Below are 57,671 nucleotides of genomic sequence, written 5' to 3' on the forward strand. Positions count from 1 at the left end.
CTGATAATTTTGTGTTTCTGCAAACTGAATCAGCTCTTGTAATAATTGCTGTTCACGTTCTACATCACGCAACGCTTTTTGTGTGATTTCCTTACTACGCACAACATCATAAGCTAAACGATGACGTTCCGAAAGCAGTTTTAATAAACTGCGGTCAATTTGAGTGATCTGTTGTCTGATTTCTGCTAAATCCAATGCCATTTTATTCTCTCAGTTGTGGGGAATGGCGCTAGGATAAACAAGATTGTCAAGGAGATCAAATGAATATCGTATTAATCATAAGGAAATAATGAGGCTTTTTAATGAATAAGGGTTAACACTAATGAATTAATATTAAAAGTCAGAAAAAAGAAGTGCGGTGCTTTTTACACAAAAAAACCTAAATCATTTTCACCGCACTTTATTTTACAATTAAATAGTTTGCGTTTTATCAAATGCAAGCATTATCTTGCCAATATGCGTTCCTTTATCCATTTCTTGGTGTGCCTGTTTAACCTCTTTAAAATCAAACACTTGATGAATAATGGGTTTGCCAATTTGCTCGTTTTCTAATTGATGCCACACATTCTCTTTTAACGATTGTGCGATTTCAGCTTTTTCTTCCTTGGTGCGACTACGCATTGTTGAACCTGTAATATGGACACGCTTTAACGCGATTTGCAATAAATCCACGTTTGATGCCACTGCCCCGCCCATAAAGCCGATCAAAAATAATCTGCCATTTTGTTTTAAGCAATCTAAATTGCGTTGGAAATAACTGGCACCAACCACATCTAAAATGGCATCAACACCGCCTGCCTGTTTGATGACTTCTGCAAAATCTTGCGTTTTATAATTAATCGCAACCGCACCATATTGTTCAACAATAGTACATTTTTCTGTATTACCTACAGTTGCGTAGGTTTTGATACCAAGACTTTTGGCAATCGCTAAGGCAGTTAAGCCAATACCACTTGTCCCACCGTGAACCAATAAGTGTTCTCCAGCTTTAACCTGTTGTTGCATAAATAAATTTACCCATACAGTAAACAATGTTTCAGGCAAAGCAGCCGCCTCTACTAAAGAATAATTTTTCGGAATAGGCAAGGCTTGGCTGGCTGGTACGAGACAATATTCCGCATAAGCGCCTCCATCAGTTAAGGCACAAATCTTATCACCTAGCTGAAATCCGCTCACGCCTTCGCCAATGGCAACGACCGTACCTGAAAGTTCTAATCCCATAATGGGGGTTACCCCTTTCGGCATTGGGTACAATCCTTGACGCTGCATAATATCAGGGCGATTTACCCCAGCATAAGCCACTTTCACTAACAGTTCACCCGCTCGTGGTGTTGGAATGGTAGCTTGTTGAATAAATAAAACGTCGGGTGCTCCCGCTTCTCGCATCGCGATTTGTTGCATTGTCATCTTTTATTCCTTAATTTAGAACTCCTGTACAGTGGGGCGAACAGTAATTTCATTCACCGCCACATTATCTGGCTGCTCCACCGCATAAGCAATGGCTCTCGCAATAGAACTAGCAGGAATTTCGTGAGCAGCATAAAATTTTTGTACACGCTCACGAGACTCAGGGTCGCTACTGCTGAATTTTAGCTCACTTTCAATCGCACCGGGGTAAAGGGTGGTAACACGAATATTATGCCCTGCCATTTCAGCACGCAAACCTTCGCTAATGGCTTTCACGGCAAATTTTGTTGCACTATATACTGTGCCGCCACCTGATGATACTTTCAAGCCCGCGACTGAGGATAAATTGATAATATGCCCCGCATTCTGGCTTAACATTGTCGGTAACACGGCAGCAATACCATAGAGTACGCCTTTAATATTGACATCAATCATTTGATCCCATTCATCCACTTTTAACGCACTCATTACCGCTCCCGGCATAATACCTGCGTTGTTGATTAGCACATCAATACGACCAAATTCCTGTAATGCGGTTTGTGCTAGTTTTTCTACCTCTTCACGTTTTGATACATCCATTTGCACCACAACAGCTTGTCCACCTTGTTGTTTAATGTGCGTTGCTAACTTTTGTAAGCGTTCTAAGCGTCTTGCACCTAAAACGACTTTAGCACCTAAGGCGGCTAGATGGCGAGCCGTTTCCTCACCTAAGCCACTTGATGCGCCTGTAATTAATACGACTTTATCTTGAATGTTGTTGTTCATTATCGTTCCTTTGTTTGTCTTAATTTATTGATAAAACAGAAATAGAAAAAGAGCGGTGAAAATTTCCTCAATTTTTACACCGCTCTTTTAAAAATTATTTCACTGCTTTCAATAATTCATCAGCAGCTAAAATCCCTAAATTATTTGATGCCAATGGGCTATCACCAGTAAGCAATTTACGATCTTTATGAACTTGTCCTGTGATACCTTCATTCATAATTTTCACACCTAATTTAGCTAAATTTTCACCCACTAACCATTGTAATTTACCCGGCATATAACCAATTGCTTGGTTTGCACCTTCATCTAATGCATCAGGGAAAACACAAAGCTCATAACCTTTGAATGGAAAATCTTCTGCTTTTTCGCCGACACCTGCTGCTAACAAAGAAGCAGGCCCATGACATAAAGTAATCACGTGTTTATCTTTCGCTAATGCCCAATCTAATACTTTTTTCACTTCTTTACTGTGTGGCACACCAGCTAATACACCGTGACCTCCTGGGATAAATACGGCGATATAAGGTGAATTTTCAGCCAATACCTCAGGTAAAATCTCTTCTAATTTTTTTGGATTTACTAATTTTGGCAAATATTGATTATATAAATCCATAACGGCTTTATCTTCTTCTGGCATTGCCCAAATTTCTAATTTCACAGGGTTACCTGATAACGTTGCCACATCAATTTCAAAACCAGCGTGGTGCATATGCAACATCGGTAATAACATTTCAACGGGGTGGTTACCTGTTGAGAATAATTTGCCGTTTTGCATTTCAATATAGCGCTCATCAGTACCAATCATTAATACTTTGTGTTTACCGCCCGTATATGGTTTATCGAATTTGAAGCCATCGAAATCCGTTTTTTTGCTGGTATATTGGGTTAAAGAATATTCTGATGGGAAGAATGCATTGTGTTCAGCGCGATCTGCTACTGGATTTTTACTTAAATCTGTCATTATTTACTCTCCAAAAGTATTTATATTGTATAAAGTTCACAATGAAAAACCGTTTTAGCGTTTTTTCTGGCGTGCATTTTACCCCTAGATAATTGGGTTGAAAAGGAATAAAATTGGAATAGACTATTCGCAAAAAAGGAATAATATGAATAAACTTGATGCGCTTCGTTATTTTAGTGTCGCGAGTGAAACCTTAAATTTTCGTGAAACGGCACAACGGCTTGCCGTATCGCCACAAGTGGTAACACGCATAATAGCCGAGTTAGAAAATCTGCTAGGCGAACCCTTATTTCAACGTAATACACGTAGCATTAAACTGACAGAATTTGGCGAACAATTCCTCCCTCAAGCACAACAATTATTAGCAGATAGCGAACGATTGTTTTCTTCACAAAAAATTAATGATAAAGCAATGCAAGGCATTGTGAGAATTACTCTGCCGCCAATGCCTTATAACGATCAACTTTTGTATGAATTATTGCTTACCCTCGAGCCTTATCCTGATTTGGTGATTGATTGGCGTGTATCCTTAGATAAGCTAAAAACGATTGATGATCAAATTGATATTGGGTTGCGCGTATGCCTTGAACCAGAACAAGATTGGATTGCTCATCACATCTTTACTATACAAGAAAAAATTGTCGCTTCGCCAAAATTATTACAGCGTTTAGGAACACCTGAAAATCTGCAAGATCTTGCATTAAACTATCCACTCAGCGGTTTGATCAACCCCAAACTTAAACGTATTTGGCACTGGCAAATTAACTCTCAACAGCATTTTATTCCAACCCATCCAAAATTTTTGGCTTCTGATATGTATAGTGAATTACAATCCGCCTTAGCTGGACGCACTTGCTCGCAGTTAATTGATATTTTATGCCAACCTTATATTGAGCAAGGAAAATTAGTAGAGCTTTTCCCTGAAATAGAAAAACAAAAATGGCAACTTTATTTATATCGACCTTATCAAAGTGTGGTGAGTGAGCGAGTATTATTTGTTTTTGAAAAATTAAATACTATTTTAAAAAGTATTGTCCATCAGATAGAAATGACAAAAAGCAAATAAAATAAAAAGTGCGGTAAAAAATAAAGCCATATTTTTCAATATGGCTTTATTCCTTTTAATATTTAGATAAATACTTGATTTGGTGCGAGATAACCTTGTGGTACTTGCTGCTTATCTTCAAAGGTAACAAACTCCCACGCCTCTTGATCTTCAAGCAAGGCTCTTAATAATTTATTATTTAAACCGTGTCCTGATTTATAGGCTTTGAAATCGCCAATGATGTTATAACCACACATATATAAATCACCAATCGCATCTAACATTTTATGACGAACGAGTTCATCTTTAAAACGTAAACCATCTTCATTTAAAATGCGATAATCATCAAGCACGATCGCGTTATCTAGGCTGCCACCAAGTGCTAAACCTTGTGATTGTAAATATTCGATGTCTTTCATAAAACCAAAGGTTCTTGCACGGCTAATCTGTTGCACGAATGCTTGAGCTGAAAAATCCATCACATAATTACGCACATCTTTACTAATCGCTGGATGATTAAAATCAATGGTGAAATCCAGACGGAAACCATTATAAGGTTTAAATTCTGCCCATTTATCACCATCTTCCACACGAATTGGCTTTTTCACGCGAATAAATTTTTTCGCTGCATTTTGTTCTTCAATGCCTGCATCTAATAAAAGATAAATAAATGGGCTAGCACTACCGTCCATAATTGGAATCTCAGGTGCGTCCACCTCAATAATCACATTATCAATCCCTAATCCTGCTAATGCGGCATTTAAATGCTCAACCGTGGAAATTCTAATCCCTTCTTCATTTATCAAGCAGGTACAAAGCATCGTATCACGCACTGCATTGGCGTTGGCAGGGAAAGTTACTGGCGGATTTAAATCCGTACGGCAATAAATAACACCGGTATTTGCCATTGCTGGGCGTAAAGTTAGCGTGACTTTGTTTCCACTATGTAACCCAACACCCGTTACTTTAATACTTTGTTTTAAGGTTCTTTGTTTAATCATAATATTTCCTAAATCCATTGAATAACAATAAGATTTATTCCTTTATTTATCTTCCGGTTTACGCATAAAACTGTTCGCATTCACTAAGCCTTCTTCTCTTTTAAGTGAATTTAAACGATCAGTAATTGGCGTATCTAAAATATTTCTATGTGTTAAATCAGCAGGACGATTTGGCATTTGCCCCACTTGTGAATTATGCGTCTGATAGCCTGTTGCTTGCTGTTGTCCAAATGGTTCTTGATTAACTTTTTGCATTGGCTGACCTAATGGTACGGTACGTGGTGCAATTTTAATATCTGGTGCATCAATATCACCAATCCCCGTCGCGACAATGGTTACACGGATTTCATTCGACATATCTGGTACTAAGGTTGTTCCTACTACAACCGTTGCCTCTTCTGAGGCAAAGGCCTTAATCGTATCTCCCACTATGGTAAATTCATCTAAGGTTAAATCAAATCCAGCAGTAACATTAACTAACACGCCTCTTGCCCCAGATAAATCCACATCTTCCAATAATGGGCTAGCAACCGCTTCCTGTGCTGCTTTCTCTGCACGTCCATCACCCGCTTCACCTTCAACCACACCAGATCCCATCATCGCGCGCCCCATTTCAGACATTACGGTACGAACGTCTGCAAAGTCCACGTTAATTAAGCCGGGAGAAGTAATCATATCGGAAATACCCGTTACTGCATTACGGAGAATATCATTTGCAGCAGCAAAGGCATTTACTAAACTGATGTTTTTACCTAATACTTTTAATAATTTTTCATTTGGAATGATAATCAAAGAATCAACGTGTTTAGAAAGCTCTTTAATTCCCATTTCGGCAAATTGCATACGCTTTGGACCTTCAAATGCGAAAGGCTTGGTTACTACGGCAACAGTAAGGATACCCAAGTCTTTTGCGATTTGCGCAACAATTGGAGCGGCACCAGTTCCTGTACCACCGCCCATACCTGCGGCAATAAATACCATATCCGCCCCTTCAAGCATTGCACGAATCGCCTCTTGATCATCTTCTGCGGCTTTACGACCAACATTTGGATTAGCACCTGCTCCCAGTCCTTTGGTTGTTGAACCACCAATTTGAACGGTTTGTTGTACTTTGCTTTTACGCAAGGCTTGTGCATCAGTATTTACCGCATAGAAAATAATTCTATCGTGTTCGTCATTTGCAGTTGGGAAAGCTAATTCATCAGCCCCCACTAATGTGCCGCCAATATCGTTTTTTATCATATTAGCAACCATATGATCCACAGCGTTACCGCCACCACCGCCAACACCAACGACCTTAATCAGTGCGCCGTTCATATCACCAAGATCATAATCCACTGGTTCAAACATAGTTATTCTCCGTTAATGCCAGGGTTTTGCTGGCACAAAATTAAAACCTAAATTGCTCTTATTGTAGATGAAAAATGCAAATTCTCAAAATTCAGACCGCACTTTATTAATAAAAATTCCAAAAAATAATAAAAGAAACCAAAAAATCGTAAATTTTTCACCGCACTCTATTTTAGGCAACAAAATGTTTTTCAGCAAAACTCAATACGAACTCAACCACTTCACGATCCATTTGTGCAAATGCCTCATTCAAAGGCTGATGATTTAGTACTGAGATCAAGTTATTATTATCTAATACCTTAAGCGTTGTAGCTAATTTTTCCACTTTGCTGATCGCAATTTCTGCATTTACACTACGTTTGCTTCCTTCAAAATCAAAAGGCTTCACTACCACTGCTGCCAATGGGATTTTAATCTCATTAAGACTCTCTACAATCGCAGGAATCACCATTGAGGATGTGTTACCACCAGCAGCTGAAACTAAGATAACCAAATCACTATTACCAACCATTTGGCGTAATTTTTCTTCTACTTGTTGAGCAACTAATGTTTCTTGATTTGACTCATCACTTAGCAGCAAGCTATCTTGTGCCTTGCTCGTATTGAGTACATCTTTATCGTTATCTATAGCATAAAAAGCAAACTCATTGCTATGGAGCGAGCTAATGAACGTATTGTCTTGAGCATTTTTTTGCATTTTATCCATAATCATCTGGAGTTTTTTTGTACCATAACTTCCAACACCTAGCACACTAATCAATAATTTATCACCCATTTTTCTTTCCTCTCAGCTTAAATAAAAATTGATTAAAATTCAGACCGCACTTTATTCATAATTTTTTTCACCCCAGCCCAAGCCGCGCCTAAAAAGCTTTCTCCTGAGCCATATTGATCATTAATAGGGCTTTCATCTTCATCATTGTGATTATACTGTAACAAACCAACAACGGTAGAATATTGGGGTTTATTTACATAATCCGTTAGCCCAGTTATATTTAATGGGCTACCGACACGTACTTGCATTCCAAATACCTTAGTAGCACATTGTTTTAAATCTTCAATTTGTGCGCCCCCACCGGTAATCACAACACCAGCAATTAATTCAAACTTCATTTGTTTGCTTTCAAGTTCATACTGCAATTGGTTTAATTCTTGGCGAACTAAGCCGAGTAATTCTTCATAACGTGCTGAGGTGGCAACAGATAATTGTTCTTTGGTTAGCACGCGTGGCGCTCGTCCGCCAATTCCCGCTACTTCAATCCGTTTTTCTGGGTGTGAAGAAGGGGGATTCCACGCACTGCTATAATTCACTTTGATCCGTTCAGCTTCTGTTCTTGATGTTTCACAAGCATAAGCAATATCATCGGTAACACGATTTCCTGCATAAGGAATGACTTTACTAAAACGTAATGCCCCATTAGTGTAAACGACAATATCCATTGTGCCTGCACCAAAATCAATTAAGCAAACACCAAGATCTTTCTCATCTTCAGTTAGCACAGAGCAACCTGATGCAACGCCTGAATAAACGATTTTATCCACTTTTAATTTACAACGCTCTACGGCTTTTTTAAGATTGTTTTGCCAATCTTGGTGACAAGCAATCAAATGCGCTTGCGCTTTTAAACGTACACCTTGTAAACCAAGGGGATCTTTAATATTTACCTGCTTATCTACCGCATATTCTTGTGGAATAATGTGCAATAAGGAAAGCCCTTCGCCCATTCTCACTGAGCTAGCGGTGTGCATTGCGGAATCAATTTCATCTTGCGTAACTTCTCCTTCGGCAATAGGAACAAAGCCACTTTCATTCAAGCTTTGAATGTGATCGCCCGTAATCGCTAAAGTAACGCTCATAATCTGGCAATCTGCCACTGATTCGGCTGCCTCAATCGCACGTTGAATAGAGGTAACCACTGCATTGAGATCAGTAATGCTGCCTTTATCAATCCCTTTAGAAGGGCAACTTCCTACACCTAAGATATTTACTACGCCGTCTGGCAACACTTCACCCACAACAGCGACGACTTTAGAAGTACCAACTTCCAATCCGACAATCGTTTTTGATTCCACAATCTTTGCCATTTTCTAACTTCTTATCAGGTAAAATTATTCGTTTATATCAATCATTCCTATTGCTGCCCCCACTTTATAGCGTAGATCAACATAGGATAACTTTTTATTTTCAGGAACTTCAATTTGCGGATAAATGGTAGCAAAACGATCAAGTTTGCTTTTCCATTCTCCGCGTCCTAATTTTAATAATACGCCATTATCAAGTTCTAATTGCCAAGCTTCGCGATCATCAATTGCAACAGATTTTAACGTTAAGCCTTTTGTTTTAAGATCTTGATAAATCTTTTTCCACGCATCCAGTACGACTAAACTTTGATAATCAGGCCCTGCTAAATGCGGTAAGTTTTTATCTTGCAACTTATCCATTGGCAATTTAAACACCACGCCATCACTAGATAAAAATTCATTATCGTTCCAAACTGCGACAGGTGTATATTCACTCACTAAAATATTAAGGCGATCAGGCCAAATTTTTCTCACTACGGCTTGTTTGACCCAAGGCATTTTTTGAATTTGCTCACGAACTAAACTTACATCTTGTCCAAAAAAACCTTTAAGATCGCCCATTTTTATCAGCATATCACGCACATCTTCATCAGTGGTGAATGCAGGCGTTCCTACCAGATTAAAGGCACTAATTGGACGATCATCTAATTTTTCCAGCCAGTTTTGCCAATTTGAGTAAACATAAAACAGTAACCCTAGACATAATAGCACAATTAATGGCTTGACCTGCATAAAAAAGCGAGATCTTGGCTCCCCCGTGCGTATGCTTTGTATCGCTTTATGCCGCCATAACTTCATTAAACACTCAGCTCCAAAATTTTCTCTACTAACTGTTCAAAAGAATAACCAACACTCGCCGCTGATTTCGGGAATAAACTATGGCTCGTCATTCCCGGGTTAGTGTTGACTTCCACTAAGCGGAATTGTCCTTCACCATCCATCATCACATCAATACGGCTCCAACCACGGCAACCTACTGCATCATAAGCACGCTTGACTAATTGACGTAATTCCTGTTCACGCTCATCAGTTAAACCGGCTGGACAAAAATATTGCGTATTATCAGAAACATATTTTGCTTCATAATCATAAAATTCGCCTTCAGGAACAATTTTAATAGCAGGGAGCACTTCATTGTCTAAAACAGGCACAGTAAATTCATCACCAGCAAGCCATTCTTCAATCAAAATTGTATCATCAAAACCTAACGCAAATTCCACCGCACTTTGTAATTCATCAAGATGATTGACTTTCTTTAAACCTACACTTGACCCCTCCAACGAAGGTTTCACCATTAATGGCAGACCTAATTTTTCGACAACAGCGGCAGGATTTAGTTCAGAGACTGTTGATTTCGTTACGATTTCCATATTCGCCACAGGTAAACCAAAGGCCTTCCACAGCATCTTAGTACGCATTTTATCCATTGTTAAAGCGGATGCCATTACCCCACAGCCAGTGTAAGGAAGACCTATTTGCTCAAGCAATCCCTGCATTGTGCCATCTTCGCCACCACGTCCGTGTAAAATATTAAATACGCGATCAAATCCTTGTTGTTTTAATTCCGCCACGGGAAACGTTTTAGGATCAATTGGGTGAGCATCATAACCTAGATTTTTTAAGGCATTAAGCACCGCTTCACCGGAATTAAGCGATACTTCACGCTCTGCTGAAGTTCCCCCAAGTAATACGGCAATTTTTTCTTGTTTTAATGTTTTCTTCATACTGCTTCCAATTAATTTTCAGCCCAATTTGTTGCTAATTGACGGGATAACTTACTCACATTACCCGCCCCTTGCGCCAAAATCAGATCTCCATCTTGAATCACCTGATCTAAGATTTGCGCAAGGCTTTCCTGTTCAGCGACAAAAATCGGATCGACTTTACCTAAATTACGAATCGAACGACACAATGAACGACTATCAGCTCCTGCAATAGGTGCTTCACCTGCAGCATACACATCGAGCATCAATAGCACATCCACTTGCGATAATACTTGCACGAAATCATCAAACAGATCTCGAGTACGCGAATAACGATGCGGTTGGAAAATCATCACAATTCGCTTATTTTCCCAACCTTTTTTTGCCGCTTCAATGGTTACGCCCACTTCAGTCGGATGATGTCCATAATCGTCCACTAACATTACTTTTCCATTTGGACGAATAAATTGACCAAGCTGATCAAAACGACGTCCTGCCCCTTGGAAATCGGCTAAGGCGGCTAAAATAGCCTCATTGCTAATCCCTTCTTCTTTTGCCACGGCAAAGGCTGCCGTTGCATTTAGCGCATTATGTTTACCCGGGACGTTAAGCAACACATTCACCCGTTCACCTTGCGGTGTAACAACCGTGTAATGGCCTTGAAAACCTGTTTGCTGATAATCTTCAATGCGATAATCGGCATTTTCATTAAAGCCATAAGTGATCACCTGACGCCCCACTTTTGGAATAAGTTCAAGTAACACAGGATCATCTGCACACATTACCGCTAAGCCATAAAACGGTAAATTATGTAAGAAATTGACATAGGTTTGTTTCATTTCTTCAAAATCACCGTGATAGGTTTCCATATGATCGGGTTCAATATTTGTTACCACAGAAACCATTGGCTGTAAGTGTAAAAAAGAGGCATCACTTTCATCTGCTTCAGCGATTAAATAACGGCTTGCTCCTAAATGTGCATTTGTCCCTGCTGATTTCACTAATCCGCCATTTACAAAGGTAGGATCAAGTCCTGCTTGTGCATAAATCATTGAAATCATTGCTGTTGTTGTAGTTTTTCCGTGTGTTCCTGCAATAGCAATGCCGTGGCGGAATCGCATAATCTCCGCTAACATTTGCGCACGTTGGATAACGGGAATACGGTTATTGTGCGCTTCCACGACCTCAACATTATCTTCTTTAATCGCACTGGATACCACCACCACACTGGCGCCATCTACATTAGCGGGTTGGTGAGAAAAATAAATTTTTGCCCCCAATGCACTTAGGCGTTGAGTTACCGCATTTTCCGCAATATCCGATCCCGTGACTTGATAGCCTTCATTTAATAATACTTCCGCGATACCGCCCATTCCCGCACCACCAATACCGACAAAATGAATTTGTTTCACGCGACGCATTTCTGGCACGGTTTGTCTTACTCGTTTTTGAAATTCTTTCATTGCTCTGCCTCTTGCTTTTATTCTTATTTTGCCACCGCCATAATCACCTCGGCTACTTGCTGAGCAGATTGAGGTGTGGCCATTGCTTTGGCTTTTTCTGCCATTGTTAATAATTGGCTACGATCAAATTGGTTCAACATCTCAATAAGTGCTTCTGCACTGAGATCTTTTTGCTCAATAATTTTGGCTGCGCCCACATCAGCTAAATATTTTGCATTCAAATATTGCTGTCTATCTTTATGTTGGAATGGCACAAAAATCGCTGGTGTTCCGACAGCTGCAAGTTCACACACGGTTAAAGCACCGGAACGGCAAATAACAATATCCGCCCAGCCATAGGCCTCCGCCATATCATCAATAAAATCTGTTACTTGTACATCCGCCCCTGGCGGATAAAGTGCGGTGATTTTTTCTGACATATTTGCCCCAACTTGGTGACGAACGGTCAATTTATCCCCTAATGCCTCCACCACTTTTGGTAAGGTGAGATTTAATACGCGCGCGCCTTGACTTCCCCCCACCACAAGCACATTTAATTTTCCTGAACGCGCGGCAAAACGCTCGGCGGGGCTTGGCATTGCGAATAAAGATTGACGAACAGGGTTGCCCACGACTTCAGTATTCGGGAAAGTGTGAGGAAAGGCTTGCAATACGCGCGTTGCAATTTTAGCCAGCCAAGAATTGGTCAATCCTGCCACCGCATTCTGTTCGTGTAACACAATGGGAACTGCACACAATTTTGCTGCCACACCACCCGGGCCAGAAACATACCCCCCCATACCAAGCACGGCATTAGGTTGATAATCTTGAATAATTTTTTTCGCTTGGAAAATTGCCCGCACAATTTTAAATGGCGCGGCAAGTAAGGCTTTTATTCCTTTACCTCGCAAACCAGAAATTTGAATAAATTTAATCGGGATACCGTGCTTCGGCACTAATTGCGCTTCCATACGATCTTGCGTACCAAGCCAACAGATCTGCCAACCTTGTTGCTGTAAATATTGTGCAACCGCAATAGCTGGGAAAACGTGTCCGCCAGTCCCCCCCGCCATCACCAATAAACGTTTTTTTTGTTGTGCCACAATTTATCCTTTTGTCTTAATCATCACGCAAGCGTGCGTGTCCACTTCGCATCAGTCGATTTTCGTGATCAATGCGCAATAAAATGCCGATACACACCGACATAATAATCAAACTTGATCCCCCATAACTTACCAAGGGGAAGGTTAATCCTTTGGTCGGTAATAAACCTAATGCCATTCCTAAATTCACAAAGCCTTGGAAGAAAACCCAAAAACTGATACCGAAGGCGAAAAACCCTTTGAAACGTTGCTCTAGTTGTAATGATTCTCGCCCAATTTTCATTGCCCTAAACACCAATAATGCTAACAATGCAATGACAAATAAAATGCCGATTAAACCAAACTCTTCTCCAACTACCGCCATCACAAAGTCAGTATGGGCTTCGGGTAAATATTCTAATTTCTGAATGGAGTTTCCCAATCCTTCACCTGTAATTTCGCCTCGACCAAACGCCATTAATGAGTTTGAAAGCTGAAATCCCGTACCATAAGGGTCTTTGAAGGGATCGGAAAACCCCGTTAAACGTTTAAAGCGGTAAGCTGATGAAATCGCTAGCCATAATACAAGCAATACGCCAGAACAACCCAACGCTAAGAATTGCCAGAGATTTGCTCCGACAATCCAAAGCAAGCCAAAAGTAATCACAAATAATACAACGGTACTTCCTAAATCGGGTTGCAACAATAATAAAGCGCCCAATACTCCCATTACAATGAATGGCTTGAAAGCACTGAGTTTGCGGCTGCGCACTTCATCGTAACGACGGGTAAAATAGCTCGCCAAAAAACAAGTGAGTGCCAACTTCGCAAATTCAGCGGGTTGGAAATTAAAGAAAATCAATGGAATCCAGCGTCTCGCCCCGTTAATTCTTGCCCCAATCCCCGGAATAAGCACCATTACGAGCAAAATGATTGCGATCCAAAAAATATAGCCATAATATTTTTCCCAAAACGTCATTGGGATATTTAAGACGGTGTAGCAAGCAAAAATAGACAACACCACATAAATGGCATCACGTTTTGCAAAATAAAAAGAATCATTGAATAATCTCGCCCCCACAGGAATAGATGCCGAGGATACGGCGATCAATCCAATCACGAGCAAACTCAAAAACAACCATAATAATGCTCTATCGTAGAGCAAATTATTTGGTGTGATTCTTAACTGGGCTTTTAACTTTTCAATAAACTGCATTGATGATTCTCTAACTTAATTTCGCTAAACGAGTAAATTCCTCACCGCGTTTTTCAAACGAGGCAAATTGATCAAGACTCGCGCAAGCAGGGGAAAGTAACACCATATCGCCCTCTTTTAGTTTTGCACGAAAATCCTCTATCGCCTGTTCCATTGTGTCAAATAAATGACTTTGCGTAGAAAGTTGTGCCAGTTTTGCACCATCTTGCCCAAAGCAATAACATTCAATATGTGGTTGATTAATCAGCACAGCGAGTTCAGAAAAATCAGCCCCTTTGCCGTCTCCACCGAGCAATAAATAAAGTTTACCCGCCACTTGCAAGCCAGTGAGTGCGGCAACGGTGCTACCGACATTAGTGGCTTTGGAATCGTTAATCCAACGTACCCCCTGCGCCAAATGAGCTAATTGAAAGCGGTGATCTAAACCGGTAAACTCACGCAGTGCGGTGCAAATTCCTTGCAAATTTATCCCCGCACTTTGTGCAAGGGCAATGGCAGCAAGCGCATTCATATAATTATGGCGACCTGTCAATCTGATTTCATCACAAGGTAATATCACCTCATCGTATGCCATTAAATATTGTTTACCGTTTTCTGTTTTTAACCAATAATCCGCATTATGTTCGGCGAAACTGACTTGTTTTTTCGCTCGCAAGCTGCCTTCTTGTTGAGTGAGTGAATCTTCGGCGTTAATTACTGCAGTTTGGCAATGATGATAAATTTTTAACTTCGCTTGACGATAATCTTCTAAATCCACATAGCGATTCATATGATCTTCACTCACATTCAGCACAGTGGCAGCAACGGCTTTTAAGCTATAAGTGGTTTCTAGTTGAAAGCTTGATAGCTCCAATACATAAATATCGTGATGTTGTGCAAGTAAAGAAAGCGCTGGAATACCAATATTACCGCCCATTCCCACTTTCAAGCCCGCTGCTTTCGCCATTTCAGCTACCAGTGTGGTAACGGTACTTTTTCCATTTGAACCGGTAATCGCAATAATCGGTTTATCTGCGGCACGGCAAAACAATTCAATATCGCCCACCACTTCAACGCCAGCTTGAAGTGCGGTGTAAATTTCTGGTGTTTTTACCGCAAGCCCGGGGCTTATCACAATCATATCGCTTTCCAACAACCATTGTGAGTTCAGGCTTCCTGTATGCACGAGAACATTTTTCCCCAACTGCTCTACACCAGTAGGTGATTGGCGGGTATCCATCACACGAACCTTTGCTTGTTGAGCAAGCAAATATTCCACACAAGACAGACCGGTTTTCCCCAAGCCAACCACACAGATATTTTTATCTTGATATTGATTCATTGTTTGCTTTCACCCTTTTCTAACGTAATTTCAACGTAACCAAGCCAAGTAATACAAGCATTAAGGAAATAATCCAAAAGCGGATAATCACACGCGGCTCAGGCCAGCCTTTTAATTCAAAATGGTGATGAATGGGTGCCATACGAAAAATACGTTGTTTACGCAGTTTGTAAGAACCCACTTGCAAAATCACTGACAGCGTTTCCATCACAAAAACCCCGCCCATAATCACTAATAGAAATTCTTGCCGCACAAGCACTGCAACCACGCCTAATGCGCCACCTAGCGCAAGTGATCCCACATCGCCCATAAAAACTTGTGCTGGGTAAGTATTAAACCAAAGGAAACCTAATCCCGCCCCAACAATCGCAGTACAAAACACGACCAATTCAGAAGTATATTTTATATGCGGAATATACAAATAATTCGCCCATTCTATGTTACCCGTTGCCCACGCAATCAAGGCAAATGCACCAGCAACAAATACCGTTGGCATAATGGCAAGTCCATCTAAGCCATCGGTTAAATTTACCGCATTACTTGTGCCAACAATAACAAAATAGGCTAACACAACATAGAATAAGCCAAGCTGTGGCATCACTTCTTTAAAAAATGGCACAACAAGGCGTGTTGCATCGGTATCTTTGCCGACTGCATACATACCAAACACCGCCACTAAGGCAATCGCAGAAAGCCAAAAATATTTCCAGCGTGCAATTAAGCCATCTGTATTTTTGCGGGTGATTTTGCGGTAATCGTCCACAAAACCCACCACGCCATAACCGAGCAAAACCAGTAAGCTAAACCAGATATAAGGATTGGCTAAATTCGCCCAAAGCAATGTACTGACGGTAATGGCGAATAAAATCATAATCCCCCCCATGGTTGGGGTACCTTTTTTGCTTAAATGGCTTTCTGGCCCGTCATTACGCACTTCTTGCCCAAATTTTAGAATTTGTAAGCGGCGGATCACTTTTGGTCCAATCCATAAAGAAATTAACAATGCCGTTAATAATGCCAAGATCGCACGTACGGTAATATAAGAAATAACATTAAAACCACTCTGGTATTGTTGCAGATATTCTGCGAGCCAAACTAACATTGGAAGCTATCCTTTAATAATTCAATCACATTTTCTAATTGCATTCGGCGAGAGCCTTTGGCTAACACCACGACAGATTGATTTTGTGCTAATTTTTCTTTAACTAATTCAATAACAAAATCAGCTAATTGATTTTGTTGAGAAAAATGCGTTCCGCCACATTGGGCTGAAATTACGGCACTTTCCTTACCATAACTTACAACAAAATCTAGTTGTGCGGCTTGTGCAGCCTCTGCCACTTGCTGATGACAAAACTGACTATTTTCGCCTAATTCTGCCATATCGCCAACAATTAAAATGCGAAAAGCGGGATATTTTTGTAACACTTGAATCGCCGATTGCAAAGAATCCACATTGGCGTTGTATGTATCATCAAGTAACAATAAATTTTTGCAAGGCTGAATGGGGAATAAACGCCCTTTCACTTTTGTCCCTGTTGCCAAACCTCGTTGCACATCAGAAAGCGTTGCCCCCACATTCATTGCCAAAGCAGCAGCGGCTAAGGCATTACTGATATTATGTTCACCTAAATAAGGTAACTGAATTGCAATATCCCCTTGCGGACTGTGTAAGATAAATTGCGATCCTTGCTCGTTGAGCTGAATTTCTGTGGCGTAAAAATCAGCTTGTGAATTTGTTAAAGAAAACGACCGCACTTGATGATCGGCGATATTCTTTTGCCAATCAGATAAATAATTGCAGTCTAAATTAATTAACGCAATGCCTTGCGGTACTAAGCCTTGATAAATTTCCCCTTTGGCTTGTGCTACCCCAGCAAGGCTGCCAAAACCTTCTAAATGTGCGGCGGCAACATTATTGACCATTGCTACATTAGGACGCACTAATTCGGTGGTGTAAGCAATTTCACCAAGATGATTCGCACCTAATTCGATCACCGCAAATTTATGTTGTGGCGTAAGACGTAATAGGGTTAATGGCACGCCAATATCGTTATTAAAATTACCGTTGGTAAATAAAACCTGAGAAAAATCCCCCGCACTTTGTTGCAAAATGGCAGCCGTCATTTCTTTTACCGTGGTCTTGCCTGATGATCCTGTTATTGCCACAGTTAAAGGGTTAATTTCTGCTTTTAACCATTTGCCCAATTGTCCTAAAGCAAAGCGAGTATCAGCCACAATGATCTGTGGTACGTTAATTTCACATAGGTGATCCACAATCACCGCCAATGCCCCTTGTTCTACGGCATTGGCTAAATATTGATGGCCATCAAATCGCTCGCCTTTCAAGGCAAAGAATACGCCTTGTGGATTGGTTTGACGGGTATCCGTGCTGATATTTTCAATCACCACACCACTTTCACCAGAAAGTGTGCCATTGAGAATATTCGCCAATTGTTGTGTCGTTAATTTAATCATTTTGTTTCACTAAAATATTGTTTTACCGTGGCTTGATCGGAAAATGGCAATTTGCTTGTGCCAATAATTTGATAATCTTCGTGGCCTTTACCCGCAATCAGCACCACATCTTGTGGTTGCGCCATTGTAAGTGCTTGTCTAATTGCTTGATCACGCTGATGAATAATCTTCACCTTGGTTAAATCAACAAATCCAGCTTGAATGTCTTGCATAATTTTCGTTGCATCTTCAGTGCGTGGGTTATCATCAGTAACAATCACGAAATCAGCAAACTGTTCTGCAATGCGTGCCATTTCTGGACGTTTGCCCGTATCTCGATCGCCACCGCAACCAAAAACACAGTAAAGCACACCCTCACAATGTAAGCGTGCTGCTTGCAACGCTTTTTCTAATGCATCTGGCGTGTGGGCATAATCCACGATAGCGGTTGCTTGGTTTGGGGCATTCAAACGCTCCATTCGCCCACAAACGCCCTGTAATTTTGCCGCACTTTGGCAGAGTTCGGTTAAGGAATAACCTAAAGCAAGGAGGCTTGCAAAAGCGAATAATAAATTGCTGACATTAAATGCACCGATCAATGGGCTATGTAATTCTCCCTTGCCCCAACTGGACGCAAAATGAATTACCGCGCCTTGATGATGAAATTGGATTTGCTCTGCTTTTAACCATTGTTGATGCGTTGGTTGATAATCAGCTTTTACACTTACTGCAATAGCATTCGGCAATGCCTGCAACCATTGTGCACCAACGGGATCATCAGCATTAATCACTTTATGCTGAGTCGCTAATTCGCTGAATAAACGATATTTCGCCGCCGCATAATTTTCCATTGTATGATGATAATCAAGATGATCACGGCTCAGATTGGTAAAAATCGCCACAGCAAATTGCAAGGCTTCAACACGATGTTGTACTAAACCGTGGGAAGACACTTCAATTGCTGCAAAATCTGCCCCAGCTTGCATAAAATGAGCCAACGTAGATTGAATTTCAATGGCTGAGCCGGTGGTGTTTGCCGCTTCCTTTATCTGCCCAAGCAACCCATTCCCAATTGTCCCCATTACCGCGCTGTGATGTCCAAGCAAGTTCGCCCACTGCGCCAAAAGCTGAGCTACCGTGGTTTTACCATTCGTGCCTGTTACACCGACTAATGTTAAATGATGAGAAGGATCATCATAAAATTGCCCTGCAAGATGAGATAAATGTGATGCTAACTCATAATAAGCGATAAGCGGAATACCTTGTTCCATTTTGACGGCTAAATGTTGTTGCGGAAAATCTGCCTCAAAAAGCACCGCACTTGCCCCATTGACAATAGCTTGTGGAATATAATTTCTACCGTCTGTTTGATGCCCTTTTATCGCAACGAAAAGACAGCCAGTCTTTACAGAGCGGCTGTCTAAGGTCATTTCGGTCAGCTCAACCTCTTGAGGCAAATGGTTTATCCCCAAAAGTGCGGTGAGTTTTTTCATTCTTTTTTCCTCTACCAAAAGCTAGTTGGTTTTTTCATCTTTTTTCTGATCACTTAAACGAACAGTGCGTTTTGCGACTTTTTGTTGCGCGATGCCATCCGGCGTAACATTATTCATTCGTAGTGCATATCCCATAATATTTGAGAATAATGGGGCAGAAACCGCACCACCATAATATTGTCCTGCTTTTGGTTCATTAATCAGCACAATCAAGGCATAGCGGGGATCAGAAATTGGGGCAATGCCTGCGGTATAAGCAATATATTTATCCACATAGCGACCTTTCTCCAGTTTTTTTGCCGTCCCTGTTTTAATCCCGACACGATAACCTTCTACCATTGCGCGTTTATTTTTAATTGCCACTTTTTCCATCATATTGACCACTTCACGGGTAATTTTTTCGGAAAACACACGCTGACCAATCACTGGCGGATCAACCTTAGTAATGGAAAGTGGACGATAAATCCCAAAGCTTCCTAACGTTACGTAAGCACGCGCAATTTGTAGTGGTGTCGCATTTATCCCGTAACCATAAGCCACGTTAGCGCGTTCAATATCTGCCCAGCGTTTACGATTTGCATTTAAAATGCCTGATTGTTCACCAATCAACCCTAACTCTGTTGGCTTCCCTAACCCCGCATTTTGGTAGGTTTCCATTAATGCACTCGGTGGCATACGCAAAGCTAAGCGACTTACCCCACGGTTACTGGAGTTCTCAAGAATTTCATCAAGGGTTTGGCGATCTCTAGGGGCAACGTCTTTCACTTCGTGTCCATTTAACACCAAAGGCCCTGTATTAATCACTTCGTTACGCCCTACCACACCGTTTTGAAGTGCGGTCAAAACAACGAAAGGTTTTACTGTCGAACCGGGTTCAAAGGTGTCTGTAATCGCTCGGTTTCGCATTAAATCCGCTTTCACACCAACACGGTTATTTGGGTTATAGGAAGGGGCATTAACCATCGCTAACACTTCACCAGTGCGAATATCCACTAATACTGCGGTACCTGATTCCGCCTTATTCTCTGCCACCGCTTTTTTGATTTCACGGTAAACCATTGATTGCAGTTTTTCATCAATACTCAAGGTAACGTCGTGGGCGTCATATTTTTTTACATCTGCAATGTCTTCTACAACGTGTCCAAATTTATCCTTGCGGTAAGTACGAGAACCCGATTTTCCCACCAATAACGCGTTAAAACTTTTCTCAATCCCTTCAATGCCTTCACCATCAATATTGGTATAACCAATTAAATGAGCCGTTTCCTCGACTCTAGGATAAAAACGGCGAGCCTCTGTTTTTAGTACAACACCTTTAATTTTTAGTTGCTTAACATAATCCGCGACGGTTGGTGAAACCTGACGAGATAAATACACGAAACGCGAAGAAGGATCTTTTTCCACGCGTTTAATTAAATGGCTATAAGAAACACCAAGGGCTTTGGCTAAGGCTTGCCAACGATCTTTATCCTGTAAAGAATTCTCTTCAAACACAAATTTTGCGTCAGCCACCACGGAATACATTGGCACGCTTACAGAAAGTAATTGTCCATTACGATCTAAAATTGAACCTCGAACTGAAAGCACCTGTTGTGTTCGCACTGAACGCTTATCTGCCTCATCAGCAAGGGGATCCGCATTTACCACTTGCACATAAGCCGCTCGGGCAATCAATGCAGTTAACAAAAGCATAGTGAAAAAAACAGCAACACGAAAACGTATCAGCAAAAAACTACTATCGTAAGAAATTTTAGGTTTATTGCGTTTAATCGCACTGCCTGTGCTAGTGCTACGCTTTGCTTTATTATCTTTCTTAATCATCCTTGCCCCTCAAATTATTCTAATAATAAAATTTCTTGTTCTGGCGAGATATGTTGCATTTGTAATTTCCCAGTTGCAATCGCCTCAACACGAGTATTATCACTTTGGGTTGCTTCTTCTAACTTTAAGTTTAAAAATTCATTTTCTAAGGCTTGGTGTTGTAGGACTAATTCGCCTTTTTCTGCAATCAGCCCACGCGTTTGGTGAGTAATCCAAATTGTGCTTAGCGCACTCACAATCACTAATACCATTAACGCCATCAAGAGTTTGTTTGAAGCAAAAAGATCCTCGACAATAATGCTACGCAATGGATAGCGTTCTGAATTTTCAATCATTTTTATACCCTCTCCGCAATACGTAGCACCGCACTCCTAGAGCGTGCATTTTGTGCAATTTCTTGTTCTGTTGGCATAATTGCTTTACCAATGGTTTTTAAGGTTTGGCTACGCTGAATTTGATCTTCGCGCAATGGAAGGCCTTTTGGTAAACTTTCCCCCTTGCTTTGCTTACGCATAAAATGCTTCACCATACGATCTTCAAGGGAATGGAAACTGATGATTGACAAACGCCCTTGTGGCGCTAACACTTGTAAAGCTCCCGTTAAAACACGCTCTAGCTCTTCCAATTCGGCATTTATAAAAATACGAATGGCCTGAAAACTGCGTGTTGCAGGATGTTTATGTTTATCCTTAAAAGGCACTGATTGAGCGATTAATTCAGCTAATTGCAAAGTACGATGCAGTGGCTCTGTGCCATTTTGACGTGCGTTTTTATTATAATTAACAATAGTTTGCGCAATACGCTTAGCGAATCGCTCTTCACCAAAGGTTTTCAGTACCCAAGCAAGATCCTGCTCTGAAACCTGTTGTAACCACTGAGTCGCCGATAAACCTTGCGTAGTATCCATTCGCATATCAAGTGGCCCATCTTTCATAAAGCTAAAACCTCGTTCTGCTTCATCTAATTGCGGTGAAGAAACGCCAAGATCGAGCAAAATCCCATCAATTTTCCCAACTAAACCGAGTTTCTCGCAGATCTCAGGGAGCGCTGAAAAACTCTGATGCTCAATCTGAAAACGCGGATCTTGAATTTGCTGTGCTGCTGCAATGGCGCGAGGATCGCGATCAATGGCTATTAATCTGCCATCTTGTGATAAGCGAGATAAGATCAGACGAGAATGACCACCACGCCCAAAGGTACCATCAATATAGATGCCTTTTTCTTTCAATGCCAAGCCATCTACCGCTTCATTCAATAAAACGGTAAAATGTTCAGGTGAAGAAAAAAGGTTCTGCGCGTTCATAACTCGTTGTAAAATAATAAAAAATTAAATATTAAAATGAGATAATGCGGTGTACTCAAGTACACCGCTTATCTCTGCTAGTGCCGCTGCGCTTGCTGGAAGTTCATCTTCTCTTATAACGACAGCGTAATTAATTCAGGGGATTGAGCAAGCTGCCCACTTGCACCGAGGGCCATATCTTGTTGAATTTGAGCTTGCCATTCTACATCGCTCCAAATTTCAAATTTATTTAACTGACCCACTAACATTGTGCTTTTTTCCAGTTTTGCGTGCTGGCGTAATGGCGCGCTAATCAAAATTCGCCCTACGCTGTCAAGCTCACATTCTGTGGCATAACCGAGCATCACACGCTGTAAACTGCGTTGCACAGGATCAAAATTCGACAAACTTAATAACTTTTGCTCAACAATTTCCCATTCATCTAAAGGATAAAGTAGCAAGCAAGGTTGGCGAATATCTACCGTGCAAACCATTTGACCATTATTTTTTTCTAGGATCTCTGCGCGATAACGGGTAGGAATGGCAAGCCGTCCCTTTGAATCCAAATTTACCGATGATGCGCCACGAAACATTGTTTGAGATCTCTTGGTTAAAAATAAGTGCGGTTGTTTTTTACGGATTTTTTGCAGTTTTTACCACAAAACACCACTTTTTACCACTTATGCGTAAGTTTAGTATTAGTTTGACTAAGTTGCAAGCAATTTGATCCTGCCTTATGTAAAGATTTGTCTATTTCAGATAAAAAGAAAGCCATTTGAGAAAGCCCCAAATGGCATTGTAAAAAATGCAAGATCGCGATCGGATCTTAAGAATTGGTTTTCTGATCCTTTTCTACTTTTTTCTGTGGTTCATCATCAAATTTCACCACCGGCACACAACTACGACAAGCCCCTTGATCAACCCCCAATTCTTTGCAAAATTCACTATATTTATCCCATAATCTGCGTAACACGCCTTTTGGTTGATTGTCCATTTTTCCTCCTATATCGCTATTGTTCCTTGATGTGATTTATCTCTTATCATAAAAGAATTTTTTGCTTTTGCAATAACCGTTTTATTTCTTCCCGACAACCTTGCAACCATTGTTTTTTACCGGTTAAAGGCAACATTTTCATTTCACAATAATGCGCTAACAATGGCATATTTTGTGGGCTAACTTGTGCAAGTAAACACTGAATAGCTGGTACTGTGCTGGCAAGATTTCGCTGATAATAAGCAAAATAATATAATGCTTTCTTATCTGCTTCTGTTAATTTCTTATCCTGTTCTACACTTATAAATTGCGCTGCTAAAGGGTGAAAAGATAGCCCAATATTACGCTGAAATGCTAGCACCAATTCGTTACAAAACTGTTTTCCTGCCACACTCTTTCCTTTTAGTGCTATTGCGGTATAACAACCACTACTCGCCTCTTTATGCTCGCCTAAATAAACCAGCTCAAAACCACATTTTTGCCAAAAATAAGCTAATTCTGCTGAATAACCAAAACTTACAGAAAGAAAATCACTCTCACTATGCGCTATCACTTGTGCAATTAATCTCGTACCGATCCCTTGATGTTGCCATTTTGGTTGTACCGCAATGCGTGAAATGCGGGTAGAAGTCAGTTTACAGGCGGCTTCATTCAAACTAGCTTGACACAATATTTGCGCCACTAAATTCCCTTTTGGACGACGAACACCTTGCATTATCCCTTCAAGCACTGCCCTATCTTGTATTCCGCCTTCCTGCAATAACCAAACCGCCCCCAACAAATCGTCCTTTGCTTTCGCCAATAAAAATTGCTGATCTTTACCATCAAGTAAACGGCGTAAATCAGTGGGAGAGGTTTTGTAATGCGCAAGAGTAAGCAAGCCATAGAGCGCTTGATATTGTGTTTGTTGGAAAAGGCTTGAACTGTGATGCCAATAAAACTGTAACGCTGAATTTGGTTGGAAATTTGGCTGTACTAAGTTGTTTTCTGCTTCTAATAAAAGAAGATCAGCAATAAAAGGCTCAATAAGATCATCTTCACGCCAGCGTAACGGCGTGTTTAGCTCAAAATGTTGCAAAGTGCGGTGATTTTTTTGCATAAATTTAAGCAAAAAACCACGTCCCGTTCCTTCATAGCTTTGGATTGTCGTCGTGCATAAAATCGCGTGAAAATGAGAGGCTAGCTGCATTAATAACGGCAGAGGGATCATTGCGGCTTCATCAATGATCAGCCAATATTGGGTAAATTTATCCGGATTTTGTTGCACTTGCTGAGCGAGATCATCTGGGGCAATAAAAGGCAAATCTTTCTGGGCAAAATCTTGTAAAATTTGCACCGCACTTTTATTCGGTGCGGTGAGAATAACTTTGTCTAAATGAGTAGCAAATAATCCCGCCAATGCCGATTTTCCTCGTCCACGTTTGGCGGTGATGACATTGATCTCTTTTGGTTGATCCAATAACCGCTGCAAAATATGTTGTTGATCTTGGGTGGCTGAATAAACAGGTTCTAGCACTTCGCTCACTGGCTTATAGGGTTCTGGTAAAAATAACGCGTTATTGTGCTGCTGGTAAACAGGAAAGCCATACTCTCGCACTTTTTGTTGCATAAATTGCACAAAATTTGGCGTGGGAATGCCTTGTGGAACCCCGCTCCAACGTTGGCTATCTAAATCAATTTGGGAGGCTAAATGTTGCCAATGATGACACAATATATAAAGCCGTCCTCCTGCTTGTAGAGTGCCAGCGGCAATCGCAAGCGTATCCAAATTTAGGCTTTGTCTAGCATCATAAATAATCAGCGAATGTTCACGTCCAAGCTGATTTTTCGCTTTACTAAAAGGAATTAACTTAATCTTTTCAATGGCGAAAAGTGCGCTAGAATTTTCATCGAAAAAAAGCACCGCACTTTGCGTTTCAAAGCATTCTAAATAAGAGAATAAAGGAGAAAGTTGTGCCTGTAACCACTCATTTTCTCCAACCAAGAAACAAAGCTGACGGGGTTGCAAGGCTAGTCTTTGTCCATTAAATAAGGATCGGAAAAGCCCAATTCTTGCATTATTTCCGTTTCAAGGCTTTCCATTTCTTCTGCCTCATCATCTTCAATATGATCATAACCAAGTAAATGCAAACAACCGTGAACCACCATATGCGCCCAGTGAGCCATTAAAGGTTTGTCCTGTTCTTTGGCTTCACGTTCCACCACTTGACGGCAAATCACTAAATCGCCGAGCAATGGCAATTCCACTTCTTCAGGACATTCAAAAGGAAAAGAAAGCACGTTAGTGGGATAATCTTTGCCACGATAAGTAGCGTTTAACGTTTGGCTTTCGGCTTCGTCCACCACACGAATGGTGATCTCTGGTTGTAGGTTTTCTGCTTGTACTGCCGCCGTCGCCCATTGTTGAAATTGCTGTTCTGTCGGCAAATTTTCTAGCTCTTGTGAGGCAATTTGTAAATCAACGATCACATCTTTCATTCTGTTTCTTCTCGTTCTAAAGCTTGTTGTTTGGATTGTTCTTGCTGACGCTGTAAGGTGCGTTCTTGGCGGCGAATTTCTTCTTGTTCGTCCCATTTATCATACGCCTGTACCACTTTAGCGACCACTGGATGACGCACAATGTCTTTACTATCAAAATAATTAAAGCTCAATTCTGGCACATTTTCTAGCACTTCAATGGCGTGGCGTAAGCCTGATTTTTGGCTACGCGGCAAATCAATTTGTGTAATATCGCCCGTAATCACCGCTTTAGAATTAAACCCAATACGGGTTAAAAACATTTTCATTTGCTCTGTTGTGGTGTTTTGGCTTTCGTCTAAAATAATAAAACTATCATTTAACGTACGTCCACGCATATAGGCAAGCGGTGCAATTTCAATGACATTGCGCTCCATTAACTTTTGTACTTTTTCAAAGCCTAACATCTCAAACAAGGCATCATAAAGCGGTCGTAAATATGGCTCAATTTTTTGCCCTAAATCGCCGGGTAAAAAACCCAATTTTTCCCCTGCTTCCACCGCAGGACGAGTAAGCAAAATACGGCGAACTTCTTGTCGTTCTAAGGCTTCTACCGCCGCTGCGACAGCTAAGAATGTTTTTCCGGTTCCAGCAGGCCCAATCCCAAAGCTAATGTCGTAACGTAAAATATTATGCAAATACTGAATTTGATTTGCGCCACGCGGTTTAATCAAACCACGTTTTGTTTTAATGGTGGTTTGATACACTTTTGGCACCGCATTCTGCTCTGCTAGCTCCGTATCTTCTTGTAATAATATTCGATTTTCCTGAATAGCTAAATGCACATCAGACAAATCAATTTCTTTCACCACACCACGTACTGGAGCAGTTTCCAAATACAAGGCTTGGATCAATGTCGCTACTTTATCTAATAATTTAGCGTGGTGAGATTTAAGGTGAGAATCTTTCGATTTTAGCGTAAAAGTAAAATTACGCCGTGCAATATCTAAGAAAAATTCTTTTTCAATTAACTGGATATTTTCATCAAATGTCCCACACAGTGCCTGTAAACGGGCATTATCTTGCGGTTCAAGGGTAAAAGTTTCACTTATTTCGTTTATTGGATTGGACAAATTGTGTTCCTTTCTATTTTTGTTTTTCAGGTTACAGCCAACATCATTTGATTGTTGGTAGAAATATTATCACGTTTTAAATACAGGCTCTAATGCTCTTTGAGAAATTCTCGCTTTATAGAAATGCGAGAGATCTCTCATTTTTAATCAAAAATAAAGACGATTCTGTGAAGAGCGTCACGAAGTAAAATGATCTTGATTTACTTCATTGCGGAGTGAAAATATCATCTGGTTTGAGCTATTTTCTCTTCCATTCAAAATAAGGATGCCCTATGAAAAAAACAACATTGGCAGCTTTAATCTCTTCGTGCTTTATCAGCCAATATGCCATGGCGAGTAGCGAAGGAATCTTAGATTTCAAATCCAATACTGAACTTTTCAAACCGCTTAATATCACGGAAACCTTTGCTAAAAATGACGTATTCAATTTAGAAAATGGTTCATTAACTTTTGGTTTTAAAACTAATGGTGGTGATAATGTTTATTCTCTCTTAGGCGCCTCAACATTAGGCGGGCCTGCAAACCACTACATTAATTTCTATATGTTAAGGAAACAGGGTACGGATACCTTTGGCTTGGAGTTAAGAAATAATAACCACTATCTAATTCAAAATGCTTTACTTGCTGCCAATGTCAATAATCAAAATAAAGATTATCAAACGATTACTTACACTTTTGATAAAACAAATAATCAAATTAAAATTTATGTCAATGGTGAATTAAAGCAAACACACAATAATTCTAAATTTTTCAAAGATATTGAAAATTTAAATATTGCTTATTTAGGGAAAACCCCAAGAAGTACTGGTAATGAAATGCAGTTTAGTGGAAACATTTATTCTGCTGGAGTGACCGAACACGTCTTGTCAGAAGAAAAAATTAAAGCGTTACACCAAGAATTAGCAGATACTTATCACCGAAACGAAATTGAAAATGTGGATAAATATCGTGCTTCAGGCGCAATGCTAACGGAAAAAAACGCTCTCTTTCAACCCAATCAAGATGACGCAAGAAACTATCGTATTCCCTCTTTACTCACCACACAAAATGGCGTTGTGATTGCAGCAATTGATAAACGTTGGCAACATTCTGCGGACTGGGGAAATATTGATACCGCAATCCGCCGCAGTTTTGATGGTGGTTTAACTTGGCAAAAAAGCCAAACCGTGATTGATCTTGCTAGTCAATCTTATGGTGATCAAAATTCCGCATTCTTAATCGATCCTCTTATGGTGCAAGATAAACGCAATGGACGTGTCTTTATGATTGTAGATATGTTTCCTGAAACACGCGGTTTCTTTGGGATCAAAAATCAAAATGCAGAAGGCTCAGGTTATAAAAATATTAATGGGAAATATTATCAATTATTAACTGATGAATATAATAATCGTTATACCATTCGTGAAAACGGTATTGTTTATAATGATAAAAATAAACCAACTGATTATCGTGTAGTAATTAATGGCAATCCTGAACTTGCATTTAAAGATCTTGGTGATTTATATCAAGGTAATACACGCTTAGGCAATATTTATTTACAGACTAAAAATCCAGATAATGACAGCGCACCACTTAAATCAACCATCACCAGCAATTTATGGCTAACTTATAGTGATAATGATGGTGAAACTTGGTCTAATCCTGTCAATATTAATGCTCAAGTAAAAGCGGATTGGATGCGTTTTATGGGAACAGGTCCAGGAACAGGAATTCAACTGAAAGATGGTTCTTTAGTAATGCCTGTTTACTATACGAATAATAACAATAAACAAGCGGCTGCTGTCATCATCAGTAAAGACGGCGGAAAAACTTGGGAACGTGGCGAATCACCAATTGATAGCCGATTTGCAGCACAAGGCGGATCCCGTCTTCTTGACGGTACTTACGGTTATGAAATTACCGAATCCCAAGTGATTGAGTTAGACAACGGACAATTAAAACTCTTTTCCCGTGTCACACCACATAATCGTGTTCATATTTCCACTAGCTATGACGGTGGTTACACTTGGGAAAAAGAGGCTATTTTAGACGATGTGCTATTAGAACCTTATTGTCAACTTTCAGTGATTAAATATTCCAAACGAATTAATGGCAAAGAACATATCCTTTTTGCCAACCCACACTCAAACAAACGCACCAATGGTAAAGTCTGGCTCGGTGAAGTGCAAGAAGATGGCTCTATCGAATGGAAATATACCACCACGATTACACCAAACAATTATGCTTATAGCAGCTTAACGGAATTACCAAACGGAGATATTGGATTACTCTATGAAGGTGCAGAAGGTAAAATCGAATTTGTGCGTTTAAATATTCAAGAACTTGTATGGCAAAATAATATCCTACACCGAGATAAACGAAATACGCCATTTGAATATGATCGTAATAGCACGGTGGCGGAAACGTTCTATAAAATTGGTGATGGAGAAATAATTAAAATTGGTGAAGGAATTAATCCGGCTAAAATCATTGTTAATGAAGGCACCTTAGGTTTAAAACAGCAGGAAAAAGATGGTAAAGTTCAAGCCTATTCTGAAATCATTGTAAATCCTGAAGGTACAGTCAAATTATATGGAGAAAACCAAATTAAATCCGAAAGCCTCAGCTTGAATAAAGGCACATTTGACTTAAATGGAAATAATTTCACCATCACAAATGGCGATGATAACGGGCTGCAAGCTAGAACAATTAACGGTAATATTATAAACAGCAATACAAGCAAAACCAGCACACTCAACTATTTACAATCAGGAATAAGAAAAATTAAGGGTGAAATACTCGGTGATGAGCAGGGTAAATTAAATTTTTCTTATAAACCGACCGCACTTAATAATAACCAGCTGACCTTAGAAACGAATTCGACATTAAATGAACTTAACATCAATCAAGGTAAAATAATTTATGCCTCAAACACGTCACATTTAACGCATAATGCAAATTTAGCAAATAATGCAACATTAAGCATAAAAGATAATGTGATTGCTCGTTTTAATACAATTACACTTGATGACACAAGCCAAATTAATGCCGACATTAACACCAACCAAACAAGCCATTTATTTGCTGATACACAAGGCACAGGTACACTCAGTAAAAATGGAGATGGGACATTATATTTAATTGGACAACTCAATCACACAGGAAAAACTTTTTTAAATCAAGGGGTAACTATTTTAGAGGGAGAATTAAATCATTCTCCATTATATATCCAAGAAAATGCGAGTTTAATGGGAAATGGCGTAATTCATTCACATACGTATTGGAAAACCAATGCCCACATTATGCCAAATAATACCCCACAATTAAATCACACGACAAACGGAGATAAATCCACCAATACTGATTTCCAACCTAAAACACTCTCCTTTGCAGATGTAAACAATGAAGGCGCGGTTATTACGTTAAATGTAGACAACGTTTCCGAAGATATGACAAAATGGCGCTCTGATCAGGTTCTGATTAATGGTGATTTAACTACCACACAAGCAATTCCGGTGAACATTAACTTACACAATAGCCATATTGGTCGCTCAGATACCAATGAAAATAATCGTTATGATGCGAATGAGGGGATCTCGCTAATTCAAGTAAAAGGAGAAAGCAATCGTATTGATGCCTTCAACTTGGCTAAAGTGGTTCACAATGATGAAAGCCATATTCATCGCTATACCTTAGTCAGCATTGAAAAAGGCGCGACTACCGCAAGTGAAAATCGCTTTGGCACAAATAATAATGATTTCTACGATTATCGATTGCAAACCTTATTAGTTAATGAAAAAGGCGAAACACTATCACCAATCATAAAAGCATATCAAAAACCACCAAAAGGGGAAATAACTAAACCTGATAACACCACAACACCTACTTTGCCAACGGCAAGTACTAATACGGCAGTAACACCGTCTGCAAATCAAAATGAGGAATTAACAAGAAGAACAGCAACCTATCGCGCTGCACTAAATAGTCAAGTCCCTGCCTATTTGATAACTAATTTAGCTTTGCTAGAGCATAGTTATATGCAGACTCAAACCTTTACACAAAACATTACGCAAGACACAAAAAACTTCTATGTTTTACAGCAACATCGTAAAGCTTCTTATGATAGCAATCTTGGCTTTACTGATTATGGATATGGATACAAATCCACTACGAACAGCACGTTATTTGGGGGAAAACTTGATCTCAATGATAAACACCATCTTCACTTAGGGCTTGCGTTGAGTAAATTCTCAATCGAACCAAAAACCACAAAAATTGAAGGAAGCAGCTCTGCAAAATACAAGTCTGTCGGCTTATTGTTCACATTAGAAAATAAACTTACTGAGCAAAGCTATATTAATCTCAGTGGAAACTATCAATATGTACGAGGTAAAATTTCGACTTCACAACATAAAGATTTAGCTAAAGTGAGAGGTCATTCCTGGGGAATTGGAACAGAAATGGGTTATCATTTCTTATTAAATGAAATCCGTTTAACGCCAATTATGGCTTTACAATACCAACGTAGTAAAGCCAAGATTGAAGATCATACTTTCAGTTGGAATATTAATAATGATCGACAAGCTATTTTCACTCAACAAATCGGTGGTGAAATTGCGTGGAAATTATTAAAGTTCCGTGCGATGTATGAACACAATGCAGGAAATACCCCAACTTTAACCCTCAATGATGGAACAACCCAGCAATATAAAACGGGTAAATTAGGTAACGCATTATTATTCTCTGCCAGTGCAGGTTATGATATTACGCAAAATCTAAATATCAGCGCACAAATTAGCCATAGAACATCGCTTTCTGATTATGGGCTAAAACAAACTTATTTTGCGGGTAAATTAACCTATCGTTTCTAATAGACTAACCTCTGAAGTGAGAGAAAGGTTATCATTTCTCTCACTTTTTTATTCCCCCATCCGTTTCCCTAATACTCGTTCTACCTCAACTAAATCTGTTATTCCTTCTTTTACTTTCTCCACTCCACTTTCCCGTAAGGATGCATAATCCGTTTGATAGGAACGTTCCCCGTTATGAAAGTGCGGTTGTAAAAATTGGTAAATGCCACTACGCCCTTTATAGCCTTGATAGCAATCGCAATCTTTAGTCAAATGATGACATTTCTTTCGTACCAATCGCTGTGCAATAACGAGCAATAGACTATTGTCAATTTCGTGCTGTTGGATACCAAGTTGCAACAAACGAGAGATCGCTGAATGTGCATCATTCGTATGCAATGTAGAAAGCACTAAATGCCCTGTTTGTGCGGCACGTAAAGCAATTGAAGCACTTTCTGCATCACGAATTTCACCAAGCATAATGATATCGGGGTCTTGCCTTAAAAAAGTGCGTAATAGGCGATTAAAGTCAAGCCCAATTTGGGGATTAATTTGTGTTTGGATAATACCCGGTAGCTCGATTTCAATGGGATCTTCTGCGGTAAGAATATGTTTTTCTGACTGATTTAACCACTCAAGTGCGGTATAAAGGGTGATACTTTTTCCGCTTCCTGTTGGTCCTGTAACCAAAATCAAACCTTGGGGTTGAGAAAGTGCTTGCTGCAAGGTGCGTTGCTGTGTTGTATTCATTCCAAGTTGTGAAAAGGCAAGGCTGACGGGTTTATTTTTTTGTAAACGCAGCACGGCTTTTTCCCCATACTGCGTTGGTAAGGTAGAAAGGCGAAAATCGAGTATATCGGAAAACGTCGTTTTAAAATGAAAACGTCCATCTTGTGGCAACCTTGTTTCGCTAATATCAAGCCGAGCAAGCAACTTTAAACGCGAAATCAAACGATGACTAATTTGTGTGGATAATGGCGTTTGACATTGCAATACGCCGTCAATACGAAAGCGAATTTGCAACTGTTCACGTTGTGGCTCTAAATGAATATCTGAGGCATTCAGCTGCAAAGCATTTTCAAAAATCCGATCTAAGAGCTGAATAACGGGTTCATCGGTTTTTTCTTGCGAATCTTCCGCTTTAATCTGCTCCATAGAGTGATAAAAATCAGGTACTGCAGGCTCTTCCGCCACATTTGGTGCAAGGCTTTGTAAAAGTGATTTTAAATCTTGGGCTTGTAATAATACCGGTTCAACCACTTTTCCTGTTAAAAAAGAAAAGGTTTCACAAGCAGAAAGATTATTCAAATCATCAATACCTAACCAAAGGGTTTGTGCATTTTCCTGCAATGGCACAGCAAAATAACGAATTAATAAGGCTTTTTGCTGTTGATTTTGCTGCCATAAGTGCGGTGCAATTTCAAAATATTTTCCATCAACCGCACACACTGTTATTTGTGGCTGTAACGCATATTCCGCCATTATTTAGCCCCATCAGTTACAAAATCCTGCGGGAAAAAGTTCCGCCGATTTGGCACATTTCACCGCCCAAGTTATTCCTTTGGCTGCATCACCGCTCGCGGTTAAAGAATAGCTTATCCCAGCTAAGTTTTCTCTGCCTGTAACGGTGATTTTACCTTTCTGTACATCAATCGACGCGACTTTGCCTTTATTCGTTAATTTTTTCTGAATCCCATTCGTTCCAGCATTACATTTGGTGGTTGATCCTGTGTTATACACACAAAGTTCCACTTCAGAACGGTAAGGGCTTGCAGCTTGAATCAGTTCTGAAATTGCCGCTTTTTTCGTGTAATTTTGGTAGGCTGGCACGGCGATTGTTGCCAAAATTGCCACAATGGCGATTACAATCATTAATTCAATTAACGTAAACCCTTCTTGCCGCTTCAAACGCGTAGAAAATCTATTCATAAGTTGTCCTTGTTGATTTCTCTTAAGATTAATTTTCGATAAAATACGAGCAATCAATAACCCGCGTGAATAAGTGTGGCTCAAATTAAACATAAAGCCAAAAAGCACCGCACTTTTTCTCGATCACGATCGCAAAAAATCTATGAAATCAACATATTCTATTAATCAATCAGGCTGGTTGGCCAACCAAAAACATTGTCCTTCTCCCCATTATGATTTACGTCCCGATCCACAAGATATTTCCTTGCTCGTCATTCATTACATCAGCTTGCCCCCCGAGCAGTTTGGTGGAAATTACATTGATGCGTTTTTCCAAGGGCGTTTAGATCCTGCTATTCATCCCTATTTTGACGAAATTAAAGATCTTCGCGTTTCAGCGCATTGCTTAATTAATCGTGAGGGTAAAATAACGCAATATGTCAGTTTCAATGATCGTGCTTGGCACGCTGGTGTCTCTTGCTTTCAAAGACGTGAAAAATGTAACGATTTCGCCATTGGCATTGAATTAGAAGGGAGTAACAATCAGCCGTTCACCGAACAGCAATATGCCACGCTGACAAAACTCACACGAAGCATAATGCAACACTATCCCAAAATAGGAAAAGATCGCATTGTGGGGCATAGCGATATTTCCCCCGGAAGAAAAATCGATCCGGGTCAATATTTTGATTGGGAAAAATATTTAACTTGCCTATAACATAAGTGCGGTGGAAATTTTTCGATTTTTCCACCGCACTGTATTCTACTTTAACAATATATTGCCTAATGAGAATGCCCTAAATACCGTCCAACCATTACCGCTTTTATTATCCCCCCACCACTGCGTAAAATGAACACACTTAAAATGGCACTGGCAACAATATCTAACCACTGAATTTGCCATAACCACGCGCTCACCCCTGTAATAATAGCGATGACAGAGCCAAATAAATCTGCCAAGACGTGTAAATAAGCCGCACGAATATTTAAGTTTTCTTGATCGCTTTTCAGCATTAACCACGCCACAATGATATTCACCAACAATCCCATAACTGCCACACCTAGCATTGGTAACGCATTTATAAATAAGGGATTTTTCCAGCGCACAATAGCTTCAAGTAAAATCCAAATCGCCACCACCATTAAAGAAATTCCATTAAATAGGGCGAAATATTTTTGTGTTTTATGGGGGAAAAATAATGCGATAAAAGCCAGTAATAAGGAAAGGCTATCATTTGCCATATGGCCTGCATCCGCCATTAACGTTAGGCTATTAAAATAATAGCCGCCCAAAAATTCAATCACCATATAAGCGGTGATAATAACAAAGCTAAAGGCTAAAATGCGCTGGTTTTGCCAGCTCTGCTCGTGGTGGTGGTGCATAAATGTTCCTAGAGAAAATTTGCCATAGTATAAAGTTTAACGGGTGGTTAAGGTCAAGTTTTATGAAAAAAACGAGAGAAAAGCACCGCACTTTTGTCTTTGATTAATTAATAACCACTCTTTTTATCCTGTGTAATTCATAATATAACAACGCTTCTTTTTTTGTCTATCCTTTTGATTTTAAATGATTTTATTATTCTGAGCCAATACAGACACACCAAGTTTACTATTTAATTCCCACCTATTCTGCATAAAACCACAATTTTATCCACAAAAATACTGAATAACTCACAGCTTGAGAGAAGAAATGGGGTTAAAATCCTGATAAAAATACAGTGTGATTTTTTTATAGGCGAGAATTGGAACAAAATAATGCGATCTCGGATCTCAACTTTAGATCTTAATAAGATGCAATGATCTTCTTTAACTTATTTTGAAATAAGGATTTTGTTATCTTTATACACAAATAATTTGATATTACTCCCGCACTTTTCACAAGGTTATACACAGTCTTGTGGTTTTTATTCAATTTATTAACAGATGATAACGATTTCATATTTGTAAAATTCTCATAGAAAAGCGGCTTAATGCTTGTTTTCGGTTGTTAAAACCTTAAGTTTGTGAAACAATTCACCAATTCAGAATTTAAAATAGTTAAAATGAAGGTAAACGATAGTGATCGATTTCGATGGCTACCGTCCGAATGTGGGAATTGTCATTTGCAATCGTAAAGGTCAGGTTTTGTGGGCGAAACGCTATGGGCAAAACTCGTGGCAGTTTCCACAAGGCGGTATAAATGATAATGAAACGCCTGAACAAGCAATGTATCGTGAGCTTTTTGAAGAAGTGGGTTTAACCCGTAAAGATGTTAAATTGCTTTATGTATCAAAACAATGGCTTCGCTATAAACTTCCTAAACGCTTATTACGCTACGACAGCAAGCCAATGTGCATTGGGCAAAAACAGCGTTGGTTCTTATTACAATTAGTCTCGGACGAAAAAGATATTAATATGCAAACCACCAAATCGCCAGAATTTGATGGTTGGCGTTGGGTGAATTTTTGGTATCCAGTGCGTCAGGTTGTTCCTTTTAAAAAAGAAGTGTACCGCAAAGCGATGAAAGAATTTGCGGGGGTATTGTTTAATCCGAAAAATCAGCCAAATGCGGCGTCTCAAGAGCAGAAAACTTCGCTCACACATTCTGCAACTAATACACCGAACAAACATTCTGGCAAAAAATATTCATCAGGCAAATATTATAAGCGTTCATTTCATCGAACAAGGGGAGCATAATGCTGAGTTTTTTTCTTATTTGTTTAATTGTCGGCTGTGTGGTCGGCTTTTTAGCAGGCTTATTTGGCATTGGAGGCGGACTGATTATTGTCCCGGTATTGGTTTATTTATTGCCAATGGTTGATGTGCCTAGTGAACTTTTGATGTCCACAGCATTAGGTACTTCTTTCGCCACGATTGTGGTAACTGGATTTTCTTCCGCCCAACGCCATCAAAAACTCGGCAATATTGTATGGAATGCGGTAAAAGTGCTAGCGCCTGTGATTATGATAACCACGTTCATTTCGGGGCTTTTTGTAGGTCATTTAGATAAAAGCATTTCGAGCAAATTATTCGCCTGTTTGGTGGTGTATCTTGCATTAAAAATGTTGCTTTCCATTAAACCAAAAGAAGTGAAAAAAACATTAACCACGACTTCTTCTGTCATTGGCGGTATCTTGATTGGCATTGCCTCTAGCATTGCAGGCATTGGCGGTGGTGGCTTTATTGTGCCATTCCTTAATGCGCGTGGGATCGAGATGAAAAAAGCCATTGGTTCATCTGCATTCTGTGGAATGCTGCTGGGTCTATCTGGAATGCTAAGTTTTATCGTGGGTGGCTGGGGACAACCTAATATGCCAAGCTATTCATTAGGTTATGTGTATTTACCCGCTGTCGTAGCGATTACTGCAACATCATTTTTTACCTCTAAATTAGGGGCAAGTACCACGGATAAATTGCCTGTAAAAACCCTAAAACGTTATTTTGCTGTATTATTGATTGTGATTGCTATCAATATGATTATGAAATAAAAGGAAATATATGAATTCTAGTTTTATCCCTTTTCCTCACTTTGATCCTGTGATTTTTCAGTTAGGTCCTGTTGCCTTGCGTTGGTACGGATTAATGTATTTAATCGGTTTTGTCTTCGCTCGTTGGCTTGCCGTTCGCCGAGCAAATCGCCCAAATAGTGGCTGGACAACAGAACAAGTGGACAACCTCTTATTTAACGGCTTTCTTGGTGTATTCCTAGGTGGGCGTATCGGTTATGTGCTGTTCTATCAATTTGATTATTTCTTACAAGATCCGATGTATTTAATTCGTGTCTGGGAAGGGGGAATGTCTTTCCACGGCGGATTAATTGGTGTGATTTTAGCTATGCTCATCACCGCCAAATTACAACACCGTGGCTTTTGGGCAACGGCAGATTTTGTTGCACCGCTTATTCCTTTTGGTTTAGGAATGGGGCGAATTGGTAACTTTATCAATGATGAACTTTGGGGACGTGTAACAGACGTACCTTGGGCAGTACTATTCCCCTCTGGCGGTTATTTACCTCGCCACCCTTCGCAACTTTATGAAGCCGTGTTAGAGGGTCTCGTGCTATTTGTCATTCTTAATCTGTTTATCAAAAAATCTCGCCCTACGGGATCAGTGGCAGGACTATTTTTAGTCGGTTATGGCACATTCCGTTTCATTATTGAATATTTTCGTGAACCTGATGCACAGCTTGGCTTATTCTTCCAACAGCACATTTCAATGGGGCAAATTCTCTCATTGCCAATGATTTTGCTGGGGGCATTGATTATGCTGATCGCTTATAAAAGTGCGGTGAAAAAATAGGGGAAATTTATAATGCGTCAATATTTAGATTTATGCCAAAACATTATTGATAACGGCACTTGGGTAGAAAATGAACGGACAGGAAAACGTTGTTTAACCCTAATTAATGCAGATCTCACTTATAATGTTGCGGACAATGAATTTCCTTTAATCACTACCCGAAAAAGTTACTGGAAAGCCGCAATTGCAGAATTTTTAGGCTACATTCGTGGCTATGACAACGCCGCTGATTTCCGTAAGCTTGGCACTAAAACGTGGGATGCCAATGCAAATGAAAATCAAGCGTGGTTGAATAACCCACACCGTAAAGGCACTGATGATATGGGGCGCGTTTATGGTGTGCAAGGACGTGCTTGGCGTAAACCGAATGGTGAAACCCTCGACCAATTGCGTAAAGTGGTGAATGATTTAACCAAAGGGCTAGACGATCGTGGCGAAATCATCACTTTTTACAACCCCGGAGAAATTGAGCTAGGCTGTTTGCGTCCTTGTATGCACACCCACACCTTTTCTTTACTTGGCGATACCCTTTATTTAACCAGCTATCAACGTTCTTGCGATGTACCATTAGGGTTAAATTTCAACCAAATTCAAGTGTTTACTTTCTTGGCATTAATGGCTCAAATTACTGGGAAAAAAGCAGGAATGGCGTATCATAAAATCGTCAATGCACATATTTATGAAGATCAGCTTGAGCTAATGCAAAATGTACAACTCAAACGAGAGCCATTGCCTCTACCAAAATTAGAAATTAATCCTGACATCAAAACCCTTGAAGATCTCGAAACTTGGGTAACAATGGAGGATTTCAAGGTTATTGGCTATGAATCTCACCCTGCGATTAAATATCCTTTCTCGGTGTAAGCATAAAAAATAACAAAATGAAAAACTTCCACAAAAAGCACCGCACTTTATATTACCAATCAGCCAATTTATGGCTGATTTTTCACACGAATTACACATTGAGGGAATAAAAGTGCGGTCAGATTTTGATGAAAAAATGATGCGTTACGCCCTAAGCCTTGCTGATAAAGCAGAAGCCTTAGGGGAAATTCCTGTGGGTGCGGTGTTAGTTGATGATGAAGGAAATATTGTGGCAGAAGGCTGGAATCTATCTATTCTTCAGCACGATCCCACCGCCCACGCAGAAATTGTCGCACTCCGCCAAGCAGGACAAGTGCAACAAAACTACCGCTTACTCAATACCACCCTGTACGTTACCCTGGAGCCTTGCACAATGTGTGCAGGCGCAATTTTACATAGCCGAATTAAGCGTTTAGTATTCGGTGCTTATGATCTAAAAACAGGGGCGGTAGGTTCGCGTTTTCACTTTTTTGATGATTATAAAATGAATCACAATCTTGAAATTACTGGCGGTGTACTGCAAGAAGAATGTAGCCAAAAACTTAGCGAATTTTTCCGCAAAAGGCGCGAACAGAAAAAGCAGCAAAAGCTGACGCAAAAAATTCCCCTCAAATTTAGAGCAAAAAAATAGGCGATACACTCGCCTATTTTTATGAGACTTATTGCATTTGATTGATTACGCAGCCACCATCACCATTGCAGGACGAATCACTCTACCATTCAGCAAATAGCCTTTTTGCAATACAGTGGTGATTTGATTACTTTCAAAACCTTCTGCCGGTTGCATTGAAATGGCTTGGTGTAAATCGGGATTAAAGGTTTCTCCCACTGTCCCTACCGCTTCTACGCCAAAACGTGCTACTGTTGCCAACAATCCTTTTAAGGTTAATTCCACACCGTCTAATACGCCTTTTAAGCTCTCGTCTTCCGTGCTAACTGGGGTTGCCAAAGCTCGCTCAAGATTATCAATGGTTTCAAGCAAATCTTTGGCAAATTTTTCTAAAGCAAATTTATGTGCTTTTTCCACATCTTGCTCGGCACGACGGCGAATATTATCAATTTCTGCACGGCTACGTAATAGAATATCTTGCTCTTTCTTCGCCGTTTCAACAAGTTGCTCTTCAAGTTCTTGAACACGGGCTATGGCTTCTTCTAACGCATCACCTTCAAGATTTTCAGCATTTTCTTGTTGTTGCGCTGTTTCTTGCACATTCTCCGCCTGTTCTACTTGTTCTTGTTTTACTTCTGTTTTTTCCACTTGTTGTTCTTGTTCTGACATCGTTTTCTCCATCTGTTCAAAAATTTGCGTTATTGTAACAAAAAACGTAAAAATTGACAGTTGCTAAACTTGGCTAGCCACTGACATAGTTTATGTGTAATATAGCCATAAATTTCTTGAATTCAAGTGCGGTCTGTTTTCCGCATAAAAATAAATATGATGTCCACAACCCATTTAATCGACAACAAAAGTTTGCATAATTCCTTCCATACCATCGGATTGGTGGGGCGTCCGCGCAATGATGTAAATTTGCAAATGCACAAAAATTTATTTCAATGGCTTTTAGAAAAAGGCTATCAAGTACTTGTGGAAAAAAGTGTGGGCGAGCGTTTAGGCCTACCTATTCAACATCTTGCAGAATTAGATGAGATTGGTACACAGGCGCAATTAGCCATTGTTATCGGTGGTGATGGCAATATGCTTGGACGAGCAAGAATCTTAGCTAAATATGATATTGCTTTAATTGGTATTAACCGGGGTAATTTAGGCTTTCTGACGGATATTGATCCGAAAAATGCCTATGCTCAACTTGAGGCTTGCTTAGATCGTGGTGAATTTTTTGTGGAAGAACGCTTTTTATTAGAAACCGCCATTGAACGAGACGGACAAATTATTGCCACCAGCAATGCAGTAAATGAAGCGGTGATTCACCCTGCCAAAATTGCTCATATGATCGATTTCCACGTTTATATTGATGATAAATTGGCCTTTTCACAGCGTTCTGATGGCTTAATTATTTCTACACCGACAGGCTCAACGGCCTATTCACTTTCCGCTGGTGGCCCAATTCTTACCCCGCAACTTAATGCAATCGCGCTGGTACCAATGTTTCCGCACACCCTTTCTTCTCGCCCTTTGGTCATTGATGGCGAAAGCAAAATCTCTATTCGTTTTGCAGACTACAACACCCCGCAATTAGAAGCGGGTTGCGATAGTCAAGTCGCGCTGCCGTTCACCCCTGATGACGTCGTACATATTTATAAAAGCAAACATAAACTGCGTTTACTTCACTTAAAAAGTTATAATTATTACAATGTGTTAAGCACAAAATTGGGCTGGTTGAGAAATTCCGCGTAAAAAATTTGCATAAACCCCTTTACTGTATATAAAATCAGTTATAAACTGATATATATACAGTTAAACAGGAGTGTATTATGCTTACTCAACTTACGATTAATAATTTTGCGATTGTTCATCACCTTGATATTGAATTTGCGCAGGGAATGTCTGTGATTACTGGTGAAACGGGTGCAGGTAAATCTATTGCCATTGATGCCCTTAGCGTATGCTTAGGACAACGTACAGAAAGCGCGATGTTACGTGAAGGGCAAAACCGTGCAGATATTTGTGCCACATTCCAGATTGAACCAAACAGCCCCGCTGATGAATGGCTTAAAATTCAAGAATTGCAAGATGAAGATAATCCAGAAAACTGTATTTTACGTCGAGTAATCAACGCTGATGGACGTTCCAAAGGCTTTATTAATAGCATTCCTGTCTCTGCTAGCCAACTCAAAGAACTAGGGCAATATTTAATTCAAGTCAATGGGCAACATTCCTCACAACGTTTGCTAAAAAATGACTATCAGCTCACCTTATTAGATGACTATTGCGCGCATACTGATCTGCTTGCCAAGGTACAAAAGCAATATCGTCAATGGAAAGCGTTGCAACAACAAGTCGCGAATTTCAAACAAAAATGTGCCGAAAATGAGGCAAAAAAACAACTGCTACAATATCAAGTTGAAGAGCTTGATGAATTTAATTTACAAGAAAATGAATTTAGTGAACTAGAGGAAGAATATAACCGACTTGCTAACAGCGAAGAACTCACCGCACTTTATCAATCTGTCTTAAATTTATTAAGTGAGAATGATGAACTGAATGTAGATAGCTTGCTCTATCGTGCGGTACAAAATTTAGAAGAACTACACAGCCTTGATCCGCACTACAATGATGCACTCACAATGTTACAAGAAGCGTTGATCCAAGTACAGGAAGCAAGCTCTGAGATCCAACATTTATCCTGCAACATTGACCCCGATCCGTATCGTTTACAGGAAGTGGAAAGCCGAATGAGCCAAGCACTACAACTTGCACGTAAACACAATGTAAAAGCGGAAGAATTGGTTGCATTACATCAATCTTTAAGACAAGAACTCCATCAGCTTGTAGATTTTGCTGACAGCGAAGATGCACTGATTGAACAAGAAAAAGTGGCTTATGCACAGTTGTTAGAAAATGCACAGACCTTGAGTGCAAGCCGCCAAAAAGGGGCTGAAAAACTCTCAGCACAAGTGACTAAAGGCATTAAACAACTGGCAATGGAAAATGCCGAATTCTCTATTAGTGTGGTACAAGCGGAAAATAAACTGACCGCTCACGGAATGGATCAGGTGCAATTTATTCTACAAGCAAACCTCGGACAATCCGCTCAGCCATTGGCAAAAGTGGCATCAGGTGGTGAGCTTTCACGTATCGCCTTAGTGTTACAAGTGCTGACCTCTGATAAATCCGCGATTTCAACCCTCATTTTTGATGAAATTGATGTGGGAATCAGTGGTGCAACCGCAAGCGTAGTGGGAAAATTATTACGCAAATTAGGCAAAAAATGCCAAGTGATTTGCGTTACCCACTTACCACAAGTCGCCTGTTGTGGGCATCAACATTTTTCTGTCGAAAAACAAATCATTGATGGAAAAACGGAAACAAAAATGACCGCACTTTCCCAGCAACAACGTGTGAAAGCCTTAGCCAAATTACTTGGCTCAACCAAAGTCACTGAAAGTGCCTTAGCAAACGCAGAAGAAATGCTCCGTTTAATTGCCTAAATTTCTCTAAAACCTTTCGCGTTCCGCGAAAGGTTATTGCAAGCTATTTTTGAAATGATGACGTAAAAAATCTGCTTCTTTTACTTTTTCTAGGCACTGTTTATGAGGTTTCTGGCTCTATCTAAGTAATCGGGTTACTCGAGCTAGGCAAATAGGGAAAAATTGCTGACAACGCTCACCTAGATGATTTTTAGTAGATAGGGTTATCATTTAAAAAATAAAAAGAACCTTCGCGATTTAGCTAAGGTTCTTTAGCTCATTTGAAAATACTTAATCAAAACATTAGTCAATTTCTTCGTTTTTTTCCACCGCACTTTTAATTGTAAGTCTGACTTCGGCAGAAATCATCTGCGCAAGAATTTCACTGAGTTCATCAAGCAAGGAGGCATTCACTTGATTGTTGTCATCAAAATAACCATATTGTTTTAGATTTCCAACAAACGCAGAAAACACGGCTTTATCAAAAAACTCTGGAGCATTAATGCCGTGCAGCACAGATAAACGTTGTGCCACAGATTGGCTTTCTTTTTCTAATGTGGCTCGAGAAATCGTTGGATCATTTTGTAGAATGCTTACCGTAATGTAATAACGCTGCAAAATTTCTCTCACGCCCGATGACCAAAGCTGTAACATTCTGACTTGAGGTTTGTGGATCGCAAGCAAATTCTCATTGCATTGAATAATATTTTGCCGTTGCAATTCCTGAATAATATTTTCGACATAATCTTTTAATTCACCATCGCTGAAATGTAAAAATAATTCACCACGCAAGAACGGATAAATTTTTTCAACCGCCTCAAGGACAAGATCTTTTTGCATTGCACCATAGTGCAACACAATGCTCGCCACCAGAGAAGGCAAGGCGAATAAATGCTGAATATTGTTGCGATAATAAGTCATCAACACCGCTGAATTACGCTCTAAACGAATGATCTCGCCAAAATTATCTTTTTCAACCAAGACGCCCACACGATCTAAATTTAAAACGTGATTGAGCATTTCTTCTGGTGTTTCGCTTGGCACAATGACATCATCAGAATAAGGCACATTCTGTAAAAATTGTTGATAACTTGCTAACTGCTCTAATAACTGTTTCCGCGTTAATGCACGCTGACGAGATGATAGCAATGCAGTTCCTGTTAAATTCATCGCATTGACTGCGGCGGCATTATTAATATTCACCATAACTTGGTTTGACACCGCATCAACGGCTTTATTAAACCATTGTGAACGCTCATCGTCTAAATGCAATTCTTTCCACTCTGGAAAATGTTGGTTCAAATAACTGCTTAATACGATTGGCTCACCAAAATTCACATAGCCTTTACCTAAATTACGCAATTTTTTAATGACGCGTAACACAAGCCCTGCATTTTCTTTCTCTTTTGCCGCACCACGCAATTCTTTGGCATACGTATCCACTTCCAAAACGTGTTCGTAGCCCACATAAACAGGCACGACAGAAATAGGACGTGTTTGGCGTTGTTGTAATGCTTGCAAGGTCATCGACATCATCCCCGTTTTAGGGGCAAGTAAACGTCCGGTGCGCGAACGCCCCCCTTCAATAAAATATTCAACCGAATAACCACGATGGAATAATTCTGCTAAATACTCACGGAAAATCGTTGAATAGAGGCGATTGCCCTTGAAGGTTCGGCGAATAAAAAATGCCCCTCCTCGGCGGAACATTGCGCCCACCGGCCAGAAATTTAAGTTAATTCCCGCTGCAATATGTGGTGTAACCAAGCCCTGATGATATAACACATAAGAAAGTAACAAATAGTCAATATGACTACGGTGGCAAGGCACATAAACAATTTCGTGGCCTTCAAGTGCCAGCTTGCGTACCCGATCCGCGTGTTGCACATCAATCCCTTGGTAAAGTTTATTCCATAGCCAACGTAAGAAACGATCTGCTACACGTAACCCTTCATAGCTCACATTTGCAGCAATTTCATCTAAAATTTTATACGCCTCTTTTTGTGCTTTTTCAATGGGCATTTTCTTACTTTTTGCTTCATCTTCAATAGCTTTGAGAATCGCTGGAGATTGCAGCAATTTATTAAACATCGCTTGGCGATTTGGCAAACGTGGTCCTGTTGCAGAAATACGTTGTTTAGAAAAATGAATTTTAGCAACGCGCGCTAATTTCGCCGCAATTTTTTCATCTGAACCGTGTTCATTCACCATATAACGTAGAGAAACCGCTTGTGAAAAACGCACAAACGTATCACGCCCAAACCAAATTGCCGCTGCAAATTTTTGAAGACCATTTAATAAGCGTAAATTTGGCAACCCTGATTTATTTTCGTGTCCCGGTGAACGTCCCCATAATACCGAAACAGGAATAAGCTGCACATCAAGATCCAAAAAAGTGCGGTGTAATTCTAGGTATTTATTAAAAATTGTGATGGTTTCCTTTTTTGCCCCTTTAGATTTAAAAATGCGACGCCCTTCATCTAAAAACACAAAACGGGGTAACGAAATACCGCCAATTTCATTTTTCTCGAAAGGATCAGGCAAGCCAACATTTAAGCAATTTTTGCGGAAAATCACTAAATCCGTTTGCGAGGTGTAAGGCAGCACATACACAATAGGTTGCTGCACATTTAAAGCTAATTCTTCAATAGGATGATGAGGAATCGGATTATTTTTAACTAATACAGAAAGGGGGAATTCTAATAATTTTCTATATAAATTAAGCATACTTGCCATATAAATTCCGTAATTTATTTATCCAGATAAAAAGTTACGCCATCTTACCACAAATTTTTGGCATTTTTTTTCAATTTAGCCTGATATAAATTAATTAAAGCGAAAATTTCGCACAGATCTAACAAAAATCAAACAAATATCACAAAGAAAACAAAAGAAGATTGCAACAATTCTCTTTCTGTATATAATACCAGTAAATATGGATATAAAAACAGGGGAGATATATGACAATGATGAAAGCCCTCACAGCCCGTCAGCAAGAAGTTTATGACCTATTAAAACGGCATTTGGAAACCACCGGAATGCCGCCCACCCGTGCGGAAATTTCTCGTGAATTGGGGTTTCGCTCACCGAATGCGGCGGAAGAGCATCTAAAAGCCCTTGCAAGAAAAGGGGTAATTGAAATTATTCCCGGTGCATCGCGTGGTATTCGATTACTGCTTGAAGAAAATGCGGAAGAAGAGCCTGAAGGCTTACCACTCATCGGACGCGTAGCCGCTGGCGAACCGATTTTAGCCGAACAACATATTGAAGGCACTTATAAAGTTGATGCCAATATATTCAAACCGCAAGCGGATTTCTTACTAAAAGTGTATGGTCAATCAATGAAAGATATCGGTATTTTAGACGGCGATCTCCTCGCGGTACATAGCACCAAAGATGTGCGAAATGGGCAAGTGATCGTCGCAAGAATTGAAGATGAAGTTACTGTAAAACGCCTTGAACGCAAAGGCTCAATGGTTTATCTTCACGCCGAAAATGAAGAATTTGACCCAATTGTTGTCGATCTCACACAAACCGAAAGTTTTGAGATTGAAGGTATTGCCGTGGGGATTATTCGTAATAATGCATGGATGTAACTTATTGACGTTCTAGCCATTAAACATTAAAAAAATTACACCGCACTTTGATTTACCCATCTCGGTTCACGATAGCGTTCACTGCATAAGTTATCTTGAAGCTTTACGGTTAATCTCTGTTACGCTTTTAAAAAGTGCGGTTGTTTTTTTCTAAATTTGTTTGGGATAATTCACCATTTTCATCCACATTAAAAAATTTACCGTTTGCGCCTAATATTTCCTCATAAAATAACCTCATTTTCCCTTGTGCTTTTTTATTAATCCTGTATAATCGCACGCCTTACAGCTACATCATCATTTTCGTTCCTTGCTTCCGCAAGATTGGTAGCTGGTCTTACAGTCGGAGGCTGATTAACCCGTAAGGAGCAGTAATGCGTCACTACGAAATCGTGTTTATGGTTCATCCGGACCAAAGCGAACAAGTACCAGCGATGATTGAGCGCTATACCAATTCTATTAAAGAAGCGGGCGGTCAAATCCATCGTTTAGAAGATTGGGGTCGCCGTCAATTAGCTTACCCAATTAACAAATTACACAAAGCACATTATGTGCTAATGAATGTAGAAGCGCCTCAAGAAGTCATCGACGAGCTAGAAACAGCATTCCGTTACAACGACGCAGTTCTTCGTAACGCAATTATTCGTACTAAGCACGCCGTAACAGAAGCGTCCCCAATGGTTAAAGCACGCGAAGAGCGTAAACCTTTAGCTGAAGTTGAAAACAACGATTTTGAGGATGCTGAAGAGTAATTCAAAGATTGATAATCGCTTCTCATTAATTGGGCGAGTTACTGACTTTCCCAAGCGAAGCAAAAGCCCTAACGGCATTGAACATTGTCGCTTTTATTTAGAACATCGTTCAGAGCAACAAGAAGCGGGTTTGCCCCGTCAAGCGTGGTGTAAAATCGCCGTTCAAGTTAGTGGCAATCAATTAATTGCAAAAACTCAAAGCATTACGGTCGGCAGTAATTTATTGATAGCGGGGTTTATCACCTCACACAAATCTGCAAATGGTTTAAGTCAATTAGTATTACACGCCGAGCAAATCGAATTTATAGATTAGGAGACTAGCCAAATGGCACGTTATTTCCGTCGTCGTAAGTTCTGCCGCTTTACAGCGGAAAACGTTCAAGAAATCGATTACAAAGATATCGCAACGTTAAAGAACTATATTTCAGAGAGCGGCAAAATTGTTCCAAGCCGTATTACCGGTACTCGTGCGAAGTATCAACGTCAATTAGCTCGTGCAATCAAACGCGCGCGTTTCTTAGCGTTACTTCCATACACTGATAATCAGTAATTAAGGAGAATACGGTAATGCAAGTAATTCTTTTAGATAAAGTTGTTCACCTCGGTAACGTTGGTGATCAAGTAAACGTTAAATCTGGTTATGCACGTAACTTCTTAATCCCACAAGGGAAAGCGGTTATGGCAACCAAAGCTAACGTTGAATATTTTGAAGCACGTCGTGCAGAATTAGAAGAAAAAGCAGCGAAAGCACTTGTGGCAGCAATGGATCGCGCAGAGCGTCTTGAAGCCCTTGAGTCTGTAACCATCGCAAGTAAAGCGGGTGATGAAGGCCGTCTATTTGGTTCTATCGGTACTCGTGATATTGCTGATGCTATCACAGCTCGTGGTGTTGAAGTTGCGAAAAGTGAAGTTCGTTTACCAAACGGATTAATCCGTACTACAGGTGAACACGAAGTACGCTTCCAACTTCACGGTGAAGTATTCGCAAACTTACGTCTTATCGTAGTTGCTGAATAATCACAGCTTTTTATAAGATAAAAAACCCAGCACGCGCTGGGTTTTTGTTTGTAAGCGTATTTTCCCCTTGCTGTTTTACAAATAATAACGATAAAAAGCACTTTGCCTAAAATATCCCCAATTCTTTCCTTGCTTTCCCCTTCCTGCAATGTCAAACTTACAGCAATCTATGCCTTATAAGGAAATCATTATGGCTAAAAAAATAACAAAAAAAACCACCGCACTTTCCGATCCAAATTATCAGCAGGAATTAAAAAAATATAGCAACCCTGTGCCAAGTCGTGAGTTTATTCTCAATATTATTCGTGATCATAATGCGCCAATGTCAAAAGAAGAATTATATGCCGTTTTGGCGATTCACGATGAAGAGCGCCAAGAAGCAATGCGCCGCCGTTTACGCGCAATGGAAAATGAAGGACAGCTTGTGTTTACCAAACGTAAACGCTATGCCTTGCCAGAAAAATTAGACTTAATCAAAGGAATGGTGATTGGGCATAAAGAAGGCTATGGCTTTTTACAAGTGGACGGTGCAAAGCAAGATTTATTCATTCCCAATGGACAAATGAAGCAAGTAATGCACGGTGATTATGTCCTTGCACAGCCAAGCGGCTTTGATCGCAAAGGGCGTGAAGAAGTGCGCATCGTGCGTTTACTTGAAGGACGCAAAAAGCATATTGTGGGCCGTTTCTTTTTAGAAGAAGGGATTGGCTATGTTGTGCCTGATGACAGCCGAATCAATCGTGATATTTTGATCCCCAATGAATATCGCCACGGCGCGCGAATGGGGCAAGTTGTGGTGGTGGAACTCAAGCCTAGTACTGCAATGTTTACTCGCCCAGTGGGAATGATTATTGAAGTGTTAGGCGAAAATATGGCAAAAGGAATGGAAACCGAAATTGCTATTCGCAATCACGATATTCCCCACGTTTTCCCAAGTGCGGTGCAAAAACAAGTCAAAAAATTCACTGAAGAAGTGCCAGAAGCCGCCAAAAAAGGACGGGTTGATTTACGCCAACTTCCTTTGGTTACGATTGATGGGGAGGATGCGCGAGATTTTGATGATGCCGTGTATTGCCAACGCAACGTAAAAGGCGGTTGGAAACTTTGGGTTGCGATTGCGGATGTGAGCTACTATGTTCGCCTGCGTACTGCATTAGATAATGAAGCCTATAATCGAGGCAATTCCGTGTATTTCCCAAATCGTGTTGTGCCAATGTTGCCAGAAGTCCTATCTAATGGCTTATGTTCGCTCAATCCACAAGTTGATCGTCTATGTATGGTGTGTGAACTGTCTATTTCTGCTAAAGGAAAAATGACCGATTATCGTTTTTACGAAGCGGTGATGAATTCTCACGCTCGTTTAACCTACACTAAAGTTGCGCGTATTTTAGACGGTGATGAAGAATTACAACAGCGTTATGAACCTCTTGTTCCTCATTTGCAAGAATTGCACCATTTGTATCAAGCCTTAGTAAAAGCCCGTCAGCAACGCGGTGCGATTGATTTTGACACGATAGAAAGTAAATTTATTTTCAATGAAATGGGACGCATTGAGCGCATTGAACCCGTAGTACGTAATGATGCCCATAAAATCATCGAAGAATGTATGATTTTAGCTAATATCGCCGCAGCAAATTTTATGGAAACGCATAATGAACCCGCATTATATCGTATTCATGCTGGTCCGAGTGAAGAAAAGCTGAGTGCTTTCCGTGCTTATCTAGCCGAACAAGGATTAAGTTTGGGTGGTGGAGCAAAACCGACAACAGAAGATTATGCCAAATTGCTCGTGCAAGTGAAAGAACGCCCCGACCACGAACTTATCCAAACTATGTTACTACGATCCTTGAGCCAAGCCATTTATTCCCCTGATAATATTGGGCATTTTGGCTTAGCCTTGACGCAATATGCGCATTTCACCTCGCCAATTCGCCGCTATCCGGATTTAACCTTACATCGTGGAATCAAATATTTACTGGCTAAATTACAAGGTTCAAAACGTAAAACCACGGATTCTGGTGGTTATCATTATGCACTTGATGAAATGGATAACCTAGGTGAACATTGTTCAATGACTGAACGCCGTGCCGATGATGCAACCAGAGAAGTGGCAGATTGGCTCAAATGTGAATATATGCAAGATCACGTTGGCGAAGCATTTAGTGGCGTGATTTCTGCGGTAACCGGCTTTGGCTTATTTGTGCGTTTAGATGAGTTATTCATTGATGGGCTTGTGCATATTTCAACCTTAGATAATGATTATTACCAATTTGATGTAAATCGCCAGCAATTAATCGGCGAAAACAGTGGACGAATTTACCGCCTAGGCGATAAGGTTACTATTCGTGTAGAGGCGGTTAGCCTTGAACAACGACAAGTGGATTTCTCACTTATTAGCACTGAACGTAAACCTCGACGAGAAGGAAAAACAGCCAAAGATAAAGCGAAAAAAGGCTTTCGTTATGCAGAAAGTGCGAAAAAGCAAAAAGAGAAATCGGCGAAAAAATCGAAAAATCAAAGTGCGGTGAAAAAATCAGCCATTTCTGCCAAGAAAAATAAACGTAAATCGCCCCGCACTCAGTAAAAATGAGCTTGCGAAAAACTGGCGGAAGGAAGACAAATACGCGTATAATTCCGCCTTATTTTATCTATCAATGTAAAGGATAACAATGTCTGAAAATATTTATGGAATCCACGCAGTTAATGCTTTTTTGGCAAATGCCCCTGAACGACTTATTGAAGTTTATGTGCTAAAAGGGCGTGAAGATAAACGCTTGCAGCTCGTTCTCAATGCGCTTTATACGCTTGGTATTTCTGTTCAATTTCTTAACCGTGAAACCCTTGATAAAAAAGCGAATGGTGAAGTACATCAAGGGATCATCGCCCGTGTACAACCTGCAAAAGAATTAAATGAAAATGATCTCGATCGCATTTTACGTGATCAACCAACACCGCTTGTCTTGGTGTTAGATGGGGTTACCGATCCGCATAATCTCGGCGCTTGCTTGCGAACAGCTGATGCGGCTGGTGTATGTGCCGTGATCGTACCAAAAGATAAATCTGCCCAGCTTAATGCTACGGCACGCAAAGTGGCTTGTGGTGCTGCGGAAGTTGTTCCCCTTATTCGGGTGACCAATCTCGCTCGTACACTAAGAGAATTACAACAAAATTATAATATGTGGGTGATTGGCACGGCAGGTGAAGCAACAGAAACCTTGTATCAAACAAAACTGACGGGGGCACTGGCTTTGGTGATGGGCGCAGAGGGGGACGGAATGCGTCGCTTAACCCGTGAAACCTGCGATCAATTGGTGAGTATTCCAATGGCGGGATCGGTTTCGTCCTTGAATGTTTCCGTTGCGACGGGCGTTTGTTTATTTGAAATTGCACGACAACGTTTAGCAGGCTAACAATAAAAAAGCGATGGGTTTCAGTTCAAAAATTCAAAAAAACTGAGTTTGAGCCTTTAACTCAAGCTGAATGCAATGTGTTACGTCTTAAAGCACACGATGATTTAGCGGTTGTGAAAGGGCAATATAAAAGCGGTATGGCATAAATAATCAAAGAAGAAGATAGTAAAACAAGTAACGGCGTTGCCACTAATGATAATAAATTCTTCTTTGATATTATTAAGTGGGGTGCGACGCTACTGCTATAAAAATGCGTAAAATTTACACCGCACTTTATTTTGGGTAATACGCTAAACACAAAGAAAAAAGGCGAGAAATGCTAGCCAAAATCATTGATGACTAAAAAGAGCGGAGATTTTCCGCTCTTTTTTCTTGAATAGAAAATTATGATAAAAACTTCGCTTTCAATGCTTTTGCCACAGCAATTTGTTGTTCAGTGGCTTTGGCTGTCATTGGTTCGCGACAATAACCTGCATCCACGCCTTCCAATTTAAGTAATTCTTTAATGGTGAGGTATAAGCCATTAGCTAAAATACCTTCAATCAGATCATTGGTAATCTGTTGAATTTCACGTGCTTCGGCAAGTTTGCCCGCTTGGGTTAATTCAAAAATTTGTCTTGCTCGGATACCGTTTACATTAAATGTACTACCAATTGCGCCATCCACGCCAAGAGCAGCGGCAGGTAACATCATTTCATCAAATCCTGCCCAGATAAGGTGATCAGGATAGGCTTTTTTCAAGCGTTCTAAGAGATAGAAATCACCTGCGGTGAATTTCACCCCTAACACTTTTGGATTTTTGTAAAGTTCTCCAAATTGTTCCACGCCAATGTTTACACCCGTCAAGAATGGAATGGAATAAACGATCATATTATTGCCCGTTTCCTCAATAATGGTATCGTAATAATGTTTGATTTCCGCAAAACTAAATTTGTAATAGAACGGGGTTACCGCAGATAAACAGTCATAACCAAGTTCGGTGGCATATTTACCTAATTCTACGGCTTCGTGTAAATTCACGCTGCCTACTTGAGCAATCAATGCCACTTGGTCTTTTGCCTCATCTTTGGCAATGCGGAAAATTTCCTTTTTCTCAGCGGTGGAAATCATAAAGTTTTCCCCTGTGCTACCGCCCACATACAAGCCATCGACTTTCATTTTATCAATGTTATGGCGAATAATTTCACGCAGCCCTTTTTCATTGATTGAGCCGTCTTCGTTATAAGACACAAGCAACGCGCTAAAAATGCCTTTTAAATTTTTCATTGGTTTCTCCTAAACTGATTTATTTGATCCGCTGTTCTAAAATCACATTTACGGTTTTTTGCTTCATTTCTGTTGCATTTTCTTCTTCGGCTTGCACGATCAAGGCATAAATTAAATCTAACACAAAGAGTTGTGCAATTTTTGTTCCGATAGAATCTCCTTGTAACTGCCCCTGTCTATGCCCGTTAATGAGGACATAATCGGCAACTTGCGTAATTGGTGAGCGTAAATTGTGGGTTAATGCGACAGTGGTTGCTCCATTTTTTTTCGCAATACTCAATGATTGTGTGGTTTCTTTGGAATAGCCTGAATGGCTAATGCCAATGACCACATCCTCTTTATTCATTAAAGCCGCTTGCATATACATAAAATGATTATTACTAATGGCATCAACCTGTAAACCAATACGCATTAACTTATGTTTTGTATCTTCCGCAGTAAGCCCTGAAGAGCCAACACCAAATAGAAACACGCGTTTTGCTTGTCGCATTGCCAACACCACTTGTTCTAGCTGCTTTACATCAAGCAAATTAATGGTTTCTTTAATCACATTATTAATAGAATTATGCAATTTTTCGGCGATGCTTTGCGTATCATCATTTTTGCTAATATCGCTTTCTAACAACGAATTTGGCTGTTTTTCTTTAGTTGCCAATTCAATAGAAAGCTGTAATTTGAAGTCTGTAAACCCTTTGAAGCCGAGAGTTCGACAAAAACGAATAAAGGTCGCCTCACCCACATCAAACTGTTGTGAAATTTCTGCTAATGAAAATTGGCTTAACAAATGTGGAGAAGATAAGATCGTAGTCGCAATTTTCTTCTCCGTTTTTGTCAGGCTGTTATACAACGCCCCAATGGTATCCAGAATATTCCCACTTGTTGCAACCATAAAACTTCTCCCTGTGTTTGTTTAACTCACTAACGCCACTGGTACTTTTACCACTAATTTTTTAATAAATTGCGCATTCTCCCCTGCAATACACCCCGGTTTATGAGGTTCATAAGGGAAAAATACGGCAAACATTTTTGGCAATAAATACACCGCACTTTTATTTGGAATATCAGGCGTTAGTTGATAATCATCTGCCTCGTTATACTCATTATAAGTACTCAGTTCAGGCTCATTGACGCCATATTCAATCACTTCATTACCGCTGATTAGCACTTGAATATCAATGTATTTATGATGAAGTTCTGCTTGTTTACTGTCGCTAGGTGTGGTGTCAAATTCCATCACATTCATATAAATTTGATCTGTAAGATCGTGGCGTCCAATCGTTAATTTTGCCAGATCCATCCGTCTTAATTGATGACAAATTTCTGCCAGCACCATTGGTAAACCTCTGGCAAAGTCATCACGGGTTAAATCACCTAAAATCATTGTATTCTCCTCATTTTATTCTTTATATTGTTGAGTAAGCCAATAAGCCGCCCCTAATAAACCAGCATCAGCCCCCGATCTCGCGGGTTCGACAGGGCATTGATAAAAAGCGGGCATTGCCTGTAAATATTGTTGAACTAAGGGTAAATAGCCTTCCGCCAAGCCTACACTACCACCCAACACCACTTTTTGAATGTCTAGGCTAATCACCATATCGGCAATTAAATTGGCAATCGCTCGTGCGGAGCGTTGCACAAGTGCGGTGGCTTTTTCGTCATTTTTTCTAAAGCGTTCAAACACTTCTTTGGGAGAACAAGGTTCAGTCCATTGAGAGGCAACCGCTTCAATGGCTCGTCCAGAAGCAATGGCCTCCACGCAGCCTTGACGCCCACAACCGCACATTGGCCCATTAGGATCAGCAAGGCTATGCCCAATATGCCCCGCAATGCCATTCACCCCAGTGGTTAATTCGCCATTTAGAATAATTCCACCGCCGACACCCGTGGAGACGGTAATAAATAAGAAATTTTGCACCGCACTTTTATTTTGAGCCTGATCTTGTAATTGGTATTCGGCACACACCGCCGCTTGCACATCATTCAGTAATCCGATCGGCTTGTCAGTATAACGCGCAATGCAATCTTTCAATGGAAAATTCGCTAATCCCCCTAAATTTTTCGGGTTAAGTGCGGTCAGTACACCACGATTAATAATCCCTGTGGATGCCACTGCCACCGCATCAAACTGCCCAGCATACTGGGTAACTAATGTTTTTAACGCCTGCGCCATTCCTTGTGCAGACTGATCTTGCGGGGTGCTAATTTGCTGGCGCTCGGAAATGACGCCATTTTCCACCAATGCGGCCGCAATTTTTGTGCCACCAATGTCTAATGCCAAACAATGCATATACCGTCCTTGTTCTGGTTAGGGTTTTGCTGATTTCACCGCACTGGCAAACCAACTCACAATATGTTCTAAACGCGTGAGAGCCGATCCTACGGTTACCACATCCGCCCCTATTTCAATGGCTTTTTTCGCCAATTCGGGGCTGTTATAACGCCCTTCTGCCATCACATAACAACCTGCCGCCTTGAGATCTTTCACCAGTTGATAATCTGGCTCATCAGGGACTTCGCCACCGGTATAACCCGACATTGTGCTGCCCACAATATCAAAGCCTAATCGCTGGCAATATAATCCTTCTTCCAAGTTCGAGCAATCCGCCATCGCCAAACAGCCTAATTCTTTAATTTTTTTCACCGCACTTTCAAGCGCTACGGGACGAGAACGCAATGTGCCATCCACTGCAATAATGTCTGCGCCCGCCAGAGCCAGATCTTCAATATCTTGCAAAAACGGGGTGATTCGCACAGGGCTATCAGGCAAATCGCGTTTTACAATCCCAATAATAGGCTTATCCACCACGGGACGAGTTGCTTTTAGATTTTCGATTCCTTCAATTCGCAATCCCGCTGCACCGCCTTGTACAGAAGCTTGTGCCATTGCAGCCACAATTTCAGGCTTATCCATAGGGCCATCATCAACGGGTTGGCAAGACGCAATAAGCCCATAGCGAATCTGATCTAGCACATCTTGATGTGATAATTTTGACATAGAAACTCCAAGATATTTTTAAGAAAGGAAGTTAATTTTCGCTGGGTGCTAGGATAGACCTCTGAAAATAAAATACAAGAAAAATAGTTCAAAAGTGAGATCTAGATCTCAAACTGGAGTAAAATTTCATAAAACAATTTGAAAAAACGCCATTAGCCTTGTATTTTAGAAGGGAAATACCGTTTTTGCTAAAAATGATGTTGTTCTCATCTTAAACGAAAATCAGGGTTATCTTGAAATATTACTTCATTAAAACTTGAGAACGAAAGCATTACAAAGCAAATCCGTTTCACATTTCATTATAGACAAATATCACAATGTTTAGTTGGACATCTTTGGAGTTCCTATGAAATATTTCAATAAATTAGAAGAATGGGTGGGGGGTGTTTTATTCCTCACCATTTTTATCATTCTTCTTGCCCAAATCATCGCCCGCCAAGTGTTTGATTCTCCATTTATTTGGAGTGAGGAACTGGCGCGTTTACTCTTTGTTTATGTTGCTATGTTTGGCATTAGTATGGCAACGCGTGCGCAACAGCACGTTTATATCGACTTTCTCACCAATTTAATGCCAGAGAAAGCACGAAAAGCAATAAACTCATTTGTTCAACTAATTATTTTTGCTTGTATTTTCTTATTTATCTATTTAGGTTTTAAAGTCTTTTTAGATGCCAGTTTTGAAATTGTTTCCTTGCAGATTTCGGAAAAATGGCTTTATGCGCCCTTGCCATTCATTTCAATGTTAGTGTTTATCCGCTTTCTGCAAGCGCAAAGCGAGAATTACAAAAATCAACTTAGCTATTTGCCCGCCACTTTGTATATTATTCTTGCTTTGCTCCTGTTTGTCATTTTAATGACCCACCCAGAATGGTTTAAAGCCTTACGCATTAGTAACTATATCAAGCTAGGCAGCAATGCCGTGTATGTCTGCTTGATTGTATGGCTTGTCATTATGTTCCTTGGTACACCTGTGGGTTGGTCGTTGTTTATTGTTACCATTTTATATTTTGCAATGACGCGCTGGAATGTCGTCAACTCTGCCTCCTCAAAATTAGTCGATAGCCTAAACAGCTTCCCACTGCTTTCTGTCCCCTTCTTTATTCTAACGGGAATTTTGATGAATACGGGGGGAATTACCGAGCGAATTTTTAACTTTGCGAAAGCCTTGCTAGGGCATTATTCTGGCGGTATGGGACACGTAAATATCGGTGCAAGTTTGATTTTCTCTGGAATGTCAGGTTCAGCACTTGCCGATGCTGGGGGATTAGGTCAGCTTGAAATTAAAGCAATGCGTGATGCAGGTTATGACGATGATATTTGTGGTGGGATCACCGCAGCATCTTGTATTATTGGGCCTCTCGTGCCGCCAAGTATTGCGATGATTATTTATGGCGTCATCGCCAATGAATCTATTGCTAAACTCTTTGTAGCGGGCTTCGTACCCGGGGTGTTACTAACCATTGCATTAATGGCGATGAACTATGCCATTGCGAAAAAACGTCATTATCCGAGAACGCCAAAAGCCTCATTACAACAACGTTGTGAAGCATTCAAAAAAGCGATTTGGGCGATCTTAACCCCCATTCTCATTATTGGCGGTATTTTCTCTGGCTTATTCACCCCAACAGAAGCTGCGGTGATCGCCGCTGCCTACTCCA

53 protein-coding genes and 1 pseudogene (2 of these 54 only partly in view) are annotated in these 57,671 nt (G+C 40.2%); 19 read left to right on the forward strand and 35 right to left on the reverse strand.

Going from position 1 to position 57,671, the window contains the following annotated elements; all coding sequences use genetic code 11:
* The 4 genes from pheA to hchA form a co-directional block, all read right to left on the reverse strand.
* A protein-coding gene (gene pheA / locus L4F91_RS08350) for a prephenate dehydratase (protein ID WP_250349647.1) crosses the window boundary here: on the reverse strand, positions 1-201 show its beginning. Its footprint begins 963 nt before the window's first position; only the first 201 of its 1,164 coding nucleotides appear in the window; its start codon is at positions 199-201; the stop codon falls past the left edge of the window.
* A gap of 210 nt (positions 202-411) precedes the next feature.
* Entirely contained in the window at positions 412-1,407 is a 996-nt protein-coding gene (locus L4F91_RS08355; protein WP_395895910.1) for an NAD(P)H-quinone oxidoreductase, read from the reverse strand.
* A 15-nt stretch (positions 1,408-1,422) separates the two neighbouring features.
* Positions 1,423-2,172 carry an SDR family oxidoreductase gene (locus L4F91_RS08360; RefSeq protein WP_395895912.1) on the reverse strand — a complete coding sequence of 250 codons (750 nt, stop codon included), beginning with the start codon at positions 2,170-2,172 and terminating at the stop codon, positions 1,423-1,425.
* A 94-nt stretch (positions 2,173-2,266) separates the two neighbouring features.
* Positions 2,267-3,133: a glyoxalase III HchA gene (gene hchA, locus L4F91_RS08365; RefSeq protein ID WP_250349644.1), complete on the reverse strand. Its 867-nt coding sequence runs from the start codon at positions 3,131-3,133 to the stop codon at positions 2,267-2,269.
* Positions 3,134-3,278: 145 nt separating this feature from the next.
* On the opposite strand from hchA, the gene L4F91_RS08370 reads away from it, so the two are divergent.
* Positions 3,279-4,199: a LysR family transcriptional regulator gene (locus L4F91_RS08370; RefSeq protein ID WP_395895914.1), complete on the forward strand. Its 921-nt coding sequence runs from the start codon at positions 3,279-3,281 to the stop codon at positions 4,197-4,199.
* Between the two features lie 62 nt (positions 4,200-4,261).
* Here L4F91_RS08370 and lpxC read toward each other — a convergent pair whose 3' ends face one another.
* From lpxC to L4F91_RS08475, 21 genes are all read right to left on the reverse strand, one after another.
* Positions 4,262-5,179 (reverse strand): UDP-3-O-acyl-N-acetylglucosamine deacetylase, encoded by a 918-nt coding sequence (lpxC, locus tag L4F91_RS08375; protein WP_250349642.1) that lies wholly within the window; start codon positions 5,177-5,179, stop codon positions 4,262-4,264.
* 42 nt (positions 5,180-5,221) lie between these two features.
* On the reverse strand, positions 5,222-6,529 hold the full coding sequence (ftsZ, locus tag L4F91_RS08380) for a cell division protein FtsZ (RefSeq protein WP_250349641.1): 1,308 nt from the start codon (positions 6,527-6,529) through the stop codon (positions 5,222-5,224).
* Positions 6,530-6,701: 172 nt separating this feature from the next.
* Positions 6,702-7,304 carry a hypothetical protein gene (locus L4F91_RS08385; protein ID WP_395895918.1) on the reverse strand — a complete coding sequence of 201 codons (603 nt, stop codon included), beginning with the start codon at positions 7,302-7,304 and terminating at the stop codon, positions 6,702-6,704.
* Positions 7,305-7,336: 32 nt separating this feature from the next.
* Positions 7,337-8,614 (reverse strand): cell division protein FtsA, encoded by a 1,278-nt coding sequence (gene ftsA / locus L4F91_RS08390; RefSeq protein ID WP_250349639.1) that lies wholly within the window; start codon positions 8,612-8,614, stop codon positions 7,337-7,339.
* Between the two features lie 24 nt (positions 8,615-8,638).
* Entirely contained in the window at positions 8,639-9,409 is a 771-nt protein-coding gene (locus L4F91_RS08395; protein WP_395895920.1) for a cell division protein FtsQ/DivIB, read from the reverse strand.
* Positions 9,409-10,335, reverse strand: coding sequence for a D-alanine--D-alanine ligase (locus L4F91_RS08400; protein WP_395895922.1), 927 nt, complete (start codon positions 10,333-10,335; stop codon positions 9,409-9,411). The genes L4F91_RS08395 and L4F91_RS08400 overlap by 1 nt, the downstream gene beginning before the upstream one ends.
* A gap of 11 nt (positions 10,336-10,346) precedes the next feature.
* Positions 10,347-11,777 carry a UDP-N-acetylmuramate--L-alanine ligase gene (gene murC, locus L4F91_RS08405; RefSeq protein WP_395895924.1) on the reverse strand — a complete coding sequence of 477 codons (1,431 nt, stop codon included), beginning with the start codon at positions 11,775-11,777 and terminating at the stop codon, positions 10,347-10,349.
* Between the two features lie 23 nt (positions 11,778-11,800).
* Complete coding sequence (gene murG / locus L4F91_RS08410) at positions 11,801-12,859, reverse strand: undecaprenyldiphospho-muramoylpentapeptide beta-N-acetylglucosaminyltransferase (protein WP_395895926.1); 1,059 nt, start codon at positions 12,857-12,859, stop codon at positions 11,801-11,803.
* A 16-nt stretch (positions 12,860-12,875) separates the two neighbouring features.
* The gene (gene ftsW, locus L4F91_RS08415) at positions 12,876-14,054 is read right to left on the reverse strand and encodes a putative lipid II flippase FtsW (RefSeq protein ID WP_395895928.1); all 1,179 of its coding nucleotides are present in this window, start codon (positions 14,052-14,054) and stop codon (positions 12,876-12,878) included.
* A gap of 10 nt (positions 14,055-14,064) precedes the next feature.
* Positions 14,065-15,375 (reverse strand): UDP-N-acetylmuramoyl-L-alanine--D-glutamate ligase, encoded by a 1,311-nt coding sequence (murD, locus tag L4F91_RS08420; protein ID WP_395895930.1) that lies wholly within the window; start codon positions 15,373-15,375, stop codon positions 14,065-14,067.
* Positions 15,376-15,394: 19 nt separating this feature from the next.
* Positions 15,395-16,477, reverse strand: a complete 1,083-nt coding sequence (gene mraY, locus L4F91_RS08425; RefSeq protein ID WP_250349633.1) for a phospho-N-acetylmuramoyl-pentapeptide-transferase — start codon at positions 16,475-16,477, stop codon at positions 15,395-15,397.
* The gene (gene murF / locus L4F91_RS08430) at positions 16,471-17,853 is read right to left on the reverse strand and encodes a UDP-N-acetylmuramoyl-tripeptide--D-alanyl-D-alanine ligase (protein ID WP_395895932.1); all 1,383 of its coding nucleotides are present in this window, start codon (positions 17,851-17,853) and stop codon (positions 16,471-16,473) included. The genes mraY and murF overlap by 7 nt, the downstream gene beginning before the upstream one ends.
* A complete protein-coding gene (murE, locus tag L4F91_RS08435) occupies positions 17,850-19,325 on the reverse strand; it encodes a UDP-N-acetylmuramoyl-L-alanyl-D-glutamate--2,6-diaminopimelate ligase (RefSeq protein ID WP_395895934.1) in 1,476 nt (491 codons plus the stop codon). The genes murF and murE overlap by 4 nt, the downstream gene beginning before the upstream one ends.
* 21 nt (positions 19,326-19,346) lie before the next feature.
* Positions 19,347-21,146 carry a peptidoglycan glycosyltransferase FtsI gene (gene ftsI, locus L4F91_RS08440; RefSeq protein ID WP_395895936.1) on the reverse strand — a complete coding sequence of 600 codons (1,800 nt, stop codon included), beginning with the start codon at positions 21,144-21,146 and terminating at the stop codon, positions 19,347-19,349.
* Positions 21,147-21,160: 14 nt separating this feature from the next.
* Positions 21,161-21,481, reverse strand: coding sequence for a cell division protein FtsL (gene ftsL, locus L4F91_RS08445; RefSeq protein WP_395895938.1), 321 nt, complete (start codon positions 21,479-21,481; stop codon positions 21,161-21,163).
* A 2-nt stretch (positions 21,482-21,483) separates the two neighbouring features.
* Positions 21,484-22,449, reverse strand: coding sequence for a 16S rRNA (cytosine(1402)-N(4))-methyltransferase RsmH (gene rsmH, locus L4F91_RS08450; protein ID WP_395895940.1), 966 nt, complete (start codon positions 22,447-22,449; stop codon positions 21,484-21,486).
* Positions 22,450-22,562: 113 nt separating this feature from the next.
* The gene (gene mraZ / locus L4F91_RS08455) at positions 22,563-23,021 is read right to left on the reverse strand and encodes a division/cell wall cluster transcriptional repressor MraZ (RefSeq protein WP_115250036.1); all 459 of its coding nucleotides are present in this window, start codon (positions 23,019-23,021) and stop codon (positions 22,563-22,565) included.
* A 233-nt stretch (positions 23,022-23,254) separates the two neighbouring features.
* The gene (locus L4F91_RS08460) at positions 23,255-23,422 is read right to left on the reverse strand and encodes a DUF5363 domain-containing protein (protein ID WP_395895942.1); all 168 of its coding nucleotides are present in this window, start codon (positions 23,420-23,422) and stop codon (positions 23,255-23,257) included.
* A 46-nt stretch (positions 23,423-23,468) separates the two neighbouring features.
* On the reverse strand, positions 23,469-25,430 hold the full coding sequence (locus tag L4F91_RS08465) for a GNAT family N-acetyltransferase (protein WP_395895944.1): 1,962 nt from the start codon (positions 25,428-25,430) through the stop codon (positions 23,469-23,471).
* A gap of 2 nt (positions 25,431-25,432) precedes the next feature.
* The gene (ybeY, locus tag L4F91_RS08470) at positions 25,433-25,900 is read right to left on the reverse strand and encodes an rRNA maturation RNase YbeY (RefSeq protein WP_250363483.1); all 468 of its coding nucleotides are present in this window, start codon (positions 25,898-25,900) and stop codon (positions 25,433-25,435) included.
* Positions 25,897-27,000, reverse strand: coding sequence for a PhoH family protein (locus tag L4F91_RS08475; protein WP_395897862.1), 1,104 nt, complete (start codon positions 26,998-27,000; stop codon positions 25,897-25,899). Before L4F91_RS08475 ends, ybeY begins: the two co-directional genes overlap by 4 nt.
* A gap of 284 nt (positions 27,001-27,284) precedes the next feature.
* Between L4F91_RS08475 and L4F91_RS08480 the strand changes: the two genes are divergently transcribed.
* A complete protein-coding gene (locus L4F91_RS08480; RefSeq protein ID WP_395895946.1) occupies positions 27,285-31,862 on the forward strand; it encodes an exo-alpha-sialidase in 4,578 nt (1,525 codons plus the stop codon).
* A 48-nt stretch (positions 31,863-31,910) separates the two neighbouring features.
* Here the strand turns inward: L4F91_RS08480 and L4F91_RS08485 are convergent, their stop codons facing one another.
* Both L4F91_RS08485 and ppdD read right to left on the reverse strand, forming a co-directional pair.
* A complete protein-coding gene (locus L4F91_RS08485) occupies positions 31,911-33,323 on the reverse strand; it encodes a GspE/PulE family protein (RefSeq protein ID WP_395895948.1) in 1,413 nt (470 codons plus the stop codon).
* Between the two features lie 12 nt (positions 33,324-33,335).
* On the reverse strand, positions 33,336-33,770 hold the full coding sequence (gene ppdD, locus L4F91_RS08490; RefSeq protein ID WP_326938215.1) for a prepilin peptidase-dependent pilin: 435 nt from the start codon (positions 33,768-33,770) through the stop codon (positions 33,336-33,338).
* Between the two features lie 142 nt (positions 33,771-33,912).
* On the opposite strand from ppdD, the gene ampD reads away from it, so the two are divergent.
* Positions 33,913-34,467, forward strand: coding sequence for a 1,6-anhydro-N-acetylmuramyl-L-alanine amidase AmpD (gene ampD, locus L4F91_RS08495; RefSeq protein ID WP_395895950.1), 555 nt, complete (start codon positions 33,913-33,915; stop codon positions 34,465-34,467).
* Between the two features lie 65 nt (positions 34,468-34,532).
* On the opposite strand, the gene L4F91_RS08500 is transcribed toward ampD, so the two are convergent.
* Positions 34,533-35,132 (reverse strand): cation diffusion facilitator family transporter, encoded by a 600-nt coding sequence (locus L4F91_RS08500; RefSeq protein WP_395895952.1) that lies wholly within the window; start codon positions 35,130-35,132, stop codon positions 34,533-34,535.
* A gap of 675 nt (positions 35,133-35,807) precedes the next feature.
* On the opposite strand from L4F91_RS08500, the gene rppH reads away from it, so the two are divergent.
* The 5 genes from rppH to tadA all read left to right on the forward strand — a co-directional run bounded on the left by rppH (position 35,808) and on the right by tadA (position 39,522).
* Complete coding sequence (gene rppH / locus L4F91_RS08505) at positions 35,808-36,425, forward strand: RNA pyrophosphohydrolase (RefSeq protein WP_395895954.1); 618 nt, start codon at positions 35,808-35,810, stop codon at positions 36,423-36,425.
* Positions 36,425-37,216, forward strand: coding sequence for a sulfite exporter TauE/SafE family protein (locus tag L4F91_RS08510; RefSeq protein WP_395895956.1), 792 nt, complete (start codon positions 36,425-36,427; stop codon positions 37,214-37,216). Before rppH ends, L4F91_RS08510 begins: the two co-directional genes overlap by 1 nt.
* A 10-nt stretch (positions 37,217-37,226) precedes the next feature.
* The gene (lgt, locus tag L4F91_RS08515) at positions 37,227-38,027 is read left to right on the forward strand and encodes a prolipoprotein diacylglyceryl transferase (protein ID WP_395895958.1); all 801 of its coding nucleotides are present in this window, start codon (positions 37,227-37,229) and stop codon (positions 38,025-38,027) included.
* Between the two features lie 12 nt (positions 38,028-38,039).
* Positions 38,040-38,891, forward strand: coding sequence for a thymidylate synthase (locus L4F91_RS08520; protein ID WP_250349616.1), 852 nt, complete (start codon positions 38,040-38,042; stop codon positions 38,889-38,891).
* A 97-nt stretch (positions 38,892-38,988) separates the two neighbouring features.
* On the forward strand, positions 38,989-39,522 hold the full coding sequence (tadA, locus tag L4F91_RS08525; RefSeq protein ID WP_395897864.1) for a tRNA adenosine(34) deaminase TadA: 534 nt from the start codon (positions 38,989-38,991) through the stop codon (positions 39,520-39,522).
* Positions 39,523-39,567: 45 nt separating this feature from the next.
* Here the strand turns inward: tadA and grpE are convergent, their stop codons facing one another.
* Positions 39,568-40,170 (reverse strand): nucleotide exchange factor GrpE, encoded by a 603-nt coding sequence (gene grpE, locus L4F91_RS08530; protein ID WP_250349615.1) that lies wholly within the window; start codon positions 40,168-40,170, stop codon positions 39,568-39,570.
* A 159-nt stretch (positions 40,171-40,329) separates the two neighbouring features.
* Between grpE and L4F91_RS08535 the strand changes: the two genes are divergently transcribed.
* Entirely contained in the window at positions 40,330-41,247 is a 918-nt protein-coding gene (locus L4F91_RS08535; RefSeq protein ID WP_395897866.1) for an NAD(+) kinase, read from the forward strand.
* A gap of 77 nt (positions 41,248-41,324) precedes the next feature.
* Entirely contained in the window at positions 41,325-43,001 is a 1,677-nt protein-coding gene (gene recN / locus L4F91_RS08540; RefSeq protein ID WP_395895960.1) for a DNA repair protein RecN, read from the forward strand.
* A 282-nt stretch (positions 43,002-43,283) separates the two neighbouring features.
* On the opposite strand, the gene plsB is transcribed toward recN, so the two are convergent.
* Positions 43,284-45,716, reverse strand: coding sequence for a glycerol-3-phosphate 1-O-acyltransferase PlsB (gene plsB / locus L4F91_RS08545; RefSeq protein WP_395895962.1), 2,433 nt, complete (start codon positions 45,714-45,716; stop codon positions 43,284-43,286).
* Positions 45,717-45,940: 224 nt separating this feature from the next.
* Between plsB and lexA the strand changes: the two genes are divergently transcribed.
* The 8 genes and pseudogenes from lexA to L4F91_RS08585 all read left to right on the forward strand — a co-directional run.
* Positions 45,941-46,576, forward strand: coding sequence for a transcriptional repressor LexA (gene lexA / locus L4F91_RS08550; RefSeq protein WP_395895964.1), 636 nt, complete (start codon positions 45,941-45,943; stop codon positions 46,574-46,576).
* A 371-nt stretch (positions 46,577-46,947) separates the two neighbouring features.
* On the forward strand, positions 46,948-47,325 hold the full coding sequence (rpsF, locus tag L4F91_RS08555; protein ID WP_035687243.1) for a 30S ribosomal protein S6: 378 nt from the start codon (positions 46,948-46,950) through the stop codon (positions 47,323-47,325).
* Positions 47,312-47,638: a primosomal replication protein N gene (gene priB, locus L4F91_RS08560; RefSeq protein WP_194751811.1), complete on the forward strand. Its 327-nt coding sequence runs from the start codon at positions 47,312-47,314 to the stop codon at positions 47,636-47,638. Before rpsF ends, priB begins: the two co-directional genes overlap by 14 nt.
* Positions 47,639-47,650: 12 nt before the next feature.
* Positions 47,651-47,875 carry a 30S ribosomal protein S18 gene (gene rpsR / locus L4F91_RS08565; protein ID WP_035687245.1) on the forward strand — a complete coding sequence of 75 codons (225 nt, stop codon included), beginning with the start codon at positions 47,651-47,653 and terminating at the stop codon, positions 47,873-47,875.
* Positions 47,876-47,892: 17 nt separating this feature from the next.
* Complete coding sequence (rplI, locus tag L4F91_RS08570) at positions 47,893-48,342, forward strand: 50S ribosomal protein L9 (protein ID WP_126371816.1); 450 nt, start codon at positions 47,893-47,895, stop codon at positions 48,340-48,342.
* A 190-nt stretch (positions 48,343-48,532) separates the two neighbouring features.
* Positions 48,533-50,926: a ribonuclease R gene (gene rnr, locus L4F91_RS08575; RefSeq protein ID WP_395895969.1), complete on the forward strand. Its 2,394-nt coding sequence runs from the start codon at positions 48,533-48,535 to the stop codon at positions 50,924-50,926.
* Between the two features lie 85 nt (positions 50,927-51,011).
* A complete protein-coding gene (rlmB, locus tag L4F91_RS08580; RefSeq protein WP_395895971.1) occupies positions 51,012-51,752 on the forward strand; it encodes a 23S rRNA (guanosine(2251)-2'-O)-methyltransferase RlmB in 741 nt (246 codons plus the stop codon).
* 50 nt (positions 51,753-51,802) lie between these two features.
* Positions 51,803-52,000, forward strand: a pseudogene (locus L4F91_RS08585) (DUF5358 family protein); the annotation flags it as partial.
* 136 nt (positions 52,001-52,136) lie between these two features.
* Here L4F91_RS08585 and nanA read toward each other — a convergent pair.
* From nanA to L4F91_RS08610, 5 genes are read right to left on the reverse strand one after another with little or no spacing between them, the layout of a single operon-like run.
* Positions 52,137-53,018 (reverse strand): N-acetylneuraminate lyase, encoded by an 882-nt coding sequence (gene nanA, locus L4F91_RS08590; RefSeq protein WP_395895973.1) that lies wholly within the window; start codon positions 53,016-53,018, stop codon positions 52,137-52,139.
* Positions 53,019-53,037: 19 nt separating this feature from the next.
* A complete protein-coding gene (locus L4F91_RS08595; protein ID WP_250349607.1) occupies positions 53,038-53,907 on the reverse strand; it encodes a MurR/RpiR family transcriptional regulator in 870 nt (289 codons plus the stop codon).
* Positions 53,908-53,928: 21 nt separating this feature from the next.
* Positions 53,929-54,399, reverse strand: a complete 471-nt coding sequence (gene nanQ / locus L4F91_RS08600) for an N-acetylneuraminate anomerase (RefSeq protein ID WP_395895975.1) — start codon at positions 54,397-54,399, stop codon at positions 53,929-53,931.
* A gap of 15 nt (positions 54,400-54,414) precedes the next feature.
* The gene (locus tag L4F91_RS08605; RefSeq protein ID WP_395895978.1) at positions 54,415-55,305 is read right to left on the reverse strand and encodes an N-acetylmannosamine kinase; all 891 of its coding nucleotides are present in this window, start codon (positions 55,303-55,305) and stop codon (positions 54,415-54,417) included.
* An 18-nt stretch (positions 55,306-55,323) separates the two neighbouring features.
* Positions 55,324-56,013, reverse strand: coding sequence for an N-acetylmannosamine-6-phosphate 2-epimerase (locus tag L4F91_RS08610; protein ID WP_250363496.1), 690 nt, complete (start codon positions 56,011-56,013; stop codon positions 55,324-55,326).
* Positions 56,014-56,359: 346 nt separating this feature from the next.
* Here L4F91_RS08610 and L4F91_RS08615 point away from each other — a divergent pair, with 346 nt between their 5' ends.
* Positions 56,360-57,671, forward strand: partial view of a TRAP transporter large permease subunit gene (locus L4F91_RS08615; RefSeq protein WP_395895981.1) — the 5' portion only. Its footprint extends 536 nt past the window's final position; the window shows 1,312 of its 1,848 coding nt (coding positions 1-1,312); the start codon lies at positions 56,360-56,362; the stop codon falls past the right edge of the window.

The sequence above is a fragment of the Avibacterium sp. 20-126 genome (assembly GCF_044358625.1).
Classification (GTDB): domain Bacteria; phylum Pseudomonadota; class Gammaproteobacteria; order Enterobacterales; family Pasteurellaceae; genus Avibacterium.

Coding starts and splice junctions, on each gene's coding strand:
- L4F91_RS08355 (WP_395895910.1), bottom strand. CDS start 1,407: ATGACAATGCAACAAATCGCGATGCGAGAAGCGGGAGCACCCGACGTT.
- L4F91_RS08360 (WP_395895912.1), bottom strand. CDS start 2,172: ATGAACAACAACATTCAAGATAAAGTCGTATTAATTACAGGCGCATCA.
- hchA (WP_250349644.1), bottom strand. CDS start 3,133: ATGACAGATTTAAGTAAAAATCCAGTAGCAGATCGCGCTGAACACAAT.
- L4F91_RS08370 (WP_395895914.1), top strand. CDS start 3,279: ATGAATAAACTTGATGCGCTTCGTTATTTTAGTGTCGCGAGTGAAACC.
- lpxC (WP_250349642.1), bottom strand. CDS start 5,179: ATGATTAAACAAAGAACCTTAAAACAAAGTATTAAAGTAACGGGTGTT.
- ftsZ (WP_250349641.1), bottom strand. CDS start 6,529: ATGTTTGAACCAGTGGATTATGATCTTGGTGATATGAACGGCGCACTG.
- L4F91_RS08385 (WP_395895918.1), bottom strand. CDS start 7,304: ATGGGTGATAAATTATTGATTAGTGTGCTAGGTGTTGGAAGTTATGGT.
- ftsA (WP_250349639.1), bottom strand. CDS start 8,614: ATGGCAAAGATTGTGGAATCAAAAACGATTGTCGGATTGGAAGTTGGT.
- L4F91_RS08395 (WP_395895920.1), bottom strand. CDS start 9,409: ATGAAGTTATGGCGGCATAAAGCGATACAAAGCATACGCACGGGGGAG.
- L4F91_RS08400 (WP_395895922.1), bottom strand. CDS start 10,335: ATGAAGAAAACATTAAAACAAGAAAAAATTGCCGTATTACTTGGGGGA.
- murC (WP_395895924.1), bottom strand. CDS start 11,777: ATGAAAGAATTTCAAAAACGAGTAAGACAAACCGTGCCAGAAATGCGT.
- ftsW (WP_395895928.1), bottom strand. CDS start 14,054: ATGCAGTTTATTGAAAAGTTAAAAGCCCAGTTAAGAATCACACCAAAT.
- murD (WP_395895930.1), bottom strand. CDS start 15,375: ATGAATCAATATCAAGATAAAAATATCTGTGTGGTTGGCTTGGGGAAA.
- mraY (WP_250349633.1), bottom strand. CDS start 16,477: ATGTTAGTTTGGCTCGCAGAATATCTGCAACAATACCAGAGTGGTTTT.
- murF (WP_395895932.1), bottom strand. CDS start 17,853: ATGATTAAATTAACGACACAACAATTGGCGAATATTCTCAATGGCACA.
- murE (WP_395895934.1), bottom strand. CDS start 19,325: ATGAAAAAACTCACCGCACTTTTGGGGATAAACCATTTGCCTCAAGAG.
- ftsI (WP_395895936.1), bottom strand. CDS start 21,146: ATGATTAAGAAAGATAATAAAGCAAAGCGTAGCACTAGCACAGGCAGT.
- ftsL (WP_395895938.1), bottom strand. CDS start 21,481: ATGATTGAAAATTCAGAACGCTATCCATTGCGTAGCATTATTGTCGAG.
- rsmH (WP_395895940.1), bottom strand. CDS start 22,449: ATGAACGCGCAGAACCTTTTTTCTTCACCTGAACATTTTACCGTTTTA.
- mraZ (WP_115250036.1), bottom strand. CDS start 23,021: ATGTTTCGTGGCGCATCATCGGTAAATTTGGATTCAAAGGGACGGCTT.
- L4F91_RS08460 (WP_395895942.1), bottom strand. CDS start 23,422: ATGGACAATCAACCAAAAGGCGTGTTACGCAGATTATGGGATAAATAT.
- ybeY (WP_250363483.1), bottom strand. CDS start 25,900: ATGAAAGATGTGATCGTTGATTTACAAATTGCCTCACAAGAGCTAGAA.
- L4F91_RS08480 (WP_395895946.1), top strand. CDS start 27,285: ATGAAAAAAACAACATTGGCAGCTTTAATCTCTTCGTGCTTTATCAGC.
- L4F91_RS08485 (WP_395895948.1), bottom strand. CDS start 33,323: ATGGCGGAATATGCGTTACAGCCACAAATAACAGTGTGTGCGGTTGAT.
- ppdD (WP_326938215.1), bottom strand. CDS start 33,770: ATGAATAGATTTTCTACGCGTTTGAAGCGGCAAGAAGGGTTTACGTTA.
- ampD (WP_395895950.1), top strand. CDS start 33,913: ATGAAATCAACATATTCTATTAATCAATCAGGCTGGTTGGCCAACCAA.
- L4F91_RS08500 (WP_395895952.1), bottom strand. CDS start 35,132: ATGCACCACCACCACGAGCAGAGCTGGCAAAACCAGCGCATTTTAGCC.
- L4F91_RS08510 (WP_395895956.1), top strand. CDS start 36,425: ATGCTGAGTTTTTTTCTTATTTGTTTAATTGTCGGCTGTGTGGTCGGC.
- lgt (WP_395895958.1), top strand. CDS start 37,227: ATGAATTCTAGTTTTATCCCTTTTCCTCACTTTGATCCTGTGATTTTT.
- L4F91_RS08520 (WP_250349616.1), top strand. CDS start 38,040: ATGCGTCAATATTTAGATTTATGCCAAAACATTATTGATAACGGCACT.
- grpE (WP_250349615.1), bottom strand. CDS start 40,170: ATGTCAGAACAAGAACAACAAGTGGAAAAAACAGAAGTAAAACAAGAA.
- L4F91_RS08535 (WP_395897866.1), top strand. CDS start 40,330: ATGTCCACAACCCATTTAATCGACAACAAAAGTTTGCATAATTCCTTC.
- recN (WP_395895960.1), top strand. CDS start 41,325: ATGCTTACTCAACTTACGATTAATAATTTTGCGATTGTTCATCACCTT.
- plsB (WP_395895962.1), bottom strand. CDS start 45,716: ATGGCAAGTATGCTTAATTTATATAGAAAATTATTAGAATTCCCCCTT.
- lexA (WP_395895964.1), top strand. CDS start 45,941: ATGACAATGATGAAAGCCCTCACAGCCCGTCAGCAAGAAGTTTATGAC.
- rpsF (WP_035687243.1), top strand. CDS start 46,948: ATGCGTCACTACGAAATCGTGTTTATGGTTCATCCGGACCAAAGCGAA.
- priB (WP_194751811.1), top strand. CDS start 47,312: ATGCTGAAGAGTAATTCAAAGATTGATAATCGCTTCTCATTAATTGGG.
- rpsR (WP_035687245.1), top strand. CDS start 47,651: ATGGCACGTTATTTCCGTCGTCGTAAGTTCTGCCGCTTTACAGCGGAA.
- rplI (WP_126371816.1), top strand. CDS start 47,893: ATGCAAGTAATTCTTTTAGATAAAGTTGTTCACCTCGGTAACGTTGGT.
- rnr (WP_395895969.1), top strand. CDS start 48,533: ATGGCTAAAAAAATAACAAAAAAAACCACCGCACTTTCCGATCCAAAT.
- rlmB (WP_395895971.1), top strand. CDS start 51,012: ATGTCTGAAAATATTTATGGAATCCACGCAGTTAATGCTTTTTTGGCA.
- nanA (WP_395895973.1), bottom strand. CDS start 53,018: ATGAAAAATTTAAAAGGCATTTTTAGCGCGTTGCTTGTGTCTTATAAC.
- L4F91_RS08595 (WP_250349607.1), bottom strand. CDS start 53,907: ATGGTTGCAACAAGTGGGAATATTCTGGATACCATTGGGGCGTTGTAT.
- nanQ (WP_395895975.1), bottom strand. CDS start 54,399: ATGATTTTAGGTGATTTAACCCGTGATGACTTTGCCAGAGGTTTACCA.
- L4F91_RS08605 (WP_395895978.1), bottom strand. CDS start 55,305: ATGCATTGTTTGGCATTAGACATTGGTGGCACAAAAATTGCGGCCGCA.
- L4F91_RS08610 (WP_250363496.1), bottom strand. CDS start 56,013: ATGTCAAAATTATCACATCAAGATGTGCTAGATCAGATTCGCTATGGG.